The sequence below is a fragment of the Salinivibrio kushneri genome (genome assembly GCF_005280275.1).
Taxonomy (GTDB): domain Bacteria; phylum Pseudomonadota; class Gammaproteobacteria; order Enterobacterales; family Vibrionaceae; genus Salinivibrio; species Salinivibrio kushneri.
Window position 1 is genome coordinate 82,672 of record NZ_CP040021.1, and the last position, 56,596, is coordinate 139,267.

Genomic DNA, 56,596 nt, shown 5'->3' on the forward strand with positions numbered 1-56,596 from the left:
GTGCGTTGTCACTGTGGTGGGGGCTGGGCCTGTTGGCGTTGGGGATGACCGAGTATCACGTGTTGACCACCAGTGTTACGCATCAACAATATATTACCGAGGGGTGGCTGTCGTATACCACGGTTAATACGGTACTGATCAGTGCTGCCCTGTTTCTGGCGGTGAGGCAATGGCGAGCGGGGAAAGCAACCCCATCGTGGTTGGCGACCTTAAGTCGTTATAGTCTCGGGATCTACCTGATTCACCCGGTGTTTCTCTGGCCCGTGCGTGCTTATTGGCCCACCTTATCGCCCGCACTGGTTTGGATCCCCTTACTGACGCTGTATGCCTTTGCGGGGGCGGCGTTGACCACTGCTGTACTCCAGCGTTATCGCGCCACCGCGTGGTTGGTGCCATAAATGATGACACTTTTGACGACAAGGGCGGTCATAACTGATTGAATATAGGATGACAGGATCAGATCGCAATCATGAAGCCTGAAGCCCCTAAATGGTATAAAAACCACCATACTTATAAGGTGGGAGCCGGTAAGGAGAGAGACCATGGATGACGTCGCAGTGGTAATTAAGCACAGTAAGCGCCTAGAAAGCTTGCTGCGTGAGCACTATCACGCCGAAGGGAAGGGGCTTCATCAGCTTATCGACAGTAGCCAAAAACGGCTGCCGCATGAGGTGATCAAGAAGTTGCGCTTTGTGGCGACGATTCGTAATAAGGTCGTTCATGAAGAGGGTTACGAAGTGGACGATATACGTGAATTTATATCGGTGAGCAAATATTGTGAGTCAGAATTAGTGCCGCGAAGCAACCGATTGATTTGGCGGCTTGCCGCGGGGCTTATCCTGCTGTTTACCGCGGGGGCAATTGGTTTTTACGCGCAAGTGTGGCCGCAATGGAGTGGTTAGCTAACCATAATGATCGGTTGTCACCTCACGGTTAACGTTACGATTTTTTTAAACTGGATCTTGTTCTCATCAAGGGACGCTGGACATCTCCGCCAGCCTGCCTAGACTTGGCGTCCTTGTCTTTAAAGGAATGATACTCATGTGGAGCTGGTTCGCTGTCTGTTGTTCTGGACTGCTGCATATCTCCGCAGCCTACCGGGGCCCGCGTTGGCAGTTTTATCTGTTTAAACCACTGACTATTGTGATGCTAATGACGATAGTGGGCACTCACATTAGCGCCTCTCATTATGCGCAATGGGTGTTCGTCGCGTTGTTGTTTTCCGTGGTGGGTGATGTCTTTTTAATGCTCCCTAAAGACAGATTTGTGCAGGGATTAACCAGCTTTTTGCTCGCCCATCTTGTCTATATCTTCGCGTTTTGGGCACAGTTTGATGGCCATATGGTGTGGTGGTTGCCCGCGATGCTATCGGGACTGGGCATTATCGTCTTTCTTTTACTGCTCCCAAACTTAGGCCAGCTCGCGCTGCCTGTGGCCGTGTATATTGCCGTGATCACCCAGATGGTATGGGCGGCGGGTGAATATTGGCTGAACACCCACTCGCCCGCGGCGGCGCTCGCACTGGCTGGCGCTATCTGTTTTATGGTGTCAGATACGGTGCTGGCGTTTGTCCGCTTTAAAGGTGAATTTCGCCCTGCACAAGCGATGGTGATGTCGAGTTACTTTTTCGCGCAAGCACTGATCAGTGCCTCGGTGGTGATCGCTCAAGGAGGGTGAGGATGGAAAAAGTCTATCAAGCGATGAATACACTGGAGGCCCATAGCCTAAAAGGCCTGTTAGCCAGCCACCACATTGATTGTGTATTGAAAGGCGAAGCGTTAAGTGCAGCAGTGGGCGAGTTACCCGCCGATGTGCAAGGTGTGACCTTATGGGTTGCCCCAGAAAACGTCGCTCAAGCAAGGCAACTACTGCAGGCGTATGAAGCGCAAAGCGAGACGCACTGGGTATGCGAGCACTGTGGGGAAGAGAACGCCGGCAGTTTTGAACTATGCTGGCAATGCCAGCATAGTCGTGAGTGAGGGCTACATCATATGCTTGCGGCGAATATCGAGCAGCGCAAAAATCCCAAAAATCAGGATTGACCACTTTTCCCAGCGCGTCATCGCGATTTTGTCGCCAAACGCCCCCAAAAAAATCAGCATTTGTAGCCCGTGCATGACCAGCAAAAAACCCGTCATAATATAAAGTGCCATGGCGGCCACACCCGGAAACGGATGGACAATGTTGGCAATCAATACGAGCCACACAAAGGCGATGGCGGCTTTGGCGAGTAAAATTAATCCTTTCATTGCGTTTCTCTTATGCCTTGTCGTTGAAATAGAGACGGAAGTTGACTTGTCCAGCACGCTTTTCACGGTGGCAGTGCCAGCTTCCTGGGACGTGATAGTCATCCAGCTCACTTTCCGCTTCAACGTAAATACATGCCCGAGGTGCGAGCCATCCGCTGTTTTCTAGCGCAGCCAAGGTGTCGTTAAGCAACCCTTGATGAAACGGGGGATCGACGAAGACCACATCGAATGGGCCGTTTTGCGGCGGGGTCGCGAGAAGCGCTAGGGCATCGGTGCTGTCTACTTGCGCATTCTCTGCGCCAAGCTGCGCGAGGTTATCTCGCAGTTGCTTGGCTGCCGCGGGGTTTTTTTCGCAAAACTGCGTCCAAGCGGCGCCGCGAGAGAGGGACTCAAAGCCCAATCCGCCACTGCCCGCAAACACATCCAGACAGCGTGCCCCCGGTAAATAGGGTGCCAGCCAATTAAACACGGTTTCTTTTACCCGGTCGGTCGTCGGGCGTAACCCTTGCGCATCTTGCACCACAAGCTTACGGCCACGCCAGCGGCCAGCAATAATACGAACAGACCCAGCTCCCCGAGAGGCGTGAGCCGATGAAGATTTGCGGTTGGCGCGTTTAACCATAGATTTTTTGACCGTAAAGAAGGTGATAGACTATGTCGATTCGGTATTGAGTCGCTGATTGTATCAAGCATGCTTTAGGATTTGCCAATGGCAGAAAAAAAGAAACGTGGATTTATGTCATGGTTGGGTTTGGGTCGGAAAAAAGACCAGACACAGCCTGAACCAGAACAAGCGTCGCCAACGACTGCGTCAGACGGGGCGGAAGAGACGGCAGAGTCAACCACATCGGTAGAAACACCGATTGATGAGGCGAGCCCGCAACAATCGCAAGAAACCCTTGCATCTGATAGCGAAAGCGAAGCCAATACCGTGCCAGAGCCAGAGCCAGAGCCAGAGCCAGAGCCAGAGCCAGAGCCAGAGCCAGAGCCAGAGCCAGAGCCAGAGCCAGAGCCAGAGCCAGAGCCAGAGCCAGAGCCAGAGCCAGAGCCAGAGCCAGAGCCAGAGCCAGAGCCAGAGCCAGAGCCGAGCCAGAGCCAGAGCCAGAGCCAGAGCCAGAGCCAGAGCCAGAGCCAGAGCCAGAGCCAGAGCCAGAGCCAGAGCCAGAGCCAGAGCCAGAGCCAGAGCCAGAGCCAGAGCCAGAAGCACAACCGGCTGCGGTTCGCGAGCGAGAAAAACCGCAACGCGAGGGCTTCTTTGCCCGCTTAAAACGTGGCCTGCAAAAAACCAAAACCAACTTAGGGTCGGGGTTTTTTGGCCTGTTTAGCGGTAAGAAAATCGATGATGAGCTGTTCGAAGAGCTCGAGGAGCAGCTGCTTATCTCTGATGTGGGGATGGAAGCGACCACCAAAATCATCGATAACCTGACCGATAAAGCCAGTCGCCGCGATTTAAAAGATGGCGAAGCCTTATATGGCATCCTCAAACAAGAAATGGCGCAGATGCTGGAAAAGGTCGAGCAACCGCTGGTGCTGACCGATCAAAAGCCGTATGTGATCTTAATGGTCGGGGTCAATGGCGTGGGGAAAACCACCACCATTGGTAAATTGGCGCGCCAATTCCAAGACCAAGGCAAGTCTGTGATGCTGGCTGCCGGTGACACCTTCCGTGCGGCGGCGGTGGAACAGCTGCAAGCCTGGGGTGAGCGCAACCAGGTGCCTGTGGTCGCGCAACACACGGGCGCAGACAGTGCCTCCGTGCTGTATGACGCGATTGAAGCGGCCAAAGCGCGCAATGTCGATGTGGTGATTGCGGATACGGCAGGGCGCTTGCAGAACAAAGCCAATTTGATGGAAGAGCTGCGTAAGATTGTGCGTGTGATGCAAAAGCTGGATGTGGGGGCGCCACACGAGGTAATGCTGACACTGGATGCTGGCACCGGGCAAAACGCCATCAGCCAAGCCAAGTTGTTCAATGAGATTGCACCGATAACGGGGATTACGCTGACAAAATTAGACGGTACTGCCAAAGGCGGAGTGATTTTTGCCGTGGCAGAACAATTTAATATTCCGATTCGCTATATTGGTGTCGGTGAAGGCATTGAAGATTTACGCACCTTTAACGCCAACGACTTTATCGAGGCGCTCTTTAGCCGGGAGGAATAACCGTGATTCAGTTTCAGCAGGTAAGTAAAGCCTATCGGGGCGGTCGTCAGGCGCTGCAAAAAGTCAGCTTTGAGCTTCCCAAAGGGGATATGGCGCTGTTAACCGGCCATTCTGGTGCCGGAAAGAGCACGCTGCTGAAACTGATCTGCGCCATTGAACGCCCCAGTGATGGGCAGATTTACTTCAATGGCCATGATATTTCCCGCATTCCGCGCCAAGATATCCCCTTTTTGCGTCGCCATTTAGGGATCATTTTTCAGGATCATAACCTGCTGATGGACGCGACGGTTTACGAGAATGTGGCGTTGCCGTTGCGTATTGAGCAGCAGCCAGAAGGTGAAATCAAAAAACGCGTGTCTGCGGCGTTAGATAAAGTGGGGCTGTTGGATAAAGCGCGTTGTTTCCCGATTCAGCTATCAGGGGGCGAACAGCAGCGCGTTGGGATTGCCCGGGCGGTGGTCAATCGCCCGCAAGTCCTGTTGGCGGACGAGCCAACGGGGAATCTCGATGCCGCGTTATCAGCGCAAATCATGGAGCTTTTTCGCCTGTTCAACCAAGTAGGCGTAACCATTCTCATGGCAACCCATGACACTAGCTTGCTGGAGCAATATCGTCATCTTAGGCGCTTTGACCTTCAGCAAGGCAGTTTGGCGGAGGTCAGTCATGGCTGAATCTTTTATGCAGACGCAAAAGCGTCATGCCTCGACGGCCTGGCGGGATCTGTTTCAACGCCCGATGGGGAATCTACTCACCTTGATGGTGTTAGCGGTTGCACTTTCCTTACCCGCCACTTTCTACTTATTGGCCAAGAATGTGGTGGCAGTGAGCGCGCAGTGGCATAGCCCTGCTGAGCTCAATGTGTTCTTAACCCCCGAGCAATCGTCGCAGCAAGGTGAAGCACTGGCGAAGCAGCTGGGGGATTGGGCCGCGATTGATAGCATTGAGTACATCTCGCCCGACCAAGGTATGGCGTCGCTCAAACAGCAGCGAGGCTTTAATCAAGCGGTGAGCTTGTTAGATAATAATCCTTTGCCTGCTGTGTTGGTGGTGGTGCCTGACGTGACCCGCGCAGATGGAGAAGACGCCATCTCTTTGACCGCCCGTGTTGAAGCCTTGTCCGACAAGCTTTCGGTACTGGCTGAAGTCGACGAAGTGCGGTTAGATACTGATTGGCTAGCACGGTTGGACGCGATCAAAACACTGGCCATTACGCTTGCCTGGCTTTTTTCTGGGTTGATGTTGGCAGCTGTCGTGCTACTCGTGGGGAATACCTTGCGGCTGCAGGTACTCCATCATCGTGCACGGATCCAAGTGATGAAAATGGTCGGAGCGACCGATCGTTTTATCTTACGGCCTTATCTTTACATGGGCGCATGGTTGGGCGGACTGGCGGCGATCGTCGCGTGGTTACTCACCGGATTAAACACCTGGTTAATGGATGGGGCGGTGCGGCAATTTGCACAGCTTTATGACAGTCCCTTTACCCTTAGCGGACTCAATTGGGATGAATCTTTGCTATTGTTAATGGGCTCCATCTTACTTGGGGTATTGGCGGCGCTGCTGGCGACGCGCCGACATTTAAAAGAAATTGAACCTGTGTAGGGTGAATATGGTCATAGACCCACAACACACAGATAAAGGCTTGCAGTTTGCCCCTGCTTGGGTATATTTTTGCATGCTTAATCAGCAATTCGGTCTTCGACGATTCGGAAACGAGGTTTGAATGACAAAAGAGATGAACGCATTGGCACCGATTGTTCAAGATAACATCGACGGTTATCTGCAAGCGGTAAACAGCCACCCTATGCTCAGCGCTGAAGAGGAGCATTCGCTGGCCGAGCGTCTCCATTATCATGGTGATCTGGAGGCGGCGAAGTCGCTGATCTTATCTCACTTGCGTTTTGTTGTTCATATCGCCCGTGGATACACCGGATACGGTCTCCCGATGGCAGACTTGGTACAAGAAGGCAACATTGGCTTGATGAAGGCGGTGAAGCGTTTCAACCCAGAGGTTGGCGTGCGCCTCGTGTCCTTTGCTGTCCATTGGATCAAAGCTGAAATTCACGAGTACGTATTGCGTAACTGGCGTATCGTTAAAGTGGCAACCACCAAAGCGCAGCGTAAGCTTTTCTTTAACTTGCGTAAAAACAAAAAGCGCTTGGGTTGGTTTAATAACGACGAAGTGAATATGGTCGCAGAGCAACTCGGCGTGGAAGCGTCTGAGGTGCGCGAAATGGAAGCGCGGTTGGCCGCACAAGATGCGACCTTTGAAGCGCCGGCGAATGCCGACGATGAGCGCGAAAGCGGTCCAATGGCCCCTGTCTATTATCTGGAGGACAAAACCTCCGATATTGCCGCGTCGCTAGAGGCGGAGAACTGGGAATCGCACGCCAATCGCCGCTTGGCCAGCGCCCTCTCGGCACTGGACGAGCGCAGCCAACATATTGTTCGCTCGCGTTGGTTAGACGATGATAAGGCCACATTGCAAGATCTCGCGGATCATTATCAAGTGTCGGCGGAGCGTATTCGTCAACTTGAGAAGAACGCGATGAAAAAACTGAAGCAAGCAATGGGTGATGCGCTGTAAGCGCGCAGTCAATCGAAGATGAACCGGCCACTAGGCCGGTTTTTTTATGCCTATCGAATGGATGAAAACCGTGATATTAAAAAGTTATTCACAGCTTATCCTGGATCCTTACTACATCTAGTGGATCCGAATCAAGGATCATCGCTTATCAACGCAATCCACACCTTTTTCCACAGTCGATCAAAAAACGCACGTTGCTGGTTTGGTGACGCAGACGCGTGCGCGCAAACTCAGGTACAATGCAGGTTCACCGTGAGGAGCACGTTATCGCCGTGTGACGTCAGTTGGGAATAACTTTGTGAGTGAAGAGGTAAAAGGTATGGATCAGTTTGCACACATCTCTGTGACCGATGCGTGGGAAATGCTGCGTGATGATCAGCAAAATGCAGTATTAGTGGATATTCGCGATCCGCAAACATTTCAGGTTGCTCACCCTCAAGATGCGTACCACCTGACTAACGATACCTTGGTCTCGTTTATGGATCAGGTCGACTTTGATCAGCCGGTGCTGGTGATGTGTTATCACGGGATCAGCAGCCAAGGCGCGGCACAGTATTTGATCAATCAAGGCTTTGATGCGGTATACAGTGTCGATGGTGGCTTTGAGGCTTGGCAGCGCCAAGCGCTGCCGACCGCGTCGGGTATCGATCTTAAATAGTGATCATCAATAGGACACGTCATGCAAAAACTCGCGGTACTGCCAAATGCACGCTTGGCACAGGCGTTTGTCGATTATGCGGCGGCGCATCGGGTCAGTCTTGAGCTTGCCCCCGAGCCAGACGCACAAGTGGCGATTTGGTTAGTCAACGATAATGATAAGGCGTGGGTGGATAGCGAGCTGGAACGATTTATCGCTGATCCCATGCACAGTCGTTATCAAGCGGCATCTTGGCAAGTCGCCGAAACCCGTCATGCCCGTTTTCACTATCCGTCAGCCGGATTGTGGCAAACCGTTAAAGATAAATCTGGCCCGGTCACTCTAATGGTCATGAGTGCCAGCGTGGTGTTGTTTGCACTTATGACGCTCGGTGGGTTTGAGGTTGTGGTGCGCAGCTTGCTGTTTCCGGCAGACAGTGAACAGCGCTGGCAGCTGTGGCGTCTATTCAGCCATGCACTGCTGCATTTTTCCGCGTTGCATATTATTTTCAACTTACTCTGGTGGTGGGTGCTTGGTGGTCGCATCGAGCGCCTCGGCAGCAGCAGTAAGCTGGTTCAAATCTTTTTATTCGCCGCGCTTTTCTCGGGACTCGGCCAGTATTGGTTGGAAGGGCCTTACTTTGGTGGTCTCTCGGGCGTGGTTTACGCGCTGTTAGGCTATTTATGGTGGATGACTTGGCTGGCGCCATCGCGTGGTCTCACGGTGGAAAAGCCGTATGTTGTCTTTATGCTGGCATGGCTGGTGATTGGCTTTTTCCAGCCGATGGGCATGAACATTGCCAATATGGCGCATTTATTTGGTTTGATCATCGGCTGTTTGCTAGCGCTTTGGGATGCAAAACGCCATTCAACGGGCTGAAAGGGGTCTACACGTGGTGGGTTTATCCGCCGTTGATAGAAAAAAGAGCAGGTATCTGCTCTTTTTTTGTTCGTAAGCGCAATTTTATTGCGTCAGATCTATGTTTTTATGTTCGCTTTCACGGTTTTTGTTTTCAATTTGAGTAATTATTCTACCTGTTGAGCGAATACGAAAATTTATTGCTCACTTCTTTGATTTTTATCCTTTTATAAATCCATCGCGTACATCTTACTGAGGACCCTCTCATGTTTGGAATCTTCCGTCCGGCTGCTCACCGGCAAAGATTGCCCCAGGCGCAGATCGGTGACACCTACACTCGACTGCGTTGGCAATTGTTTATTGGGATTTTTATCGGCTACGCCGGTTATTATCTCGTGCGTAAAAACTTTAGCTTGGCCATGCCGTATTTGATTGATGAGTATGGCTTTAGTCGTGGTGATTTGGGGGTGGCGCTCGCTGCTGTGTCCATCGCTTACGGCTTATCAAAATTCTTAATGGGCAGTGTCTCTGACCGCTCAAACCCACGTTATTTCCTCAGTGCTGGGCTGTTAATGTCATCGTTGGTGATGTTCAGTTTTGGTTTCCTTCCTTGGACAACCAGCAGCATTACCATCATGTTTATCCTGCTGTTTATTAATGGCTGGGTACAAGGCATGGGCTGGCCTGCCTGTGGGCGCACCATGGTGCACTGGTGGTCACGGAAAGAGCGTGGTGAGCTGGTGTCGGTTTGGAATGTGGCGCATAACGTCGGGGGTGGCTTGATTGGGCCGCTATTCTTGCTCGGCTTGTGGCTGTTTAATGATGACTGGCGTGCGTCTTTTTATGTTCCTGCGTTTTTTGCCGCACTGGTTGCTGTGTTTATCTGGTTAACGCTACGTGACACTCCACAATCGTGTGGCTTGCCACCGATTGAGGAGTATAAAGACGATTACCCAGAAAACTATGACGAGGACGCGTTCGAGAAAGAGATGACCGCCAAAGACATTTTCGTCACCTACGTGATGAAGAACCGTCTGTTATGGTACATCGCGATTGCTAACGCCTTTGTCTATTTGATTCGTTATGGCGTACTCGATTGGGCACCGGTTTATCTTGATGAAGCCAAAGGCTTTACCGTGGATAAATCCTCATGGGCCTACTTCCTCTATGAATGGGCGGGGATCCCGGGCACCTTATTATGTGGCTGGATGTCTGATAAATTCTTCAAAGGGGCACGGGCGCCAGCCGGTGTGTTGTTTATGGTGCTGGTGACCGTGGCAGTGTTGGTATACTGGTTTAACCCAGCTGGCAATCCGGGCATCGACATGGTCGCACTGGTGGCGATTGGTTTCTTGATTTACGGGCCGGTGATGCTGATTGGTCTGTATGCCTTGGAGTTGGCACCGAAAAAAGCGGCGGGCACTGCGGCAGGCCTGACCGGTTTATTCGGCTATCTGGGTGGCGCGGTTGTCGCGAATATCGCGCTTGGCTATACCGTCGACCACTTCGGCTGGGACGGTGGCTTTATGCTGCTCACCGGCGGGTGTGGGTTGGCCATCTTCTTCTTGTGCTTAGCCTGGGTTGGGGAGCATCGTGTGCGCCGTGACACAGCTGTGCACGCTGCCTAAATGATCTGTCTTGGCATCGCCTAGTGGCTAGGCGTAAACTAGGAAGCCCTCGTGTTCGCGGGGGCTTTTTTGTAAGGGGAGAAGCAGTGAAGCAAAACAAACGTCATCAGCAAATCATTGATCTGGTTAAGTCACAAGGATACGTGAGCACGGAAGACTTGGTTGAGCGCTTCAATGTCAGCCCGCAAACCATTCGACGCGATCTTAATGAATTGGCGGCAGAGAACCATATTCGTCGCCATCATGGGGGCGCAACGGTGCCGTCCAGCTCTGAAAATACCGCGTATGCCACCCGTAAAGTGCTTCAGCAGCACGAAAAAGACACCATCGCCCAAGCGCTTGTCCAACACATTCCCGATGGTGCCACCTTGTTTATCGATATTGGCACCACACCTGAAGCCGTGGCACGGGCGTTGTTAGATCACCAAAACTTACGGGTAGTGACCAACAACTTGAATGCCGCCGCGATCCTGATGCCAAAGCAGGATTTTACGGTGATTATTGCGGGCGGCGAAGTACGTAACCGTGATGGCGGGATTGTGGGTGAAGCCACACTCGACTTTGTCTCTCAGTTTCGGCTCGACTTTGGCATCCTTGGTATCAGTGGCATTGATGATGATGGCTCACTGCTCGACTTTGACTACCATGAAGTGCGGGTCAAAAAAGCCATTCTTGATAATAGTCGTTGTGTGATGTTAGCGGCAGATCATACCAAATTCGGCCGTAATGCCATGGTGAATCTGGGGAATATCACCCAGCTTGATATGGTCTTTACTGACGCGACGCCACCAGCACAGATCCGCGACATGCTAAGCGCGCAGGGGAGCCATCTTGAGGTGATCAGCCACCCTGGATGGGTCGCTGACGTCACCGCCGAGTCATCATTGGTATAAGTATTTAGTGAATAATAGGTCGGTGAGCATGCGGCGATTGGTTTCGGCGAGTAAGAGTTCGTTGACCTTCTCTAAACACTTTTTCCTAATCGTTTCCCGGCCAGACAAGGATTTTATCTGGGTAGCGGTTTGCTGGTTCAAGGTTTCAATAATCACATCGCGGATCAGGGGAGAGTGATACTCCAGCTCACTGACGAGCTTGGGGTTATCGACCATCAACTCCACTTTTATCTTGATAAAACCGAGCCGGCGACCTTCGGTCACATAGTTGGTGGTGATCTCAGGCTCCAAAGAAAAGTAACTGTATTTAGGGTTACGCTCACCCTCTTCTTGTGCATGGACGGCGGCACTAAGCCAGAACAACACGCTCAGTACGACCATTAATAGGGGTTGCTTTTTACTCATAGTGACCCAGTTATTCCGTTCATGGTGTGATAAGGGTAGGCCGAGCGCATTCTCCAAACGCAGCCAGCCTGATACAATTACCAGCCGAGTATAGCAACATTGTCCACCCCTTAGCGGTAAGGACAGGCGAATTTTGCGCGATGTGGCACAGGAACCAATGTCGGAATTAAATCATACCTATTTAGAAGCGCTGCAAATGGCACGCTGGGAGCGACCAGATATTGCGGCGCTAAAGCGCACCGCAGAGGGCAGTTGGTTACTCGAATCGCACTCGATGACAGCGAGGCTAAAGCGCCACTGTCATGACTTTGATGTGGATGTGATTGCTGTTTATCAATTAACCCCCGATAAACTGACCGACGGCGAAATCGCGCTGATTGGCCAAGAGGCTTGTGTGGTGCGCGAAGTGGTATTAAAAGGGGATGGGCGTCCTTGGCTGTGCGCGCGCACCCTGATGCCCGCTTCCACCTTAGAAGGGCAAGGAGGACACTTGCACGCGTTGGGCACCGAGCCATTGGGTCAACATGTATTTAAACAGCGCGCCTCTCGCCGCGATGCGATTGAAACCGCCAATGTGGCGTGTCTATCGCATCAGTTACATGCGCGTCGCTCTCGCCTTTGGCTTCACAATCGGCCAATGTTAGTGGCGGAGCTGTTTTTGCCAGACTCACCTGTGTATGGAAAGGAGATCCCGGCATGAGCGCAAAACTGGCGGCCTTTGGACAGTTAGCACGTTTAGACCGACCTATTGGCACCTTACTGCTGTTATGGCCCACTCTATGGGCTTTGTTTTTAGCGGCGGAGGGTCTACCGCCACTATCAACTTTAGCGGTCTTTGTGCTCGGTGTGTATATGATGCGCGCTGCAGGTTGCGTGATTAATGACTATGCAGATCGCCACGTCGATGGCCATGTTAAGCGTACTAAAGACAGGCCGTTACCGGCCGGACGGATCAACGAAAAAGAGGCCATTGGCTTTTTTATTACGTTGGTATTGGGCGCTTTTTTGTTGGTGCTCACTCAAAACCGTTTGACCATTCAACTCTCTTTTGTCGGCGTTGCGCTGGCGTTTATTTACCCTTTTATGAAGCGCTACACCCATCTGCCCCAGTTAGTGTTAGGGCTGGCGTTTAGTTGGGCGATCCCGATGGCGTTTGCGGCGGCGCAAAATGCGCTGCCCCCCGTAGTTTGGCTGTTGTTTCTGGCTAACATTTGTTGGACTATCGCTTATGACACCTTGTATGCCATGGTCGACAGAGACGATGACGTTAAAATTGGCATCAAATCGACCGCCATTTTATTTGGCCGCTGGGACAAAGCGGCAGTGGGTGGCTTGCAATTATTAACCTTGGGGCTGCTGATGCTCGCTGGGCAGTGGTTAGCGCTGTCTCCAGCCTATCAGTGGAGCTTATTGGCCGCTTTTGCCTTGTTTGTTTATCAGCAATACCTTGCCAGAGAGCGCGAGCGAATGGCGTGCTTTAAAGCCTTTTTGAACAATAACTATGTCGGCTTAGTGATTTTTATTGGTGTATTGCTGGGTGTATACGGTTAACCCAGTTTGAAGAGAAAGATAAGAAAGGCGCTTCTTGATAAAGCGCCTTTTTTGATCAGGGTTGATTGGTGAACGGACGGTTTCGCTTAGCTTTTGTCCGTCTTGTGCGTACCTAGTGGCTGATTAAGCACCGCTTGAATGGTCAATTGCACTTCCGGTGAAATTAACCCACACACCAGATCGTTGAGTGCGGCGATACGCTCGGCATTGGCTTTGGCATCATCATCCAAATAGCCTTGCTCACGGAGCGTATCGACGAAGGTGCTAAATACGCCTTTGTCAAAAAACTCAGGTGCATTAATACCGTGTAAGCGGCTCAGACGCTGTGCCAGCATTTGGCTGTGTTTTTCCAAATCGCGCTTATCAATGTGTGGCTGGTGGCTGAATAAGGTGAGCGTAATCGCGTAGCGCTGCAGCGTTTCGGCAATGGTACGGCCAAGTAATTGCAGCTCACCGAGCTTGGCATTATTCATGGTCACTTTGCCATCGTCACAACACAGCAGCGACTGATCGTGCATCGCATGTAGCAAGGCATCGAAATAGCTTTCGAGTCCCGCGTCATCAAAACTCATAAAAAGTTCTGCTTTGAGCAAGGGGTACAGCTGCTGTACGCAGGCGCGTAAGCCCGATTGGCTAATCGATTTGTGGGTCACCAATATTTGCGCGATCAGCGACGGCAGCGCCACCAGATGGATCACATTGTTGCGATAATAGGTCATTAGGATCGCTTGTTGGCGATCTAAGGAAATCACCTCGCCCATGGTGTCTTTTTCGACCACCAATTTGTTGAGTGATAACGCGTGATCGACCAAATCCGCCGGTGACGCTTGAGGCACACTGCTGCTTGGCGAGTAAGGCGCTTGCGTTAATAAAGCCTTATACACACCCAGTTGTGTTTCCAGTGCTTCACGGCTTAAGGCGCGCTGGCGCGAGGCGAGCAATGCAGTGGCACATAAGTTGAGGGCATTCGTGGCCGCCGCATCGTTAATGTGGGTCATCACCTTGGTGGCCAAATCGCTGACGACTGGGTTCATCCACGCCGGCTTTTGTGGCTCGATGGGGTTGACGTAGTCATGCCAGTCAGGGACTTGTTCATTAAGGTGCTGGTTGAGTGCAATGGGCTCGCCAAAGTTAACGTAACCGAGGCCATAATTACGCAGTTTGCGCACAATACCAAGCACCTGGCCAAAGCTTTCTTTCTCTTTGCGTTGGCCTTGGAGCTCTTTGGCGTAGGTGTTGACCTCCATGACGTGCTCGTAGCCGATATAGACAGGCACCAAGGTAATGGGGCGTTGTTGACCGCGCAGCATGGCTTGCAAGGTCATGGCGAGCATGCCTGTTTTTGCTGGCAGTAAGCGGCCTGTGCGAGAGCGGCCCCCTTCGGCAAAGTACTCGACCGAGTAACCTCGGGCAAATAACTCGGCCAAGTACTCGCGGAAAACGGTGGAATACAGGCGGTTGCCCTTAAAGCTGCGGCGAATAAAGAAGGCACCACCACGACGGAAAAGCGGCCCAGCGGGGAAGAAGTTGAGATTCACGCCAGCGGCAATATGCGGTGGCACCAACCCTTCTTTGTACAGCACATACGAAAGCAATAAGTAGTCCATGTGTGAGCGGTGGCAGGGCACATAAACGATTTCATGACCGTCTTGCGCTAACTGACGTACTCGTTCGGCATTATTGACGTTGATGCCTTGATAGAGCTTGTTCCAAAGCCAGGTAAGAATGCGGTCACTGTAACGGATCAAGCGATAGGAAAAGTTAGCGGCGATCTCTTCCATCATATCGACCGCTTCTTTACGAACTTTTTCAACCGATACATCACGGCTTTGCGCTTCGTCGTGGACGACTTTGTCGATGGCCTTTGATGCCAGCAGGCGTTTGAATAGCAGAGCGCGATTAGGCAAACGAGGGCCTGAAGCCGCGAGTTTTTGCCGCGAGAAGTGGATCATCGCCACCCGCGCCAATTTATGGGCGATGGCTTGGTCGGTGCCGTGCTTGTCGGCCATGTAGCGCAGCGACACCGCTTGGCTGATGCGCACCATGCCATCACGGCCACGAGTAAGAATGGTCCACAGCTTCTCGGGGCCATTCATCGCGCGCAGAATGGCTTGGTGGCGCTGGGTCTCATTGCCCGGATCGCGCTGCCAAAGCACCGAGGCAGGCACAAGTTGAATATCTAACTCGCTGTCTTGCCGGTGTAAGTGGAGTAAGTCTTTAAAATGCGCGAGCGAGCGCGCAGGCAGATCGTCATCACCGGAAAACACCTTGCGTCCGTGACTAATAAACACGTAGCGCGGCAAGGTGACATCGCCAATGGTCAAGGGCGTTAACGGATCGGGAAGCCCTTGACGCAGACAGGTACGCCGTAAGGTTAATAAATCCGAATGAGACCGAAACGGCAACACATACACGATGGGCCGTGCGAGTGACAGATTAAGCTGTTCGACCGGTTCAGAGGGAATGCATTGGGTTTTTACCCAGGCAGAAAGCGGCAAATTCAATAGCTTGTAATAAATCTTTTGCCAGAGCGCCATGATTGTCAGTGCCTCAAATTCAAAATGCGCGCCAAGGATAGCAGAAAAGTGCCGCGAACTTGCAAACAAAGGTCGAGATTGACCGCTCTGCTGCGCGTCATCGGCGGCGTTCACGAGAATGAGATCCGCTTCTCGTGGGCATAATTAGTGCTTTTCAAGCTGCAGTTTACTGGATATACTCACAGTTAACTGTATAAAAAGACAGGTAAGAGCATGAAGCCGTTAACCGCGAGACAGCAACAGATCTTCGATTTGATTAAAGCACACATTGAAGAGACAGGAATGCCCCCCACCCGCGCCGAGATCGCCCGTCAATTGGGGTTTCGTTCGGCGAATGCCGCTGAGGAGCATTTAAAAGCCTTGGCCCGCAAAGGGGTACTGGAGATTATCCCAGGCGCCTCGCGTGGTATTCGTTTGATCAGTGAAGAAGAAGTGGTGACGCCGGAAGAGCAAGGGCTGCCCTTAATTGGTCGTGTCGCCGCCGGGGAGCCGATACTGGCGCAAGAGCACGTGGAAAGCCACTATCAGGTCGATCCTGCGCTATTCAAGCCTAATGCTGACTTCCTGCTTCGTGTGAATGGCATGAGCATGAAAGACATTGGTATCCTCGATGGTGATTTGCTCGCCGTCCACAAAACGCAAGATGTGCACAATGGCCAGGTGGTGGTTGCCCGTGTCGATGACGATGTGACGGTCAAACGCCTTGAGAAAAAAGGCGCACAAGTGGTCCTTCACGCTGAAAACGATGAGTTTATGCCCATTTCGGTGGATTTAACCGCACAATCGCTGACCATTGAAGGCGTCGCTGTGGGGGTGATCCGTAATACCGACTGGATGTGATCCTGGCCTGGGCGGGCGAGAGCGTCCGCCATTAAAGCGCGGTTAAAAAAACACCTTTGCATTCTTGCTAAGTTAAACGATAATTATTATCATCAAAAATTATCGTGTGTGGAGGTGTCCGTGCGTACTCAACAGCATTCTGTTCCCAGTAAGCTATTTAAGCCAATGTGGCTGCGCAGTCGTGAGAGCCTGACTGACGACGGGGTGATCTATGATCCTATGGCGGCCGCGGCCTGTCAGGGGTGCGTGTTGCAGCCCGAATGCGATTGGCGCAACCTCGATCAAACCCAGCTGCTTTATGCCACACTCACTAGCCAATGTGATGCCATCGTCAAACAGTTTTTGGCCCAGCATCCCACTGCGTGGATTATTAACGTGGGTGGCGGATTAGATACCCGCTTTTATCGATTGGATAACGGCCGCTGTCGCTGGTTGGAAGTGGACGTGGACGAAACCCTGCTCTGGCGTGAGCGCCTCTTTCATACCAGTGAGCGGTTTCGGATGGTGCAAGGCTCGGTCAAGCAGCTTGACTGGCTGGCGCAGTTGGCGGTGCCGGCCGGTCACCCGACGATGCTGATTTGCGATCAAGCCTTGTTAGAATGCACTAACCAAGACATTTCTGCTTTTTGCCACCATATTAGCCGTTATTTCCCCCAACTTGAGGCTTGCTTGGTCTTGGCGGGGGACAAATGTCATACTCACATGGGCCAAAAGCTCGGCTGTGAGCGCTACCAACACGGGTTCACCGACCCCAGAATGGCGATTATTAATGCGTTACCTTGGGCGTGTCGCGTGGAGGAAAAATCCCCGCTCGATAAGCCGTGTCCGCGTTGGCGACTGTGGCAGCGTGCCCTGGCGGCGATGCCGCGTTACCGTCTGCGTTTTACCCCGGTGGTTCTGCACCTAGAACTGTAGTGCGGCGTGGTTCGCCGCCTGCCGCGCCTGCGTGATGTATCAGTATGTGCTTGGCATCACGATCTTTTTCTGCTGTTTTTTTGTCCTTTAGGCAAACCTCTCCTAAATTGAATGTAAATAAAACGTTAATGAACTTGACCGGCTGTATCGCATTTTTTCCTTAACGACGGCTTGCTGATATCGCCACTCTGACTGCTATCACGGCGTGAGACGTTGGTATGTGGCCATAGGCAGCGAGGCTTTGCATTGATGCCGTGAGGCAGGAGGGAGCCGTGCTGAGGCACCAACGACGAATCCTAGCATTGGGAATGGCTTTGCTCAGTGGCCCAGCGCTGGCCGCCGAGCGTGAAGGCTGGAACCTCACCCAAGGGGTGACGGCCATCAGTCAGCAGGTGTATGACCTGCACATGACCATCTTTTACATCTGCGTGGCGATTGGCGTGCTGGTATTCGGGGTGATGTTTTGGGCCATCATCCGCCACCGCAAATCCAAAGGCGCAAAGCCTGCCTCGTTTCATGAAAGCACCAAAGTAGAAATTGCGTGGACGCTCGTGCCGTTTTTGATTTTGGTGGGCATGGCAATTCCGGCCACCCAGGTGTTACTCGATATGGAAGATACCAGCGAGCCGGCACTCACGGTGCAGGTAACGGGCTCACAATGGAAGTGGCATTACCGCTATTTTGACCATGACGTTGCCTTCTTTTCACTGCTTGCCTCTAGTCCGGAACAAATCCGCAATGAAAGACAAAAGCGTGATACCTATTTGCTCGAGGTCGATCAGCCTTTGGTGTTGCCGGTGGGGCGTAAGGTGCGCTTTTTGATCACCTCACAAGATGTGATTCATTCGTGGTGGGTGCCCGCCTTTGCGGTGAAGAAAGATGCCAACCCCGGCTTTATTAATGAGGCGTGGACCAAAATTGATAAGCCCGGCATTTACCGCGGCCAATGTGCAGAGCTGTGCGGGAAAGACCACGGCTTTATGCCGATTGTGGTGATCGCCAAGCCCCAAGCGGAATTTGATGCTTGGGTGCAAGAAACCGCCTTGGCACAGCAGAAAGCGCGCGAAGAGGAGCAACGCTTGCTGGACATGGAAATGCCGATGGATGAGCTGATGGCGCTCGGCAAACAAGTGTATGACAGCCGCTGTGGCATGTGTCACCAAAGCGAAGGGCAAGGGATGCCGGGCGTGTTCCCCGCGTTGGCCGGCGCTGAGATTGCTACTCAACCGGATAGATTGGTCGACCATATCGATATTGTCGTCAACGGTAAAGCGGGCACTGCCATGCAAGCGTTTGGCCCGCAATTGTCGCTCAAAGAATTGGCAGCGGTGGTGACCTATGAGCGTAATGCGTGGGGCAATGACACTGGTGAGACCGTACAAGCTGCGCAAATCAACGCGGTAAAGTCAGGTGAAGATCTTTAGGAGCGCGTGATGACAGATACTACCCCAGATAACCTGCATGGCGATCATCACCACAAACCACGTGGGATCATGCGTTGGGTGTTGACCACCAACCACAAAGACATTGGCTCCATGTACCTGATTTTCAGCTTCACCATGTTTTTACTGGGTGGGGCAATGGCGATGGTGATCCGCGCCGAGCTTTTCCAGCCCGGACTACAATTGGTTGAGCCTAACTTTTTCAACCAAATGACCACAGTGCATGGCCTGATCATGGTGTTTGGCGCGGTGATGCCCGCGTTTACCGGTTTGGCTAACTGGATGGTGCCGATGATGATTGGGGCGCCGGACATGGCGCTGCCACGGATGAATAACTGGAGCTTTTGGATCCTGCCGTTCGCATTCTTGCTACTCATTGGCTCCTTGTTTATGGAAGGCGGCGGCCCTAACTTTGGTTGGACTTTCTACGCACCGCTGTCGACCACCTATAGCCCAGACAGTACCGGCTTATTTGTGTTTGCCCTGCATATCATGGGGATCAGCTCGATCATGGGCGCCATCAATGTGATTGTCACCATCACCAATATGCGTGCGCCGGGCATGACCTACATGAAAATGCCGCTGTTTGTTTGGACGTGGCTGATCACCGCCTTTTTGCTCATTGCAGTGATGCCGGTGTTGGCGGGCGCGGCCACCATGGTGCTTACCGATAAGTACTTTGGTACCAGCTTTTTCGATGCCGCGGGGGGCGGCGATCCAGTTTTGTTTCAGCATATTTTCTGGTTCTTTGGTCACCCCGAGGTCTACATCATGATTTTGCCAAGCTTTGGCATTATCTCGGCCATTGTCCCTGCGTTTTCACGCAAGCGCCTGTTCGGTTATAGCTCGATGGTGTATGCCACCGCCTCGATTGCGGGGTTGAGCTTTTTGGTGTGGGCGCACCATATGTTCACCACCGGGATGCCGGTGTTTGCCGAACTATTTTTCATGTTCTGTACCATGCTGATTTCGGTGCCCACTGGGGTGAAGGTCTTTAACTGGGTCGCCACCATGTGGCGGGGATCCTTGACCTTTGAAGTGCCCATGTTGTTTGCGATTGCCTTTATTGTCTTGTTTACCATCGGTGGGTTTTCGGGCTTGATGCTGGCCATTACCCCGGTCGATTTTCAGTATCACGATACCTATTTTGTGGTGGCGCACTTCCACTATGTGCTGGTTTCGGGGGCGGTGTTCTCGATTATGGCCGCCGCTTACTACTGGCTCCCCAAGTGGACGGGCCATATGTTTAATGAAACCTTGGCCAAGTGGCACTTTTGGTGTTCGGTGATTTCGGTGAATGTGCTTTTCTTCCCCATGCACTTTCTGGGACTGGCGGGGATGCCACGCCGGATCCCTGACTATGCCCTGCAGTTTGCCGACGTGAATGCGATTGTCAGTATCGGTGGCTTTGCCTTTGGTTTATCGCAACTCATCTTCTTGGTGGTGGTGATTCAATGCGCACGGGGTGGCGCACCAGCGGCCGCTAAACCGTGGGAAGGTGCCGAAGGGCTGGAGTGGACTGTACCTTCACCGGCACCGTATCACACCTTTGAGACACCGCCTGATCTCAAGGAGGTGCGAGATGGCCACTAAATCAACCCGCTCCGCTCGCCGATTACTGCTACTCGCAGTGGTGATGTTTGGCTTTGCCTTTGCCTTAGTGCCTTTGTATGACGTGTTCTGTGAGGTGACGGGGATTAATGGTAAAACCGATACCGAGGCGGCCGCATCCAGCGCAGGCATTGATCAAGACCGCTTGGTGACCATTGAGTTTATCGCCTATATCAACCCCGGCATGCGTTGGACGTTTGAGCCCCAAGTCAACCAGATGCAAGTGCACCCTGGTGCGACTCACACGATTAATTATCTCGCAACCAATAACGCGCGCTACGACACCATTGGCCAAGCCGTGCCTTCGGTCTCGCCGGGTCTAGCGGCGCAGTACTTGAACAAAATTGAATGTTTTTGCTTTAACCGTCAGCCATTACCACGTGGGGAGGATGCTGCGTTGCCCCTGGTGTTTTACGTGGATCCTGAGTTGCCGGATGACATTAACCACTTAACGCTGGCTTACACCTTGTTTGATGTGACCGCCAGCGCCGAGGAATAAGGAGACGCTCATGGCGACGCCTGAACGTTATTATGTCCCAGCGGCGAGTATTTGGCCGATTGTCGGTGCCGTGGCGCTGTTTTTAATCGCTGCTGGCGCGGGGGCGACCGTGGGTGGTTTATTTGGTGGCAGTGGCCCTTGGCTGTTGCTGGCAGGCACTGTGCTTATTTTGGTGATGCTTACCGGCTGGTTTCGCGACGTGATCCGTGAGTCCATGCAAGGGCTGTACTCGGCGCAAATGGACCGCTCTTTTCGCCAAGGAATGAGCTGGTTTATTTTCTCTGAGGTGATGTTTTTTGGTGCCTTCTTCGGCGCGCTCTTTTATGCCCGTTTTATCGCTGTCCCTTGGCTCGGTGGTGCGAGCAATAACGCGATGACCGCGGCGGTGCTGTGGCCGGATTTTGTCGCTCAGTGGCCGTTGACCCTCACGCCTGGTGGGATTGAAACCACTGCGATGCCGGCAATGGGACTGCCCTTGCTTAACACACTTATCCTACTGACCTCATCGGTCACGCTCCATATTGCCCATACCGCGATTGAAAAAAATCAGCGCGAGCGACTGAAAGGCTTTTTACTGGTCACGGTATTGCTTGGGGCGCTGTTTATGTTCTTTCAAGGTGAAGAGTATGTGCACGCCTACCAAGAAATGAATCTGCGTCTCGATTCCGGAGTTTATGGCAACACCTTTTATTTATTAACTGGCTTTCATGGCCTACACGTTACATTAGGCACCATCATGCTGTTGGTGGTGTGGCTGCGTGTGATGCGGGGGCATTTTAGCCCTGAGCATCACTTTGGCTTTCAAGCTAGCGCCTGGTATTGGCACTTTGTCGATGTGGTCTGGCTATGCTTGTTTGTCTTCGTGTATATCTTGTAGCTCAGTAAGGACGCGGGTTAGGGGCTATCCAGCCCATGGAGAGCGCAATCAGTAATAATACGAAGACAACTACGGAAAACAGCACACGCCGACCGAGATAACGCGATAAAGGCACGGAACTATCGCCTTTTAGGAGTACCGGCAAGGCACGAAAGAGATTAAACAGAATAAAAACCAGTAAACAAATCAGAATAGCTTTGACCAACATAAGCGCTCCTTAGCGCAATAGGTAATCATGAAACAAGGACGGCGAATGGGGTTTCTGATATTGACTGTGGTTGTGGTCTTGCTGCTCGTCAAGTTAAGCCATTGGCAATGGACGCGTGGCGAGCAAAAAGCCCAACATCTGGCACAGTTTGAGGCCAATCAAGCACCGGAATCGCTCTCAGGCTCGGTGCAAAAAGGGCAATACCTGGCGATTGATGGCCAGTTTCGTCCCGAGTTTGCCGTGTGGCTCGACAATCAGACCCATCAAGGTCGCGTGGGCTACCGCCTTTTTCTTCCCTTCATTCCAAGCCAGCAGCCATCGCAATGGTGGTTGGTGGAGTTGGGCTGGATGGCCGCGCCTGCGCTGCGCCGCTTGCCGGCGGTGCCAGAGTTGGCATCGCGTTACCAGCTGTCTGGCTTCGTTGATACACCGTCTAAGCGGGTGGTACTCAAAAAAGAAACGGCATCGCATGATTGGCCCGCTCGGAGGCAGCGCATTGACTTACAAGCCTTGAAGGCCCAATTGCCAACGCTTAATCCGCAGTGGCTGATACGGACAGAAAAACTGGTGGATGTGACCACGCCGAGCACAGATGCCTTGGCGCAAGCTGGGGTGACGCCAGTGTGGCAGCCGGTGGTGATGCCGCCAGCAAAACATTATGGCTATGCTTTGCAATGGGCATTGATGGCGCTCGCGGTCAGTATTGGCGCAGGTATTTGGTGGTACAAAACAAAACAGAGGGAAGCGATGTGAAAGGACGCATGACGCTGGTGGCACTGATTGGCATTTTTGTCCTGCCCGTGGTGGTGGCGAAATTGGTGCTGGAGAAAAGCTGGTATGAAAAAGGGGTCACCAATTACGGGCAGTTTCTCTCTGAGCCAGCGACCCTAAATTGGTTACCCGAACAAGGCCAGTGGCGGTTGATTTATCGGGTGCCAGAGCAATGTGATTCTGTGTGTGAACAAGCGCTGTTTCAGTTAACACAAATTCCCATTGCGGTGGGCAAAGAGCGAGACCGGGTCAGTAGCGTGGCACTGACGAGCACCGCCCAGAAAGCGCCGGAGGTACTGACACGGCAAACCCTGACGACGGAGCAAGCGCAGGCATGGCAGCAGCAAGCGTTTGATAAAAAAACCATTTATCTTAGCGATCCGATGAACAATGTGGTGCTGGCCTATCCAGTCAGTGACGATAAAACCCAGTGGGTGGCGCAAGGTAAAGGCTTATTGCGCGATCTCAAACGGCTTCTCAAGTTGTCTAAGGTAGGCTGATTATGGCAACGCGTCGCTACCAACTCGCCGTCTTATCGACACTGATGCTGGCCGTGCTGGTGGTTGGACTCGGCGCGTATACCCGCCTGACGGAAGCGGGACTGGGCTGCCCAGACTGGCCCGGATGCTATGGCCATTTAGGAGTGCCGGCCAGTGACAGCGCGCAATCGGTCGCCATGTCGCGTTTCCCAGATGCGCCGCTCGATATCAATAAAGCGTGGAATGAAATGCTGCACCGCTACGTGGCCGGCACCCTAGGGCTGGCGATTTTTGCGTTGGCCTGGATCAGCTGGCGACGTCCTGACTATCAGGCGTTGCGACCGCTGACCACCTTGCTCAGTGTGGTGGTCATCGCGCAAGCCGCCCTAGGGATGTGGACGGTGACCCTAAGTTTAATGCCGGTGGTGGTAATGGCGCACTTACTCGGTGGTTTCACCACGGTATGCTTGCTGGTTTGGCTGGCGGTGGCAACAGGCGCGCTCCGATTGCCGGCAATTGCGGTGTCGTCATCCGCACGTCGTGTGGGTACCTTGGCCTTGGTGGCGGTGATTATACAAATCGGACTCGGCGGCTGGACCTCCGCCAACTATGCCGCCACTGTATGCACTCAGCTTCCTATCTGTGAAAGCCCTTGGTGGCAGCTTTTCACCCCTTCCGCTTTTCATCCTGTCAGTCCTCTTAGCGATACCTATCAGTTTGGGGTGCTGAACCATGCCGAGCGGGTGACCATTCATGCCACGCACCGTCTGGGCGCCATGGTGGTCACCGCGTTAGTGCTCGCTTGGGCATGGGGGCTGTGGCGTGCTGGGGCGCGTGCGCTGGCAATGAGTGTCAGCGCCGTGTTGGCGATTCAAATTACGCTGGGCGTGACCAATGTGGTCGCGCTACTGCCGCTGAGTGTGGCGGTGGCGCATAACCTCGGTGGATTGTCGCTATTGGCCACATTGCTCCTCACCCGATTTTTATGTCTTTCAGCGTCGACCCGACAAGGAGCCCGTGATGGCACAGTTTCAACGTACCGCTAGTGTTTCGACGCCTGCTGGCGCTAGTTGGCGAGATTATTATGAGCTGACCAAGCCGCGCGTGGTCGCCATGTTGCTCCTCACTGCGCTGGTGGGAATGTGTTTAGCCACCCCCGGCTGGCCACCTTGGTCGGCCGTATTGGTAGGGTTATTTGGCATTGGCGCACAAGCCAGTGCCGCGGCGGTGTTTAATCACGTGATCGACTGGAAAATTGACACGAAAATGCAGCGCACCCGCCATCGCCCCGTTGCCGAGGGACGAGTCACTCAAGGCGCCGCGTTGGCCTTTGCGGTAGGGCTGATGGTGAGCGGTTTTATCGCCTGTTGGTGGCTGAACCCGCTCACGGCTTGGCTAACGTTTGCTAGCCTGGTCGGGTATGCGTTGGTGTATACCCAGTGGCTTAAACCCGCGACCCCGCAAAATATCGTGATTGGTGGTTTGGCCGGTGCAATGCCACCACTGCTAGGCTGGACCGCGGTGACCGGAGAGCTTCACGCGCATGCGTTGCTGTTGGTGATGATCATTTTTACCTGGACGCCGCCTCACTTTTGGGCGTTAGCGATACATCGTCGCCATGATTATGCCAAAGCCGATGTGCCAATGCTGCCGGTCACTCACGGGGTAGGGTTTACCCAAACCATGGTGTTGCTTTATACCCTACTGCTGGTCATCGTGGGCATTTTCCCTTGGCTGACTGGAATGAGTGGTTGGCTGTATCTGGTAGGGGCGACCACGCTAAACCTGGTCTTTGTTGGCTATGCGTGGCGACTGAAAACCCAGTCGCAAAAAGGCATCGCGTGGCAGACCTTTAAGTTCTCGATATGGCATATCTTCGCGACCTTTGTGGTGCTGCTTGCCGACCACGCGTTGCGCTATTGAGTTGCGCTATGGGAGGGACTATTTTAGCCCTTTTGCCGACAGCACGGTGGCTTTGTCGGCGACAAACGAGACTTTGATGTGTTGACCATCGCCACCCCATACACAGTGGGTCAATCCCATGGTGTCGTCGCATTGGCTTGGCTCGCCAATGTGGCTCACAACCACGTCATAGCTCATGCCGACTTCAAGTTGATCATAGTTTTGCTTGGTGACTTTCGAACAGCCCGCGAGTAATACCACCAACACACAAGCAAAAAATACACGCATAACCCTTCCTTATTCATTCAGTGATGAGGGCAGTTGACGCAGTGTAACTGACCCAGTGTAACTGACGCAGTGCAACTGGCGCAGTGCAACTGGCGCAGTGCAACTGGCGCAGTGCAACTGGCGCAGTGAGGCTGCCGCTCGTCGATGAGATTGCTGCAATGGTACACTGCTGCACCCATCAGGGCTACCCAAGGATGTGAGCGCTTGTCGGTGCAATCATGTTCTTTATCAAAAATAGATTACCTCCCTCACTCAGTGTGGGTTCTTTAAGATTCAAAACGAGGCAGTATGTGGCAGTCTTTAACCCAGCGTGAACTTCACTGGCGCGTTTTATCGCTGGCTTTACCCATGGTGATCTCCAACATTACCGTCCCCTTGTTAGGGCTAGTGGATGCCGCGGTGATCGGCCATTTGGAGCATGCGTGGTATCTAGGTGGCGTGGCGGTTGGCAGCACCATGATTAATGTCACCTTTTGGTTGTTGGGCTTTTTGCGTATGGCGACCACCGGGTTTACCGCGCAAGCCTATGGCGCGAGTGATAACCGTGAGCTGGCGGCGACCTTTGTGCGTGGGGCGACCTTAGCGGGCTTGCTGGCTGTACTCTTAATCGCATTGCATGTGCCCATTTTAGAGGGGGTGATGCACTTTAGTGATGCCAGCGTTGAGGTGAAACACTATGCGAGCCAGTATTTCTCCATTCGGATCTTTAGTGCACCGGCGACCTTGATGAACTTGGTGATCATGGGCTGGCTACTGGGGGCCCAAAATGCGCGCCAGCCGATGTGGCTACTGATTGTGGTTAACAGTGCCAATATTATCCTTGATCTGCTGTTTGTGGTGGGCCTCGATATGAAAGTCGAAGGGGCCGCAGCGGCCAGTGTGGTTGCCGATTATCTCGGCCTCATGCTGGGGCTCTATTTTGTCAAAGGTATCTGGCAGTCGCGTCAGTTACCGACCGTTCGGTCGGTATTTGAGCGCGGGCTGACTGGGATGAGCCGTTTGCTAAAGCTTAATCGAGACATCTTTTTGCGCAGCCTTAGTTTGCAGTTGGCGTTTACTTTTATGACCTTCCAAGGGGCGACGCTTGGTGACGAGATTGTGGCCGCCAATGCGGTATTGATGAGCTTTCTGATGCTGATTTCCTTTGCGATGGACGGCTTTGCTTATGCGATGGAGGCGATGGTGGGGAAAGCGGTTGGCGCGCAGAGCAAGTCTGCGTTGTTGGTGTCACTGATAGGCAGCACTTTTTGGTCGTTGGTGATTTGCTTGGCGATCACGCTGGCGTTTGGCGTGGCAGGCCATCACATCATTGCGCTGATTTCCGATATTGAGGCGGTGCGTGACCAAGCGGCGCGTTATTTGCCTTGGCTGGTGGCCATGCCTTTGGTGTCGATGTGGTGCTTTTTGCTCGACGGTATCTTTATCGGGGCCACGCGGGGTAAAGACATGCGCAATGGGATGTTTGTCGCCACTGCAGGTTTTTTTGCTGCCTGGTGGTTAGCGCAAGGGTGGGGCAATCACGCATTGTGGTTAGCGATGCTTACTTTTATGGCGCTACGAGGGCTCAGTCTCGCGGTGTGCTTTGTTTACCATTGGCGACGAGACAGCTTTTTTGATGTCACCCACTGAGTCCTATCAACCAAAAAAACAGGCCAGTTGGCCTGTTTTTGCGATGGAGGGGACAGCGTCTTAGTAGTAAGAGTGATCGCCACGGGCGTGCTCGGTGACATCACGCACGCCGTTTAACTCACCGCTGAATTCGGCCAGCAACTGCTTTTCGATCCCTTCTTTTAAGGTCACGTCTACCATTGAGCAGCCATTACAACCGCCACCGAATTGCAAAATCGCCACCGCGTCATCGGTGATTTCAATCAAGTTCACATGGCCGCCATGGCTGGCAAGCTGTGGGTTAACTTGGCTTTGAATCACGTAATCAACCCGCTCCATCAAAGGCGCATCGGAGGCCACTTTCCGCATTTTCGCATTCGGTGCTTTCAACGTCAGCTGTGAGCCCATTTTATCGGTGACAAAGTCGATTTCCGCTTCGTCTAAAAAGGGCAGGCTCATCTCATCGATAAAGGCCGAAAACCCGTTAAATTTGAGTTCGGTATCGCTGCCTTCTATCGCTTCGGGGGGACAATAAGAAACACCGCACTCGGCGTTTGGCGTGCCTGGGTTAACCACAAACACGCGAATATTGGTGCCCTCGGGCTGTTGCTCAAGCAGCTTCACAAAGTGGCTTTGTGCATTTTCTGAAATATTGACTTCTGACACGACAAATACCTGACTAATCCAGTGTGTTTTATACAGTGTACTCCGGTTTGCGTTGGCTATCACCCCTTGAAGCATGTGGCTACTTTATGAGCATGGATAGCACGCTTTCCGTTAGGGTAGATCGGTACGTGCCAAACAGTAAATATCGATCGTTTCTGCGCCGGCTCGCCGCAATAATCGGCACAGCTGCGACACCGTTTGTCCGGTTGTTACCACGTCGTCAATGATAGCCACATGCGAACCTGGCAGCTCGCCGCTGATCGCAAACGCATGTTTCAGATTAGAGAGCCGCGCCTGTCGGCTTAAACCTTGTTGTGGCGCAGTATGGCGATGTCGGACTAAAACGTTATCGACGACGTGAGTATCCAGGTAGTCGGCCAGTGCCCAGGCTAAATGCCCGCTTTGATTAAAGCCGCGCTGCCAGCGGCGCCGCCAATGGAGTGGAACAGGCAGCAATACGGGGGCGGGGTGATGGATACGTTCACTTAACTGGCGGGCAAAAGGTATCGCCAATTCAAAGGCCTGTTGGTATTTAAATGCATGGATAAGCTGCGGCAGCGGATCCTCGTAGGCACTGATCGCGACCAAGCGGTCCCATGCTGGAGGGTGGCTAAGGCAGACACCACAGCGTGCTTGTGGGGTTGGGACCGGCAGGCCGCAACATTGGCATAGACAATAAGAGTAGTGCGCATCCCAGCAGGCGGCACAGCATAAAGCCGGGGTGGCACTCACGGGTGCGGCATCCAATGACAAGTGGCAAACCGGACACTGAGAGGGCAAGAGTTTGCCTCTCCAGTGGGTGAGTAAACGCGTGAAGCGCTGTGGTGTGATTGCTGATATCATAGGCACCTTGATTGAAAAGCAACCAAGGCAGTGTAAAGCATGGCGTTATGTGATTGGCAATCTCACGGGCAAGGTCCCGATCTGGTTCTCATTCATGGCTGGGGAATGAACAGCGCTGTCTGGTCAATGTTGCTCCCTTACTTGACCGCGCACTATCGTGTTCACTGTGTTGACCTGCCGGGTTTTGGCGACAGCGCCCATCAACCGGATCTTGATATCGAGAAACTGGCACAAGTGTTGCTTAAAGAATCACCAGCGCATGCAACTTGGATAGGTTGGTCACTGGGCGGATTAGTGGCAACACAAGCCGCACTGTTATCGCCACAGCGCGTGACTGGATTGGTCACTATCGCCAGCTCACCCAAGTTTGTCGCAGAGCCAGGGTGGCGTGGGATCAAGTCGGCGGTACTCACCGACTTTGCCGACCAGCTTGAGCGTGATTTTTCGCAAACGGTGGAGCGCTTCATGGCGCTGCAAGCCATGGGGTCACCCACGGCGAGAAAAGATGTGAAAGCGCTCAAACAAGCGGTATTTTCGCGACCGGCGCCTGACCCTCGCGCGTTGGCGGATGGCTTGGCGATGCTGGCAAACACGGATCTGCGCCAGCAGTGTGAGGCGATTTCCGTGCCGTGGCTGCGGTTATACGGGCGGCTAGACGGTTTGGTGCCTGCGTCGGTGGCGGAAGCTGTCTCTGCGTTAGCGCCTCATTCGCAATGTGCGGTATTGGCACACAGTGCTCATGCCCCCTTTGTGACGGAGCCTGACGAAGTGGTGGACAAGCTACTTGCCTTTTTAGGCACAAACTTGCCGCCCAAATAGTGTGCGCTGATCGTTTTTTGGTAGAATTGACTAAATCCTGTCATGGTTCTGCCGATAAGTTAACTATGTCACTTGCTCTGACATTAGGAGAGACCATAATGAACGTAGGTAACGTTGGGCAGTCTCAGGCGTATCATCAACAAACGATGAAGCCAAAAGCGCCGACACAACCGCAACAAAATGCGGACAACGCGGCCAAAGACACGAAAACAGCCAAGGCGGCTGAGACGCTTTCCGCTGCCGAGGCAGCAAAAGAAAGCAAAGATGTGAAAGCAGCGAAAAACGCTGAAGGTGTTAAAAAGCCAGAAGATAAATCATCGGTTGAATCCTTTACCTATGGTGCGTTGGGCATGGACCACCCGGACAAAGTGAAAGAAAACGATGATGCGGCCTATGGTGCGGGACAATTTTTGTCTGCGCTGGGCACAATAGGTACCATACTCGCGGTTGTCGTCTAAACTATAAGGAGACGAGGCCGCACTGACAATTAGGCCTTCAGCTGATGTTGGGAGGTAGCATCAGATGAATATATCGCCAGCAAGCGTCAGTATCCCAACTGTCGCGCCATCGGTGAACCCGCCAACTGAACAAGTTGCGCGGGACAATCGCATGCGCGAAAAAATTGTCCCTACCAAGCAAGCCCCAGAGCCAGAACACGGCAAAGCGGCCACCGATCAAGGCAAGCAGCTCGGCCGCTCATCTTGGGATCCGTCACAGCACCCCAACTATTCGCTCGACTACAGTCGCGAGTCCTTGTCCGACGCTGATTACGACGGTGCCAATATTGCTGGGCGTGTTGATGCCATGGCACGTAATGAGCCTGGAGAGCAAGCACGCAAAGACAACGGCTACCCCTTGGGGTTGAAAATGCCGGAAGAGGTGCTGGAGAAAGTTGAAGAGCTGAAAAGGTTCGAGCAAACGCGTGCGGTGGTTGCCATGCGTTATCAGCAAGCAACCGTGGCGAACATGCCCTCAGAGGTGCTGATTGTGATTTAAGTGGTGTCAATGATGCCACGATGAAAAAGCCCCACGATGTTTCGTGGGGCTTTTTGGTTAGGAGCGCTTGGCGCGGGCAAAGGCATCGGCCATGCTGCCCATTGCAGCGGGTTTGTCCTGGCGCTTTTTCGGACTTTTGTCACGCGGCTTAGGGGCGGCGGCTGAGGGTTCGCTGGCGGCTGGGGTATCGTCGAGGCGCATCGATAACCCAATTCGCTTGCGCGGCGCATCCACCTCCATGACTTTCACTTTCACCACGTCACCAGCTTTGACCACGTCGCGTGGATCGCTAATAAAGCGGTTTGATAGCGCGGAGATGTGTACGAGGCCGTCTTGGTGAACGCCGATATCGACGAACGCACCAAAGTGCGTGACATTCGTGACCACGCCTTCGAGTTGCATGCCTGGTTTTAAGTCACTGATTTGATTCACGCCCTCGGCAAAGGTGGCGGTTTTAAACTCAGGGCGCGGATCGCGGCCGGGTTTGGCCAGCTCGTTCAATACATCGGTGACGGTGATTTGGCCAAAGGTGTCATCCGCGTAGTCACTGGCGGTTAAGCTCTGTAATAAGCCCGTGTTACCCACTAAGGCATCGACCGCCTTGCTGGTCTTTTGGGCGATATGTTTGACCAATGGATAGGTCTCTGGGTGGACACCCGAGCGGTCAAGCGGGTTGGCGCCATCCATTACCCGTAAAAAGCCAGCGCATTGCTCATAGGCTTTCGGCCCAAGGCGCGGCACTTTCAGCAAGGTTTTACGGTCGTTAAATCGACCATTTTCATCGCGAAAGGCAACAATGTTTTGCGCCATGGTTTGGCTAAGGCCCGCCACCCGGGTGAGCAGCGGCGCAGACGCGATATTGACATCGACCCCTACGGCGTTCACACAGTCTTCCACCACGGCATCAAGCTTTTTCGCCAGCTGGTGTTGAGAGACATCGTGCTGGTACTGACCGACGCCAATCGATTTAGGATCAATTTTAACCAGCTCGGCGAGGGGGTCTTGCAGGCGGCGAGCGATAGAAACCGCGCCACGTAGCGAGACATCCAGATCGGGAAATTCTTTGGCTGCCAGCTCTGACGCTGAGTAAACCGAGGCACCGGCCTCACTGACCATCACGGTTTGGATGCTCAAATCGGCTTGTTTGAGCATGGTGGTGACAAAGTGTTCGGTTTCACGTGAGGCGGTGCCATTGCCGACCGCAATCAAGTTCACGCCATGGCGATCAATAAAACGGCGTAGTGTTTTACTCGCCCCTTCAATATCGTGTTTAGGCGCGGTGGGGTAAATGGTGGCGGTGTCGAGCAGTTTGCCCGTGCCATCCACCACCGCCACTTTACAGCCGGTACGTAGGCCTGGGTCTATCCCCATGGTGCAGCGAGGGCCAGCCGGTGCAGCCATCAATACATCTTTTAAGTTGGCGGCAAACACATCAATGGCGTCGTTCTCTGCGCGCTCTTTCAGGTTGGCCATGAACTCGGTCTCAAGATGCATCAAGATTTTTACTCGCCACGCAAAGGCGATGACTTGTTTGCGCCAACGGTCTGCCGGGGCGGTGCCCAAAGACAGCTGATAGTGTTGAGCAATCATGGTCTCGCACACGCTTTGCTTGCTGTCTGGTGCTTGGTCGGGGTCGGCAATCAGTGCCAGCTGTAGCACGCCTTCATTGCGACCACGAAGCATGGCTAAGGCACGATGAGACGGCACTTTGGCAATTGGCTCTTGGTGAGCAAAGTAGTCTTTGAACTTGGCACCGGCTTCTTCCTGGCCAGCAACCACGGTAGCGCGCAGCACCGCGTATTGCTTAAGGTATTGGCGCAGCGTTTCTAATAAGCTCGCATCTTCGGCAAGGCGCTCCATCATGATGGCGCGGGCCCCCTCGAGTGCCGCTTTGGTGTCGGCGACACCCTTTTCCGCATTGATGTATTGCTCAGCAAGTGTGTCAGGGTTGTGTGAGGCGTCTTGCCATAAGGCCTCAGCCAAGGATGCTAGGCCGGCCTCAATCGCAATTTGGCCTTTGGTTCGGCGCTTGGGTTTGTAAGGCAGATAGAGATCTTCTAAGCGGTTTTTACTCTCGGCAGCGAGAATATCGCGGCGCAAGCTCTCGGTCAGTTTGCCTTGCTCGTCAATCGATTTGAGAATGGTATCACGACGAGCGTCCAATTCGCGCAGATAGACCAAACGGGTCTCAAGGGTGCGCAATTGCGAGTCATCCAGGCCCTGGGTCGCTTCTTTACGATAGCGGGCGATAAAAGGGACAGTGTTACCATCGTCAAGCAGATCGACCGCTGTCTTAACTTGACCTGGTGCGACATTGAGTTCGTGCGCCAGGGTGTGTGTAATGGATGTGTGCATGTGTTTCCTTTTCTCTACAAGCACGGCAGGGGAACGCCCTGCCAAGGGATAGCATTTTTGACCGCGATGGGGACGAAGGTTCCCTCAGGTGTTACTGAGCGTCGCTGTCACTGGGTTTCGGGTAGGTAATGGTATTCACAAACCATTGCTTTTCGCCTTCAGGGGTTGAGACCACCACCTCGTCATCAACGGCTTTTTTTAATAGCGCCCGCGCCATGGGGGCATCGATAGAAATGTAATCTTTGCGTTCATAAATCTCATCAGGACCAACGATTCGAAATTGCTTGGTGTCGCCGGCTTCGTTTTCAATTTCCACCCAGGCGCCAAAAAAGACCCGTCCTTCTTGCTCGGGCGCGTAATCAACAATAGTTAAGTCATTGAGGCGTTTGCGCAGATAACGGACGCGGCGGTCTATTTGGCGTAACAAACGTTTGTTGTAGGTGTAGTCTGCATTTTCTGAGCGATCACCCAAACTGGCGGCCCAACTGACAATTTTGGTCACTTCTGGGCGCCGTTCGTGCCACAGGTAATCGTGCTCGGCTTTGAGCGCGTTAAACCCTTCTCGGGTCACCAATTTGGTTTTCACGTTACCTCTCCTTTCGCTAGCCATTCGGCGTCGCGCGATATAACCTTGTCCAGGAAAGTACAAGAAGCGGGCAAACTTGTCGAGGCAACACTCGGTAACAATTTACCCCTCGCTTGGCGGCAGACAAACACGCGGTCTGAAAGAGAACTGTGGCAAAATTCAGTATGATATAAGTGACGGTCAATCCATGGCCGGGCAACGATCAGCATTGAGGGCTTAGCATGCAAGAGAACTATAAAATTCTAGTGGTGGATGATGATATGCGTCTGCGCTCGCTACTGGAACGCTACCTGACCGAGCAAGGTTTTCAGGTGCGTAGTGTGGCCAATGCCGAGCAAATGGATCGCTTACTCGCGCGTGAAGCCTTTCACCTGATGGTGCTGGATCTGATGTTGCCGGGGGAAGATGGCCTGTCAGTGTGTCGCCGTTTACGCCAAGCGAATAACCAATTACCCATTTTGATGTTGACCGCCAAGGGCGATGAGATTGATCGCATTGTCGGTTTAGAAGTGGGTGCCGATGATTACCTACCCAAGCCTTTTAACCCGCGAGAGCTATTGGCGCGGGTACGCGCGGTATTGCGCCGGCAGACCATTGAAGCGCCAGGCGCGCCGAGTGCAGACTCAACCACAGTGACCTTTGGCGAGTTTCGCCTCAACTTGGGCACGCGAGAAATGTTTCGCAATGATGAGCCGATGACGCTCACATCCGGCGAGTTCGCAGTGCTTAAGGCCTTGGTCACCAATGCGCGAGAACCTTTGTCACGTGATAAGTTGATGAACATGGCGCGTGGCCGTGAGTATTCGGCGATGGAGCGCTCGATTGATGTACAAATCTCGCGTTTGCGTCGGATGATAGAAGAAGACCCGAGTAAACCGCGTTACATTCAAACCGTATGGGGGCTCGGCTACGTATTCGTGCCGGATGGAGAGGTATAGCGATGCGGATGTCACCGCGGACTAACTTTGCACGTACCTTGTTTATCTTGGCTGGCTTATTAATTGCCAGCCAAGTTTTTTCTTATCTAACCATCGTTAATTATGCCTTGCTGCCCAGTTTGCAGCAGTTCAACAAGATCCTCGCTTTTGAAGTACGCTTGATGCTGGAAGAAGACTGGTATCTTAAGGATGGTGAAGTCCTTCACCTGGGTGAACCCGTGCGGCGGCAATTGTTGGAGCAGATTGGGGTCACCTTGCATGCGCCCAACAGTGAGCCTGCGGCGGCGTTTAAAGACGCCATGGAAATTGATTATTTAAGCGAGCATATCAGCGAGGAGTTGGGCACCCAAACCGAAGTGCGCTTGGTCAGCGGTGAAGACAGTTACGTGCTGTGGCTGAAGTTTGACCAGATTGACGATTTTTTAATGCGGATCCCGCTTTCCGAGCTGCATCAAGACGACTTTGCGCCTTTATTTCAATACAGCTTAGTGATTGCCCTGTTGGTGATAGCGGGCGGGTGGCTATTTATCAAGATGCAAAACCGTCCACTCGTGGCTCTTGAGCGCGCGGCGTTAGATGTGGCAGATGGCCGTTTTCCCGATCCTGTCCCACCACGAGGGGCATCAGAAATTCAGGCGGTGACGGTCGCGTTTAATAAAATGTCAGCCGGTATACGCAAGTTGGAAGAAGATCGCGCCTTGCTGATGGCGGGCGTCAGCCATGATTTGCGCACGCCACTGACGCGCATTCGCCTTGCCACTGAAATGATGTCATCGGATGACGCCTATTTGGCCGATAGCATTACCGAGGACACCGAAGAGTGTAATGAAATCATCAACCAGTTTATGGACTACTTGCGCGCGGTGCAGCAGCAAGATCCTGATCCGGTTGATTTAGCCAGTATTTGCCGCGATGTGGCGAGTAATCAGCAACAAATGGGGGTCGATATTGATCTCGACCTGGGGGCATTGCACGGAGAGCTATTTGCTAATTCGGTAGCGTTAAAGCGTGCGGTGACTAACTTGGTGGTTAATGCGGTGCGATACGGTCATGGCTGGGTCCGTCTCGGTTGTGGCAGCAATGCTGATCATACCTATCAGTGGGTGGAAGTGGAAGATAATGGCCCGGGCATTGAAGCGAGCCTCGAAAATACCTTGTTCCAGCCGTTTACCCGCGGCGATACGGCGCGGGGCAGCGAAGGAACGGGGCTAGGGCTAGCGATCGTGAAACGGATTGTGGAACAGCTTCATGGTGATATTCGCTTGTCGTCACGTACTGAAGGTGGGTTAAGAATTCAGATGACGTTTCCTGTGGGCAATAAAAAATAACACCCTTGTGTGCGTGTGACCACGTTTTTGGCCGCGGAAGTCGCGGAACCAGGAGGGTAGGCCATACTGTCATAGAGACTCAATACACTGGGAAACGGCCATGCGTTTATCGCTAGATAGTCAGGATCCGACGCCTAAATTTCAGCAGCTGATTGATCAAATTCAACGGCAAATTGCCAGCGGCACCCTCTACCCCGGTGCGCGCCTTCCCTCGGTGCGGCAACTGGCCAAAACATTGGCGATGAACCCAATGACGGTGTCGCGCAGCTATCAACAATTGGCCGATGAGGGGTGGCTTGAGCGCTTGCCTGGAGTGGGCATGCAGGTGAGTGAAACCATGCGCCCGGCTGAACCCGAGCAGCGTTTGCACTACGTTGAAGGCGCACTGGCGCACTTTATCCAGGCGGCCAGTGAAGCGGGATACAGCAAGTCAGAAACCATGGCGCTGATCATGACGCATTGGGAGCGTTATAGCGGCGATCAGGCATTGGAGTAGTGGGTTTTATGCCCCAGCCAGCGGCGAATAATCGCTTGAGCATGTTGTGGGTAGTGTTGATGTAGGTGCGTGGCCAGTTTTTGCACTTCAGGGATCAGCCCCTGATCTCTGACCAAATCGGCAATCTTAAACTCAGCCAGCCCGGTCTGGCGGGTGCCGAGAAGCTCGCCAGGTCCACGAATATCGAGATCGCGCTGCGCAATCACAAAGCCGTCATTGCTATCGCGCAGCACCCCAAGCCGCTGACTGGCGGTTTTGGATAAAGGGGCATGGTAAAGCAGCACACAATGACTGGCGACGGAACCACGGCCGACACGGCCACGTAGCTGGTGGAGTTGTGCCAGCCCGAGTCGCTCGGGGTTTTCTATAATCATTAGGCTGGCGTTGGGGACATCGACGCCCACTTCAATAACCGTTGTCGCCACCAATAACTGTAACTCGCCTTGTTTAAACGCTTCCATGACCGCTTGCTTTTCTGCCGCTTTCATTCGCCCGTGAACTAAGCCAATTTCCAGGTTGGGGAGGGCTTCTTTAAGCGCGGTAGCTGTGTCTTCCGCGGCTTGCGCTTCTAAGGCATCGGACTCTTCAATCAAGGTGCACACCCAATATGCTTGTCGACCGGCTGCACATGCGGCGCTGACGCGGGCGATGATATCGTCGCGTCGGGTGTCGGGGACGGCGACGGTTTGGATGGGTGTGCGCCCCGGGGGTAATTCATCGATGACGGACGTTTCAAGATCCGCATACGCGGTCATCGCCAAGGTACGGGGAATGGGGGTCGCGGTCATGATAAGCTGGTGCGGATGGGCGCCTTGCTGCTCGCCTTTTTCACGCAGCGCGAGACGTTGGTGAACGCCAAAGCGGTGTTGTTCATCAATAATGACCAACGCTAGGCTGTCGAACTGGACGCTCGCTTGAAACAAAGCATGGGTACCGACTACCATTTTCGCTTCGCCGTCAGCAATGCTTGCCAGGGTTTGCTCCCGCGCTTTCCCTTTTAGCTTGCCGGCCAGCCAACCGACTTGAATGCCCAGTGGTTCGAGCCACTGAGCGAAGTTAGTGGCGTGTTGCTCGGCCAATAGCTCGGTCGGTGCCATCAACGCAACTTGATGGCCTTGTTCAATCGCTTGCAAGGCGGCGAGCACGGCGACCAAGGTTTTACCTGCCCCCACATCGCCTTGCACGAGGCGCATCATCGGAAACGGCTTGGCCAAATCGGCGCTGATCTCGCTCACCACCCGGGTTTGTGCGCCGGTGGGAGTGAAAGGCAGGTTGTCTAAAAGGCGCTGCCCTAATGACTGACTGGGCGCGAGGGCAAAGCCTTTCACTTGTTGGGCTTGGTGGCGCACAGACAGCATCGACAGGTGTTGGGCAAGGAGCTCTTCAATGATCAAGCGTCGCTGAGCAGGGTGTTGCCCTGCTAATAAGTCTTCCAACACGGTCTCGGGCGGCGGACGATGCAAAAGGTGTAATGCATCGCGCAGCGAAAGCTGTCTATCGTACAAGCCCTCGGGCAGCAGCTCGTCGACGCCACTTTTGTCTAACAAAGCCAGGGCTTGATCGGTCAGGCTACGCAGCGTCGCTTGGCGCAGCCCCTCCGTGGTGGGATACACGGGGGTGAGGGTTTCTTCCATCACCAATTCGGTGGGCTCAGAAAACACCTGATACTCGGGGTGAATGATCTCCAGCCCGTGCTTTCCGCGCTTGAGTTCACCGTAGGCTTTTACTTGCTTGCCTACGGCTAAACTGTTTTTCATTGCGGCATTAAAGTTGAAAAATCGCAGCGTTAACGCGCCACTGCTATCTTGCACCCGAACCGTGAGCATCCGGCGGCGACCAAACACGGTGTCATTGTGGGTGATTTCACCTTCAATGGTGGCATGCTGGCCGGGTAAGAGGCTGGCAACCGGCCATACTCGGGTGCGATCTTCATAACGATAAGGCAGGTGAAATAAAACATCCTGCACCGTATGCAGGCCTATTTTTGCCAGTTTTTCTGCCATTTTGCTGCCAACGCCACTTAAGGTATCAACAGTCACCGCACTTAGCATCGAAGATCGCATCTGTTTCTCTATGGGTTTGCTCTGGCTCGTGTGTCGGACTAACGTGGATGTTTGGCTGCCTGCATCTGTGCCCACCATGCCTCGTCGGCCACAATTTGACCGTGTGCATCTAAGGGCGGATAAGGCAAGCCTTTTTGTTTTGCCACGCGGGCAAGCACCGGGTGACCACGCTCGAACAAAATGTGGTGAACCTCGTGGTCGGGCAAGCGTGTCTTATCCAACTGATACATGCCAGCCGCTTGGCGTTGGCGCTGTGCTTCGTACAAAATCAAGGCACTGGCCACTGACACATTGAGTGACTGTACCATACCTACCATAGGAATGAGGATGTCTTGGTCCGCTTTGTCGAGCGCTTCGCGACTGATGCCTTGTTTTTCTTGCCCCAGCACGATGGCCGTCGGACGGGTGTAGTCGATCTCGCGAAAATCGACCGCGGTATCCGACAAGTTAGTGACTAACACCTGCATCCCTTGGGCGTGCATGGCATCAAAGGCTTCTTCCGTGGTGTTGTGAGTGACCACATCTATCCAGTTGCGCGAGCCGGCCGATGTGCCACCGAGGGTGCGCATCTTGGTGCCTTCTGGCCATACCGCATGCATGCGGTGAATGCCTACCGCGTCGGCCGTGCGAATGATGGCGGAAATATTATTGGGCTTGTGAACTTGCTCCATGCAGACAGTGAGATCAGGCTGGCGTTGGGCCAAGACCTGATGAATGCGTTCAAAGCGTTCAGGGGTCATGATTCAATTCCGTCAATAACAGGAAAAAAACGGTGACGCCCGCCAAAGGGCGGGCGACAGGTAATGATGGGTTGGGGCACTCAGTTTTTCTGGCGGCTCACTTTCACCACATTAGGCATGACGCGAAGGCGACGCATAATGTTGGCCAAATGCACTCTGTCTTTGGTCGTTAAGCGAACAAAGATAGTGTATAGGCGACCATCGCGCTCTTCGGTGGTTAACCCTTGGATATTGGATCCGGTTGCGGCGATGGTATTGGTGAGGTCGGCCAATGCTCCCTGGTGGTTTTGCATATCCACGCGTACCCGGGTGCTGAACTCTTGTTCAAAATCGTCCGCCCACTCGACCGGCATATATTTATCCGGCTCTTGGCGGTGGCCGCGGATGTTAGCACAGGTTTCACGGTGGATAACCAAGCCTTTACCTGGGCTGACATGCGCAATGATGGGGTCACCTGGGATAGGGCGACAGCAATTGGCATAAGTCACCAAGATACCATCCGCACCACGAATCGGCATTTTGCCCTCGGTAGGGGCGGCCGGATCTTGATCTAGCAAGCGACGAGCGATCACCACGCTCATGAGTTCGCCAAGACCAATCGATGCCAGTAAGTCGTCGCTGGTTTTTAGCTTCAAGTCGCTCAGTACAGCGTCAACGCGTTCAGGATTAATATCCGCTAGGTTTTTCTCTCCGAGCGCGTGATTGAGCAGGCGACGCCCTAGGGTGACCGACTCTTCTCGGCGCATGGTTTTTAGCACCTGGCGGATTTTCGTCCGTGCCCGCGCGGTGACCACATAGTTAAGCCAAGCGGCATTAGGACGCGCGCCTGGTGCGGTGATAATCTCAACCGTTTGACCATTTTTGAGCGGCTGGCTCAGCGGGTAAGGCTGACGATTAACCCTTGCCCCAACACAGGTGTTGCCGACATCGGTGTGGACGGCATAGGCAAAGTCGACCGCGGTGGCATCGACAGGCAGCTCGACAATCCGCCCTTTGGGGGTAAAGACGTACAGCTCGTCGGGGAAGAGATCGGATTTGACGCTCTCGATAAATTCGAACGAGCTGCCGGCGCTTTGCTGCAGCTCGATAATGTTCTGCATCCAACGCTGCGCCCGTTTTTGCGCGGTGGTGCCAGAGGGTCTGTCGGTGCCACTTTTGTACGCCCAGTGTGCGGCCACCCCTTTATCCGCCATTTGATCCATGTCTTCGGTACGAATTTGTACTTCCACCGGGACACCATGTGGGCCAATCATAGAGGTGTGCAGTGATTGATACCCGTTGGCTTTGGGCACCGCGATATAGTCTTTGAGCCGGCCTGGGCGTGGCTTATACAAGTTATGCATTTGCCCCAGCACGCGGTAGCAGGTATCGAGATCACCCACAATCACCCGAAACGCGTATAAATCCATGATGGTATGGAAACGCTGCTCTTTGTTCTTCATCTTGTTATAGATGGAGTAGAGGTTTTTCTCTCGGCCCAACACACGGGCTTTAATCCCTGCATCTTCCAAGCGGCCTTCAATTTCCGCATGGATTTTTTGGATCATCTCTTTGCGGTTGCCCCGCGCTTGCGCGATCACCTTTTTAAGCACGCGGTAGCGATTGGGGTACAAGGCCTCAAAGCCGAGCTCTTCAAGCTCGACTTTTATATTATGGATACCCAGACGATGGGCGAGGGGCGCGAAGATTTCTAGCGTTTCACGGGCGATACGGCGTTTTTTATCTGGGCGTAGCGCACCCAAAGTACGCATATTGTGGGTGCGGTCACTCAGTTTTATCAGGATTACGCGAATGTCATGGGCCATCGCCATGACCATTTTGCGGAAGTTCTCGGCCTGGGCCTCTTTGCGATCGCGGAATTTAAGCTTATCGAGCTTAGACACCCCGTCCACCAAGTCGGCTACCACATCACCAAAGCGTTGCTGCAGATCATCTTTGGTCACCTCAGTGTCCTCAATCACATCATGCAGCAATGCCGCCATCAAGGTTTCACAGTCCAAGCGCATTTCTGCCAAGATCCGTGCCACCGCGATGGGGTGAATAATATAAGGTTCGCCGGTTGAGCGAGTTTGCCCGTCGTGGGCATCCCTGGCTACTAGGTAAGCTTGCCGAAGCGCTTCAAGCTGTGACTCCGGCAAATACTGGCTAGCAACTTCTTTCAGGCTATCAAATAGATACAAACGGCCTGTCCCTGATAAATGCAGCGTTTAACGTTGACCAGAAATGGTGCTTACCGCGGCCATTTCAGCGGCTTCTTGCTCTTGCTTCTCCTGACGCTCACGTGCGTCGAGGACTTCTTTGTTGATCAGTCCTTCTTCAACTTCACGCAAAGAGATCACTGTGTACTTGTCGTTTTCTTCTGCGACGAGGGCATCTTTGCCGCCCGTTTGCATTTGACGGGCGCGGCGAGCCGCAACCAGAACGAGATCGAAGCGGTTACCAATTTTTTCAACGGCGTCTTGAACAGTTACGCGTGCCATGAAGGACTCCAGCTATGTCATCAATAGGTCATTCAAAATGACCGAAAAGTATACAAAAGGCCGCGACCTATTGCCAGCGTTGGCTGGGGCAATGGCCACGTCTCAATGTGGTGGTTAGTCAGCCAACAGTTCGTCGATCATTGTATGATACTTGCTGGCTTGTTTGGCTTGTGCCATCCGCTCGGCACGGATGATGGCCTTAATATCCATCAATGCGACATCAAAGTCATCATTAATAATCAGGTAATCATAATCAGCATAGTGAGAGATCTCGGTGCGTGCTTCCTGCATGCGTTGCGCAATCACTTCCTCACTGTCTTGGCCACGTGTCGTGAGGCGTCGTTCTAACTCTTCACGGCTGGGTGGCAAAATGAAAATACTCTTGCTGTTCGGCATTTGCTGACGAATTTGCTCAGCGCCTTGCCAATCGATATCGAGAAAAATATCGACACCATTATTAAGCATTTTTTCAATCCATACGCGCGAGGTGCCGTAATAATTGCCAAACACTTGCGCGTGCTCTAAGAACGCTTCCTGTGCAATCAGTGACTGAAATTCTTCCTCGGAGACAAAATGATAATGCACACCGTTTTCTTCACCAGGACGCATAGCGCGCGTCGTGTGAGACACAGACACTTTCATGTCATAGCGAGGGTTATCATTCAGCAGCGCTGAAATCAGACTAGATTTGCCCGCACCACTTGGGGCGGAAACAATGTAAAGCGTACCTTGGCTCATGGATTGATCACTTTCACTGGCTGATGCCCATCCGCAGTATAGCGTATACGTACAGGCGTCGATCGACGAATAGATAGTTGTTCCCCGTGGGAGGCGCGCAGGGTAGCACGAACCGGCGGGGATTTGAACGCTAGAGCGTGAAGTTACTGACTCGATACACGCGTGCGCGATTGCCGGTGTGACACAAACTGTGCGCTGAGTCGATAAAGCATGGCTCTATCTAGAACATGCTTGCATATATGCAATTATTAATGATAATTGTTAGCGTTTGTATTTGGTGGTCGATTTAGATGTAGGGAGCACATTCAATGATAGGGAGTCAGCAGGCGTTACATCAGGGTGTTACCTCGCTGTATGTGTCACATCAGCGCTGGCTTTCGGGCTTTATTCAGCGACGAATGGGTTGCCCGTCAACGTCGGCAGATTTAGTTCAAGACACCTATTTGCGTTTGCTTAACTCTGGCCGTTTGCCTGATACAGACAGTGCGCGTGCTTACCTTACCCATATCGCCAAAGGCTTGATCATCGATTGGTATCGCCGTCGTCGCGTTGAGCAAGCTTACTTAGACTATCTGCAAGCGCAGCCAGAACTCATGGCCAGCTCGCCCGAGCAACACCAACAAACCATGGAAGCCTTGGTGGCGGTTGATGCGTTATTAGGGCATTTACCGGTCAAGGTGCGGCAGGCTTTGCTGATGCGCCAGCTCGAGGGAATGAGCTATAAAGACATCGCAAAGGCGCTTTCTGTCTCGGTTTCCTCGGTAGAGAAATATGTTGCCAAGGCACTGGCTGCCTGTGTACTCGCCGCGCAAGAGTGATTCATGATGTCGTCTTTATCACCTCATGTGGTTGAGCAAGCGGCACAATGGATGGCCCGTATGTGGGCGGACGATGTGTCTGAGCAGGATAAACAAGCGCTATCACAGTGGCGACGTGCTCACCCTCATCATGAAAAGGCATGGCAAGCGCTGGAAGGTGTGCAATCCCAGCTTCAGGATGTCTCGGGACATCATTCGGTCTTATTGCGACAAAGTGGCTTGTCGCGCCGGCGGTTTTTGGTGCTCGGTGGCATTGGTATTGGCGCAGGGTGCTTATTGGCATGGCGCTCCAATGCGCAGCGTTACGAACAGGGCGTTGCCTTGGCAAGCCGAGTCGGGGAACTTAAGCAGTTCACCTTGCCGGATCAGAGTCGTATCGCGTTAAACACAGATTCGCGGGTGTGGGTCGATTATCAAGGCGGGAAAAAACAGATTTTCCTTGAGCGCGGTGAAGTGATGCTCGAGGCGGCATCGCCTTTATCGGTTCTCACCGCCCACGGTCAGGTGTGGGTTGAGGATCAAGGCCAACTTGCTGTGCGCCAGTTTACGCGTTTCAGTGCTATACAATTGTTATCGACCAACGCGAGTATTCAGCCGTATCAGGGTCAACTGCGTCACATTCCCGCCGGGCATTCGGTGCAATGCACAGCCAATAAGGTGCAGCATCTTGCACCTTTAGAAACTCACGCGGTGAGTTGGTTGGAGCAAAAACTTGTGGCTGAACGCATGCCGCTTTCGGCGCTGGTTGAAGAGTTCTCACGGTATTTCTCAGGCTGGTTGCGCTTAGATGCACAACTGAATGATCTAACCGTGACGGGGGTATTTTCCACCCGTAATATCCAGCAAACGCTGGCGAATTTAGAAACCATTCTGCCTATTGCCCTGCGCTTTCGTACTGCGCTCTGGGTGCAAATTATTCCAGCCCAATAAAAAATGACACTCATCTTTACGGATCTCACGCCTTCGTTCGGTGTATCGGTTAGTTCATTCACTTAAGTGGAGCCGTATTGTGAAACTGCAGTCATCGATATTGTGTCTATCGTTAACCTTGGGCGTGCCTTTTTATTCCCCCGTTTATGCCCAAACAGACACGGTAAATACCTACCAGATTCCCGCCGGAGAGCTTGATGCGGTATTAAAAGCCTTTGCGCTGGCATCGGGTATCGAATTTCATCTGGATGCGCGTTTGTCCGAAGGTTTTTACAGTGCGGGGCTCGACGGACAGTTTACTCCAGAGCAAGGCCTCAACACCCTGCTGACCAGTACGGGGTTGACGGCACACCGACAAGCCGATGGCAGCTATCAAATTACCGACAGCACAGAGTCGCTGACGCTCGATACCCTAGATGTGTCGTTTTCGGAAGGGGATATTAGCCGCGATGAAGCGGGTAAATATGCTGTTTACGATGACAACCGGTCAACGGTGTACGCGGGCAAAAAAGAGGTTGAGCGATATAAAGGTAAAGATGCGGCTGATCTCTTGAAAGGTATGCCCAATGTGTACAGTGGCGATGCGCGCAACGGCGGAGGCATTGACCCAAATATTCGTGGTGTCCAAGGGCCGGGTCGTGTGCCTGTTCTCATTGATGGTACAGAGCAAGGGCTGACTGTCTGGCGTGGCTATCGCGGTGTCTCGAATCGCAGCTATATTGATCCCAACTTAATTGGTGGTGTGCAGGTCATCAAAGGCCCCAATACTGTGGCGAATGTCAAAACATCCACAGGCGGCGCGGTGGTCGTCAATACCCTCTCTGCGCAAGATATTTTGCTGCCGGGAAAAGACTTTGGCGGTGAGTTCTTGATTGAAGGTAGCAACAATGCGGTTGCGCCCACATTAGGGACCTTATACACAGGGCAAGACTATCGAGAAGTCGACGGGTTTCCGTCCACGCCACAATACCCTTACGCCGATCCTTCGCTTTGGCAGCCGATGAGCCACAACAAGAACAACAATCCTTTCTCGGGGGATGACTACGCTTACCGTCTTGCGCTGGCGAAACGAGGCGAAAGCATGGAATGGTTAGCTGCTTACGCTTATCGCTATAAAGGCAATTATTATGGGGGCAAACATGATAGTGGTTTTTATAAAAGCGGCGATTCGAAAGAAGCCTATATGACCAAGATCGATCCAGAGACCTTGGCTCTGCGCCATCTGCCGGGCGCGGAAATTCCCAATACGTCCAGCGAAACCGAATCTGTGTTGCTGAAAAGTACATTCCTTTTCGAGGGCGCGCAGCAATTGAGCCTTGGCGCGCGCTACACCGATGCCGAGTATGGTGAAATCATGGCGAGCCGCTCTGGCGACTTAGTCGATGGCAATAAAATGGCGCAATGGCCACTTAGCCGCGTGCGAGCGCAAGCTTATAACCTTGATTATCATTGGTCGCCAAAGGACCCTTGGATTGATTTAACGGCCAAGTTATGGACCACCTACACCGTCAGCGATACCAATACCCGAGGTGGGTTTCCTAACTATGCCAATAACCATGACCTGTTACCGGGCTACAGCACCCTGTTGCGCAATACTGCTGCGTCCAATGCAAAAGATAGCCGTATTGGCCTGAATATCAGCAATACCATGGCGTTCAGTGACACCTTATCTATGACTGCCGCAGGACGATATCAATACCGAGAGCAACGTTCTGATGATACTTATGATGCGAACAAAGCCGATGGTTGGGTGCACTTTCCACAAGAAGGGACCTATCAAGAATTTGATGCCAGCTTACAAGCCACTTGGCAGCCACATACCCAATGGACGCTTAACGCTGGTGTGAAGTTTCAAGGCTTTGATGTCAAAGATGACTTCCTTGCAGCGCGCCAAGCCGAAGGGGGCGATACCCTGTTCACGCAGCAGGCTGTCTCGCCGGGGCTTGAAGCCAGCTATAAAGTGCGGGTGTTCTTGAGTGAGGCTGAAATTCAGGCGAGGTTGGACCGTTATCGCGAAAGTTTGGAATTTTTTGGGGTGCCTGAAAGCCAGATATTGGTTGATCTTGCAGAAGAAGAAGCCAAGCTGCGCGAAGAAGGTAAAATAGAAGAGCGCACACAAGCTTGGTTACATGATGGAAACGGTAAATATAGCCGTGCGCAAAACCCCTGTGACCCCGCTAACGGACTATTACCCGACAACTACATTGAAGGGACGTGTCGTGCGACCAATCAATTGAATACCAAAGTGAATATGCGTCCCAAAACACACGATCACGAGCAGGGTTGGTCACCGTTTGCCTCCGTGGCATTTTCTCCCACGCCGCAAGACCGTATTTACTATCGCTACAGCCAAATGTTGCGCTTTCCAAGCCTCTTTGAAAGCACACTTAGCTTTTCCGCGTTAAATAATGCGTATACCAGCCTCAAACCCGAAGCAACGGTGAATCACGAGTTAGGCTACATTCATCATTTTACTCACGGTGATCTGAAACTGGCTTACTTTCACCACCTCACTGAAAACGTGATCGAGCGAGATGACATGCTGCGCTTTAGCAATATTGATTCGCAGACGCTGGCAGGGTTGGAGCTGCAAGCGAACTACGATGATGGTGATTGGTTTGCCGATTTAAATGGCGCTTACATGCTCACCAATAAAGTCTGTGATGAGAGCTCCGTCGTCACACGTTATCGCCCCGACGAGCCAGAATATTATCGCAATTGTCTGTTTGGCGGTTTTCCTGGCGGATATTTAGAATCGCAAGTCCCCCCAGCGTGGTCGACGTCGCTGCAACTGGGCCATCGCTTTTTCAATCGTCAGTTAGAAGCTGGGATCAAAGGCGCGTACCTTGCCAAAGCCAAGTCAGATGAGGTGGTCCAGCGCGACGATACCTTAACGTTTGATGCATTTGCCAATTATCAGCTATCACGCCACATCGCGCTTGAAGTCGTAGGGACCAATTTAACCGATGTCTACCACATTGACCCACTGGTGCGTTCCAGTGTACCGGCGCCAGGGCGGACTATTAAATTGATGCTAAAAGCAAAATTTTAACGACGCGGTTACGGGTTTGCCTGAACTGAACGGTAAAGAGGATGAAGCAAATAATTTGCTGGACGTTGAAATCATTTACCTAGGAGTCACATTATGCCTTACAAAACCGTCGTGATAGCACTAAGTGCCATTTTAACTACCACATCTGCTTTGGCTAATATTGTTGGCACACAAAGCGATGACGCCAATATTGAAGTCGGCACATCCAATGTGCCTTTTGGCCCCCATACAATGGGTAAGGCGGGGATTGGTAATGACAACCGTATCTCCTCGAAATTCAAAGTGGACTTTGAAGGGTTGACCCGTGCCAGCAGTACCCAAAAGCAAGGCGACATTTACACCAATGGCACATCACATGCCGGGGAAGCGGGAGTGTTTAACTTTGCGCAGGCCGGTGCGGGCGACGTGTGGTTTGGTGAATGGTCGCAAGACTTTGCCGGTAATGGTCAAGATCGCAGTGTGTATTATGCGGGCGATAACACCCAAACGAGTCTGCCCACATCGGGCACGGCATCTTATGCAGTGACTGGCTTGAACCGCTTTACTGGCAATAATGCATTGACTGGTGAGTTTAACGCAGACTTTTCCGCTAAAACCGTTCGCGGCACCATCAGTAATGCTGCGATGAAACTAAGCATTGATGCAGATATTGATGCGAAAACTGCAGCGTTTAAGGGTGACGCGCATGCTTTACGTAGTGGTCCAGGGGTTGTAGGGGACACACAAGGCCATTTCTTTGGTGCAGACGCCGCAGCCCTTGCTGGGGTTGCAACCTTTGCCGACCGCGATCTCAATACCGCCTTTGGCGGCACCAAAAAATAGCGTTTATTTTTTATGATGCAGAGGCGATGTGCCTCTGCTTTTTATTTGCGGGTGTTGCATGCGGTTTTATTTACTCGTCGGCGTTATTAGCTTGATGATCACGCCCACGTTGGTATTCAGTAGCCAATCCGAAACAGACCTTCGTATTGAACAACGTCAGAGACAACAACAAAAACAGTCGGAAGACAAAGCGCTGGCAGAGGCCGATTTAGCACTGCCCAGCACACCATCATGGCATGTTCCTTTAGAAACATTGGATGTGAATGCATTGGGAAGAGCGCTCTACCAAGCGATACGACAACACGCTTGGGATAGGGTGGCTGAAGGGCTGCCTTACTATCAAACATTACCCGGCCATGATGCGATGTTAATTCTTTATGCCAAGGGGGGCTTGGCCCGACAGGCAGGAAACCTCGCCCAAGCCGCGCATTCCTATCAAGCTCTACTTAAGCTTAAGCCTGATTTTTTACTGGCGCAGTTATCACTAGCGCGCGTGTTATTTGAAGATTACCAAAGCCGTGAGGCTAAACAGTACTTTGAGGCTATCGCGACAAGCATTGCCGGTATGCCTCACGCTGCTGGTGTTCAGCGAACCGTCTCGGCCTATTTACAAGCACTATCTTTGCGTCAGTCATGGCAAGGCTCGTTGGCGATTGGGCCTGAGTATCACACCAATATCAATAAAACGTCTCACAGTGAAACCTGTTTGCTATCGGTGGCTGCAGGGTGTGCTTACGTACGAAAAACGCCGGACGCGATTGCCAGTTATGGTTGGGGAGCCACGCTCTCGGCAGCAAAAACATGGGCTGTGTCTGGTCATCACCATGGCTTTATCCGCGGCATGGCATATGGTGCGGATTACGATAAAAATGATACCTATAACCAGTGGGACACCCAGTGGTTGATTGGGTATCGGTATCAAAATGCGGCTAATCAACTCTCAATAGGCCCTTTATTGGAAGGCACTTGGCAAGGAGGCTCGTGGATTTCCCATACCTTTGGTGTCAACCTTGACTACCTACGTATCCTTACTCCTGCATCGACATTTAAGGGAACGGTTGTCAGCAAAGATATCCGTTATCAAGGCGCACAGCTGAAGGCGCTGTCGGGGCAGGAAACCTATTTGTCTGCAACATGGTTCTCTCAGCTTCATCCCAACTGGTTAGCTTTTATCGGTGCAAACTACACGGATAGCCAAAGTGAGGATACTGTCTTTGACTGGCACAGCCTAGGAGGACGAGTCGGAGTGAGTTTTCAGCCGACGCCCGAACTCGATGGCCTGTTTAGTTATGCCTATCAAGATCGTAACTATCAAGAATACAACGCCATGTTGGGGGATAAGCGGCATGATATTCAACATACGCTGGTATTGAGTTTGCGCCTGCCTACGCTAACTGTGGCGGGTTTTTCTCCGGTGATCACAGGCCAGTATCATCAAACACGAAGCAATGTTGATTGGCTTTATAGCCATGATTACACGCGCATCCAAGTCCAGTTTGAAAAACAATTTTAAAAATTTTTACGGGTTTTCGTTATTCGTTCGGTATAGCGGGTAGACAACCGATATGGCGTATTACGCATGGATAATAAGGACTCAAAATGAAGCGATATTGGATAGGACTGGGGCTGTGGCTCTTGGTCATCACGGTGCATGTGCAGGCGAGTGAATCCACGGCACCTGCGGAGAGCGGGTCAGTGGTGACCGCTTCAGGCTCGCAGGCCACCCATTTGTCCGTTGATGCACTGTCTCCGCTCGGTATGTATCAGGCTGCGGATCCTATCGTTAAAGCGGTCATGCTGATATTGCTGGCGGCTTCCGGCGTGACATGGGCTGTACTCGTCACTAAGCAGTGGCAACTCGGTCGTGCACGTCGCCGCTTAGCGCCACTGGTGTCACTTTGCGCTCACGCTGAAAGCTTTGCGGCGGCCAAAGCGGCGGCATCATGTCATCAGGGCACTGGGCTGGCGTTTCTTAGTGCGGCGCAAACCGAGCTTGCACTAACCGAACAAGTAGATGCAGTCAGTCAAGGCGTTAAAGAGCGGGTACAAGCACGGTTGGAGCGGGTGCAGGTGGCACAGGCTAGCATGATGAATCGCGGCACAGGGGTGCTGGCATCGATCGGGTCCGTCGCTCCCTTTGTGGGACTGTTTGGTACCGTGTGGGGGATCATGAATGCGTTTATTGGCATTGCGCATACGCAAACGACTAATTTAGCCGTGGTGGCGCCCGGGATTGCTGAAGCCCTGCTGGCAACCGCTCTTGGCTTGGTCGCGGCGATCCCAGCTGTGATTGTGTACAACTATTTTACCCGTGCATTGGCTGCTTATCGTGCTCAAATGGGGGATTTAGCGGTGGCTATTTTGGTACTGGTGAGCCGCGATCTCGACAGTGAGTGCAATGCGCAAACTGAACTGGCGTGGCGACAGGCAGGGTAGAGAGATGAGCTTTCAATTTTCCTCGTCAGACCATGAACTACAAGAAAACCATGAGATTAATGTGACACCATTTATCGATGTGATGTTGGTGTTACTGATCATTTTTATGGTTGCGGCCCCGCTTGCAACCGTCAGCGTGCCGGTGGATTTACCCACCTCTTCGGCGAAGCCGAATGCATCGCCCAGTCAGCCTGTGTATTTGTCTGTAGGCTCTGGACAAATGCTGCAAGTTGATGAGCATCCTGCGTTTTCCCTTGAGGAAGCCAGTCAGAAGTTGCCTCAATGGGTGGCGAACAAACAAACCCGTTTATATTTGCGGGCCGATAAAACCTTGCCTTATCAGTCACTGTTGGAAGTCATTAATACGCTTAGTCAAGCGGGTTATCAGCAAGTCGGGCTGGTGGGCATTGCGCAGTCAGCATCGCGTTCCTCATGACGGTATTGGCTGGGTTGCCGCAAGGCTTTGAGTTAGACCGCACGCGAAAAGGCTGGTTAGTGGGGGCGGCAGTGAGCGTCAGTCTCCACCTTGGGGTGGCGATCGCGTACTTTTGGACACCGGCGCGCACGCTCGCACCGCCTCCCGCCGCGATGCCGATTGCCATTTCTGTCATCGCACCAGAGGTGTCAGCCCCAAAGGTGGAACAGCACGATGTGCAAGAGGGCAAACTGCAACGCGCCAGTCAGCCTGCTCATGCATCTGAGGCGGTGCCGGAAAAAGTGATGTCGACGCCAAACGCGACGCCTGTGGTTCAAGATGAGAAAAACGCGCAAGTGCAAAAACAGCCGCAGTCTGTCCCACGTCCTGCCAAGGAGCAGCCTAAAGCGATAGAGACGAAAAAAACGGTTGAGACACACAAGGTGCAAACGACTGAGCCTCGCCCCAAACCAAAGGAAAGCCCCAAAACGTCACGTGCATCGTCGGTCGCGCAAGAGGCGAGCGCGCCGAAACATGTTGATGCGCCAACACACAGTGAAAAAGTGACAGGCCCAGCGCAAGGACAGCTAACCGTAAAGGGAAAGGTTGCGAAGTTGAATTGGCAGCGACGGGTTCACGCGCACTTGGCTTACTATAAGCGCTATCCTCGATTTGCTCGGCGACTCAAACAGCAAGGCTCGCCTCGGGTAACCTTTACCGTCAATCGCCAAGGCGAGGTGCAATCGGTCAAACTCCAAACCTCGAGCCGCTTTGAGAGTTTAGACGAAGAGGCTAAGGAGCTTGTAAAGCGTGCGTCCCCGTTGCCGACGCCGCCAGATGTCTTGCCGGGCTCGACAATAACGGTTACTGTCCCTATTCGTTTTTCACTTTAAAAAGAAGAGGATATCTTTTGTCCGCGAGCATGGATGACAAAGGTTCACTCTCGATTGCTAACCTGTTAGGCTGCTCCCGAAACTCGCTTCGGGGTTGATTTCTATCGAGTCGCCCCGATGTGAAGCTGTATTCCACTCAATGCCCGTTTGGGCCTCAAATAGCGAGAAGATATCACTAAAAAACGAACGACATGAAGGAGGTGTCAATAATGGAAGGTACACCCGATTTGTATCCCTCACGCGTCAATGGAAAAGAAACCCTCTCCCCACGTCTAGACCCTGTTGTGTACGGCGGTGCGCAGCCAGAGGTACCGCATAGCTTGAGCCAACGTGATCTGGATACGTTTGATCGCCAAGGCTTTTTGGTGATGAATGACTATATGCCGGAAATGGTGGCACCGCTTAAACGTGAAATCACCCGTTTACGCGATGATATGGCCGGCTATGAAGAGCTATATACCGAGCCGGATAGTGACGAGCTGCGTACTATTTTTAAACCCTTTGCCTACAGTGACTTAATTGATCGCTTCTCACGTGATCCGCGCATTCTCAATAAAGTTCGGCAAATTTTGGGCTCGGATGCATATTTGATGCAATCGCGCGTCAATATTAAGCCTGCGTTTAAAGGCAAGTCGTTTCCTTGGCATTCTGACTTCGAGACTTGGCACGTTGAGGATGGAATGCCACGGATGCGAGCCGTGACTGTATGGCTAATGTTAACCGATAACACCGAGCATAATGGGCCTTTATATGTGATCCCCGGCTCGCACCATCACTATGCGTCTTGTGAAGGCAATACCGGCGAGAAGAACTATCAGCAATCGCTGAAAAAACAAATGCTGGGTGTGCCTAAACCAGAGACCATGGAAGCGTTGCTCGATGACAAGGGTATCGCCTCGGTAACGGGACAAGCCGGTACCTTGGTGTTCCATGATTGTAACTTGATGCATGGCTCACCCGATAATATCGCCAACGACCCACGTTCGATTTTAATGTTTGTCTATAACAGTGTGGAGAATAAACCGGTGACGCCCTTTAGTGGGTTGCCACTGCGCCCCCACTATTTATCTAATCCCGACCAACGCCCTCTGCAGGCGGTTGAGTCACTCTGGCCGCTAGCTTCATAGCCCGACTAACGCCCACGTTGTTGTGGGCGTTTTTAGTTTTTTTCGCTTTGAATCAGGGTTTTGCTATGCTGTCTCGGTAATTGAACAAGCGTTTAATTATCTCGCTAATTTCAACGACATTAAGGAGTTTCCGTTGAACACATCATTAAAAGCGACCCTGAGCGTGACAGCTACTGCCCTGAGTGTAGCCAGTGCCGTATCCTTCTCTTCTTTTGCTCAAGCCAGTGACAGTACGCTTAGCGAACAACTTGGCATTGCTGATCATGCGGTGATTGCTCACCGTGGTGACTCTTACAATGCGCCAGAGTCGACCTTGCCGGCCTACCAACTTGCCTGTGAAGTGGGCGCCGATTATCTCGAGCTTGACCTGCAGCGCACCAAAGACGGCAAACTGATCGCGGTGCATGACGACAACCTTAAGCGCAACACCAATATTGAGACAGTCTATCCTGAGCGTGCCGGCGACCCGGTCAATACCTTTACTTGGGCAGAGCTGGAAAAGCTGGATGCGGGCAGCTGGTTTAATCATTCATACCCAGAGCGTGCGCGTGAGAGCTTCCGTGGTTTGAAGCTAGTAACGCTGGATCAGGTACGTGAAATCGCCGAAAACTGTGCCCATCAGCCCGGGCTTTATATTGAAACCAAGGTGCCGGAGTTCTTCCCAGGGATTGAGCAGGATTTGAAGCAAGACTTGACCGAGCATGGTTGGTTAGATGACGACGCCAAAGGCAAAGTGATCCTACAGACCTTTAATAAATCGAGCCTTGAAGCACTGCAAGATGTGATGCCGAATGTGCCAAAAATCTTGCTGCTATGGGCAGGCGATGGCTACATTCCCACCAAAGACAGCGCGCCGAAAGCGGATGATGAGTCTTACGCTCAGTACTATGCGCGCCAAGAAGTGGCCTCGAAAGCCGGCTACGCAGAATGGTTGGATTATGCCAAGGAGCACGGTGCCATCGGTGTGGGGCCGTCGGGCACCCAAGCCAACTTTGATGATGCTTGGTCAAGCCAGTTTAGCTATATGGACTTGGCGAAGTCTTGGATGGTGGATATGAGCCATGAAAAAGGCTTGCTGATGCACATGTATACCCTGGACGATCGCGAAGATTTGATTCGTTACCGTGAGCGTGGCGTGGATGGCTTCTTTACCAACCGTCCTAACGTGGCGGTTAAAGCCTTAACCGATAGCGACGGTAAAGACATTGAAGCGACCTTAACGCAACTGGGTTATTAACCCCGCGCGTTAACAGTATTTACCCTTTGAGCCCGCCTGTTATTAGCGGGCTTTTTTCGTTGGGGGCAAACGCTAGAGAGGGTTCGGTTCGGCTTATTTCGCTAAGCAGACCCTCCGCGCCATGGATGGCGCGGCGGAGCCTCCAGGGATGGATTGACGGCGTGTCTATGTGCGACTGAGCCGATGCCCCAAGGTTAACTTTTTGGCTATCTACTCGCTCGCCATGAGTTTAGCCAGCGTACGTCGGTACATGGCATAAGCCACTGCGCCCGCAAGGAGGTTACCGATTAAGGCACCGGCAAACAGGCCAAACAGCTCGCCAATTTGTGCCCCCAGCCAGAGGCAGGGCAGGAAAAACGCAAATAGGCGAAGCGCAGAAATGGTCAGCGCGGTGTATGAGCGGCCTAATGCATTGGTAATCGACACCATCAACATACACACCCCTAGAGCGCCCAGGCTAAACGGCACTAGCGTAAGGTGAGTGTACAAGATATCGGTGACTTGTTGATCGCTGGTCATCAAGTCGGCGAGGGGAGCGGCGGCAAGCCAGGTCACCACGGCAATCAGCAATTGAAAGCCGAGAATAAACTGACAGGCTAACTTGACCAGATGGCGGACTTCGGTCAGATCGCCTTTACCCAGCAAACGACCCACCATGGGGGGCATCGACATGGTCAGCGCCAGCACCGAGACAATGGCAAAGAACTCAAAGCGCGAGCCCAGTGCCCAGGCGGCGACTGCCGCTGAGCCAAAGCTGGCGAGCAGCTTGGTGGCCAGCATAGATGACACCGGCGGCAGCAGCTGGCTGATCATCGCCGGTCCCATAATGTGGCCAATCGAGCGCACACTTTGTGTGACGTCTAAGTCTTGCCAGTCAAACGAAACCCAACCTTTACCAAACACGCGGGGCGCGACAATGGCGATGCCTGAGCCAAACGCAATTAAGGTGGCGACGGCCGCGCCATTAATGCCCCAATCGAGCCAAAAGATAAACACCGGATCGAGCGCAAGGTTTAATAAGCTGGTCACCACCATCATGGAGCCGGGCAACATGGTGTTGCCATTAGCGCGTGCTAGGCTATAAAAGAAGTAAAGCACCGCGCCTGTCCAGGCACTGATCAACCAAATTTGCCAGTAGCTATCAATCACCGGAAATACCTTGTCTGGCGCATCGAGCAACATCAAGATCGGGTGGCGTAAGGCATAGAGCAAGCCGGCAAACAATGCCACGCCTGTGGTGCCAATAAATAAAATCAGGCCGCCTAGTTGTTTGGCATAGCGACACTGATCGGCCCCGAGCGCGCGCGAGATCACCGCCGTGGTCGCAATCCCGAGTCCGACTTGAATGCCGATAATGATCATCTGAATGGGCAAGGTGAAGCCTTGTGCCGCGAGGGGGAGCACGCCCAACTGACCAATGAAGGCACTATCGACAAGTTGAAAACTCATCAGTGACAGTACGCCAAACAGCATGGGTAGGGTGGTCGAGAACAAGCGTTTTGCGCGAGAAGCAGACTCCATCAGGCACTCTTTACATTAATAGGGTGAAAAAAGCCGAGCACTGGCATGCTCGGCATAGTCGCACCAATTGTAGAGGATTGCTGAAAATTACCAACCCTTAATCAATGGGGTGATTCATGGTTGACGGACGCCATCTAAGACTTACTCCATGCCGAGCTGGTCGGCGAGATACGTATAGGTCCGCGCGAGCATCTTGGCACGGGTGGTATTGTTGGATGCGCCTGCATGCCCGCCTTCCATATTTTCAAAATAGAGCACGTCATGCCCCATCTCCTGCATTTTCGCGACCATTTTGCGTGCATGGCCAGGATGAACGCGATCATCGCGGGTTGATGTGGTAAAAAATATGCGCGGGTAAGCCGTTTCAGCTTCAATATTATGATATGGCGAATAAGTGCGAATGTATTCCCAGTCATCATCGCTGTCTGGGTTTCCATACTCTGCCATCCAGCTGGCACCGGCCAGCAACTGGTTAAAGCGACGCATGTCCAATAGGGGCACTTGGCACACGACCGCGTTGTAAAGATCGGGCCGTCGCATCGCGGTTGCGCCGACCAAAAGCCCGCCGTTGCTTCCTCCTTGAATGCCAAGGTGGGCTGGTGAGGTGATTTTGGACGCGATCAATGCTTCTGCCACTGCTTCAAAATCTTCATAGGCTTTGTGGCGTTGATCTTTAAGCGCCGCTTGATGCCAAGCGGGCCCATATTCACCGCCCCCGCGTATATTGGCGAGGACATAAACGCCCCCTTTCTCGAGCCAATTTTTCCCCGTTACCGCGCTGTAGTGCGGTGTCAAGCTGACCTCGAATCCACCGTAACCATATAACAATGTCGGGTGGGACTGATCCAGGTCGAGTGACTTTTTCGCCACGATAAAATAAGGAATGGCGGTGCCATCTTTTGATGTTGCAAACTGCTGTGTCACCTGAAGATCGTCCGAATTAAACTTGGCTTTAGTCGATTTAATCACGCGGGGATCTTGGCGACCTGGGGTCACTTGATAAATCGAGGGTGGGATCAGAAAGCTGGCTACGTCGACAAAAAAGTCATGGTGCTCAGGCGTCGCATTAAAGACCGAGAGCGTTGCATTATCTTCTATTGCCACCGTCTGAGTGTGCCACTGGCCAGTATCCTGTGGACGGAATAGCTGTATTTGCGACGTAACATCATTGAGCCAGCTGACCACAAGGTACTCGGCCGTGACGTCTAGCGCTTCAATATTGGCAGACGCCGTTGGTTTGACAAGTAATTGATAAGCCGGGGTCGGCTTGGCAAGCTCTGTCATTGAGGCATAGACAACACTGCCTTGCGGGAATGTGCGTTCTCCTTGGCGATAGTCAGATTTTAGCT

Annotated in this window: 57 protein-coding genes and 1 pseudogene (2 of these 58 running past the window's edge); 41 read left to right on the forward strand and 17 right to left on the reverse strand. The window is 52.8% G+C overall.

What is annotated here, in order from left to right:
- The 4 genes from FCN78_RS00380 to FCN78_RS00395 form a co-directional block, all read left to right on the forward strand.
- On the forward strand, window positions 1–398 hold the 3' portion of the coding sequence (locus tag FCN78_RS00380; RefSeq protein WP_077659766.1) for an acyltransferase. 613 nt of this gene lie to the left of the window's left edge; the window shows 398 of its 1,011 coding nt (coding positions 614–1,011); its start codon lies beyond the left edge, outside the window; it ends in the stop codon at window positions 396–398.
- Between the two features lie 144 nt (window positions 399–542).
- A complete protein-coding gene (locus FCN78_RS00385) occupies window positions 543–902 on the forward strand; it encodes a DUF4145 domain-containing protein (protein ID WP_069361781.1) in 360 nt (119 codons plus the stop codon).
- A gap of 139 nt (window positions 903–1,041) precedes the next feature.
- Window positions 1,042–1,677: a lysoplasmalogenase gene (locus FCN78_RS00390; protein ID WP_077659767.1), complete on the forward strand. Its 636-nt coding sequence runs from the start codon at window positions 1,042–1,044 to the stop codon at window positions 1,675–1,677.
- Between the two features lie 2 nt (window positions 1,678–1,679).
- On the forward strand, window positions 1,680–1,979 hold the full coding sequence (locus FCN78_RS00395) for a putative signal transducing protein (RefSeq protein ID WP_069361779.1): 300 nt from the start codon (window positions 1,680–1,682) through the stop codon (window positions 1,977–1,979).
- A 3-nt stretch (window positions 1,980–1,982) separates the two neighbouring features.
- Here FCN78_RS00395 and FCN78_RS00400 read toward each other — a convergent pair whose 3' ends face one another.
- Both FCN78_RS00400 and rsmD read right to left on the reverse strand, forming a co-directional pair.
- Window positions 1,983–2,249 (reverse strand): DUF1145 domain-containing protein, encoded by a 267-nt coding sequence (locus FCN78_RS00400; RefSeq protein WP_077659768.1) that lies wholly within the window; start codon window positions 2,247–2,249, stop codon window positions 1,983–1,985.
- Between the two features lie 10 nt (window positions 2,250–2,259).
- Complete coding sequence (gene rsmD / locus FCN78_RS00405) at window positions 2,260–2,871, reverse strand: 16S rRNA (guanine(966)-N(2))-methyltransferase RsmD (RefSeq protein WP_077659769.1); 612 nt, start codon at window positions 2,869–2,871, stop codon at window positions 2,260–2,262.
- A gap of 491 nt (window positions 2,872–3,362) precedes the next feature.
- Between rsmD and ftsY the strand changes: the two are divergent.
- The 8 genes and pseudogenes from ftsY to FCN78_RS00445 all read left to right on the forward strand — a co-directional run.
- Window positions 3,363–4,412: pseudogene (ftsY, locus tag FCN78_RS00410) on the forward strand (signal recognition particle-docking protein FtsY); the annotation flags it as partial.
- 2 nt (window positions 4,413–4,414) lie between these two features.
- Window positions 4,415–5,083, forward strand: coding sequence for a cell division ATP-binding protein FtsE (gene ftsE / locus FCN78_RS00415; protein ID WP_046074629.1), 669 nt, complete (start codon window positions 4,415–4,417; stop codon window positions 5,081–5,083).
- A complete protein-coding gene (gene ftsX, locus FCN78_RS00420) occupies window positions 5,076–6,014 on the forward strand; it encodes a permease-like cell division protein FtsX (RefSeq protein WP_077659102.1) in 939 nt (312 codons plus the stop codon). Before ftsE ends, ftsX begins: the two co-directional genes overlap by 8 nt.
- A gap of 121 nt (window positions 6,015–6,135) precedes the next feature.
- On the forward strand, window positions 6,136–6,999 hold the full coding sequence (gene rpoH, locus FCN78_RS00425; protein ID WP_077649620.1) for an RNA polymerase sigma factor RpoH: 864 nt from the start codon (window positions 6,136–6,138) through the stop codon (window positions 6,997–6,999).
- Between the two features lie 319 nt (window positions 7,000–7,318).
- Window positions 7,319–7,657, forward strand: coding sequence for a thiosulfate sulfurtransferase GlpE (gene glpE / locus FCN78_RS00430; RefSeq protein WP_069361999.1), 339 nt, complete (start codon window positions 7,319–7,321; stop codon window positions 7,655–7,657).
- Window positions 7,658–7,678: 21 nt separating this feature from the next.
- Window positions 7,679–8,515, forward strand: coding sequence for a rhomboid family intramembrane serine protease GlpG (gene glpG, locus FCN78_RS00435; protein ID WP_077608868.1), 837 nt, complete (start codon window positions 7,679–7,681; stop codon window positions 8,513–8,515).
- A gap of 245 nt (window positions 8,516–8,760) precedes the next feature.
- On the forward strand, window positions 8,761–10,122 hold the full coding sequence (gene glpT, locus FCN78_RS00440; RefSeq protein WP_069361985.1) for a glycerol-3-phosphate transporter: 1,362 nt from the start codon (window positions 8,761–8,763) through the stop codon (window positions 10,120–10,122).
- Window positions 10,123–10,208: 86 nt separating this feature from the next.
- Window positions 10,209–11,015: a DeoR/GlpR family transcriptional regulator gene (locus FCN78_RS00445; protein WP_069361984.1), complete on the forward strand. Its 807-nt coding sequence runs from the start codon at window positions 10,209–10,211 to the stop codon at window positions 11,013–11,015.
- Here the strand turns inward: FCN78_RS00445 and FCN78_RS00450 are convergent.
- On the reverse strand, window positions 11,004–11,420 hold the full coding sequence (locus FCN78_RS00450; RefSeq protein ID WP_069361983.1) for a flagellar basal body-associated protein FliL: 417 nt from the start codon (window positions 11,418–11,420) through the stop codon (window positions 11,004–11,006). The genes FCN78_RS00445 and FCN78_RS00450 overlap by 12 nt on opposite strands.
- 157 nt (window positions 11,421–11,577) lie before the next feature.
- On the opposite strand from FCN78_RS00450, the gene FCN78_RS00455 reads away from it, so the two are divergent.
- Together FCN78_RS00455 and ubiA are read left to right on the forward strand one after the other, a co-directional pair.
- Entirely contained in the window at window positions 11,578–12,120 is a 543-nt protein-coding gene (locus tag FCN78_RS00455) for a chorismate lyase (RefSeq protein WP_069361982.1), read from the forward strand.
- Complete coding sequence (gene ubiA, locus FCN78_RS00460; protein WP_077659103.1) at window positions 12,117–12,971, forward strand: 4-hydroxybenzoate octaprenyltransferase; 855 nt, start codon at window positions 12,117–12,119, stop codon at window positions 12,969–12,971. Before FCN78_RS00455 ends, ubiA begins: the two co-directional genes overlap by 4 nt.
- Window positions 12,972–13,057: 86 nt before the next feature.
- Here the strand turns inward: ubiA and plsB are convergent, their stop codons facing one another.
- Window positions 13,058–15,508, reverse strand: a complete 2,451-nt coding sequence (plsB, locus tag FCN78_RS00465; protein ID WP_077659179.1) for a glycerol-3-phosphate 1-O-acyltransferase PlsB — start codon at window positions 15,506–15,508, stop codon at window positions 13,058–13,060.
- A gap of 213 nt (window positions 15,509–15,721) precedes the next feature.
- Here plsB and lexA point away from each other — a divergent pair, with 213 nt between their 5' ends.
- From lexA to FCN78_RS00495, 6 genes are all read left to right on the forward strand, one after another.
- Window positions 15,722–16,348 (forward strand): transcriptional repressor LexA, encoded by a 627-nt coding sequence (gene lexA / locus FCN78_RS00470; protein ID WP_077456800.1) that lies wholly within the window; start codon window positions 15,722–15,724, stop codon window positions 16,346–16,348.
- A gap of 120 nt (window positions 16,349–16,468) precedes the next feature.
- Window positions 16,469–17,263, forward strand: a complete 795-nt coding sequence (locus tag FCN78_RS00475; protein WP_235607563.1) for a class I SAM-dependent methyltransferase — start codon at window positions 16,469–16,471, stop codon at window positions 17,261–17,263.
- 308 nt (window positions 17,264–17,571) lie between these two features.
- Complete coding sequence (gene coxB / locus FCN78_RS00480; protein ID WP_069361978.1) at window positions 17,572–18,687, forward strand: cytochrome c oxidase subunit II; 1,116 nt, start codon at window positions 17,572–17,574, stop codon at window positions 18,685–18,687.
- A 9-nt stretch (window positions 18,688–18,696) separates the two neighbouring features.
- Window positions 18,697–20,298 carry a cytochrome c oxidase subunit I gene (ctaD, locus tag FCN78_RS00485; RefSeq protein ID WP_077659104.1) on the forward strand — a complete coding sequence of 534 codons (1,602 nt, stop codon included), beginning with the start codon at window positions 18,697–18,699 and terminating at the stop codon, window positions 20,296–20,298.
- The gene (locus FCN78_RS00490; RefSeq protein WP_077485951.1) at window positions 20,288–20,815 is read left to right on the forward strand and encodes a cytochrome c oxidase assembly protein; all 528 of its coding nucleotides are present in this window, start codon (window positions 20,288–20,290) and stop codon (window positions 20,813–20,815) included. Before ctaD ends, FCN78_RS00490 begins: the two co-directional genes overlap by 11 nt.
- 10 nt (window positions 20,816–20,825) lie before the next feature.
- Window positions 20,826–21,692 (forward strand): cytochrome c oxidase subunit 3, encoded by an 867-nt coding sequence (locus FCN78_RS00495; protein WP_069361975.1) that lies wholly within the window; start codon window positions 20,826–20,828, stop codon window positions 21,690–21,692.
- A 1-nt stretch (window position 21,693) separates the two neighbouring features.
- On the opposite strand, the gene FCN78_RS00500 is transcribed toward FCN78_RS00495, so the two are convergent.
- A complete protein-coding gene (locus FCN78_RS00500) occupies window positions 21,694–21,900 on the reverse strand; it encodes a DUF2909 family protein (RefSeq protein WP_069361974.1) in 207 nt (68 codons plus the stop codon).
- A 45-nt stretch (window positions 21,901–21,945) separates the two neighbouring features.
- Between FCN78_RS00500 and FCN78_RS00505 the strand changes: the two genes are divergently transcribed.
- The 4 genes from FCN78_RS00505 to cyoE are packed head-to-tail and all read left to right on the forward strand — an operon-like array spanning window position 21,946 to window position 25,073.
- Window positions 21,946–22,653 carry an SURF1 family protein gene (locus FCN78_RS00505; protein WP_158012815.1) on the forward strand — a complete coding sequence of 236 codons (708 nt, stop codon included), beginning with the start codon at window positions 21,946–21,948 and terminating at the stop codon, window positions 22,651–22,653.
- Window positions 22,650–23,171, forward strand: a complete 522-nt coding sequence (locus FCN78_RS00510; RefSeq protein ID WP_077659106.1) for a hypothetical protein — start codon at window positions 22,650–22,652, stop codon at window positions 23,169–23,171. Before FCN78_RS00505 ends, FCN78_RS00510 begins: the two co-directional genes overlap by 4 nt.
- Window positions 23,172–23,173: 2 nt before the next feature.
- Window positions 23,174–24,196: a COX15/CtaA family protein gene (locus FCN78_RS00515; RefSeq protein ID WP_077659107.1), complete on the forward strand. Its 1,023-nt coding sequence runs from the start codon at window positions 23,174–23,176 to the stop codon at window positions 24,194–24,196.
- Window positions 24,171–25,073 (forward strand): heme o synthase, encoded by a 903-nt coding sequence (gene cyoE / locus FCN78_RS00520; RefSeq protein ID WP_069361971.1) that lies wholly within the window; start codon window positions 24,171–24,173, stop codon window positions 25,071–25,073. The genes FCN78_RS00515 and cyoE overlap by 26 nt, the downstream gene beginning before the upstream one ends.
- An 18-nt stretch (window positions 25,074–25,091) precedes the next feature.
- Here the strand turns inward: cyoE and FCN78_RS00525 are convergent, their stop codons facing one another.
- Window positions 25,092–25,340 carry a DUF3862 domain-containing protein gene (locus tag FCN78_RS00525; protein WP_077456791.1) on the reverse strand — a complete coding sequence of 83 codons (249 nt, stop codon included), beginning with the start codon at window positions 25,338–25,340 and terminating at the stop codon, window positions 25,092–25,094.
- Between the two features lie 288 nt (window positions 25,341–25,628).
- On the opposite strand from FCN78_RS00525, the gene dinF reads away from it, so the two are divergent.
- A complete protein-coding gene (gene dinF / locus FCN78_RS00530) occupies window positions 25,629–26,969 on the forward strand; it encodes an MATE family efflux transporter DinF (protein WP_077659108.1) in 1,341 nt (446 codons plus the stop codon).
- 60 nt (window positions 26,970–27,029) lie between these two features.
- On the opposite strand, the gene nfuA is transcribed toward dinF, so the two are convergent.
- Window positions 27,030–27,689, reverse strand: coding sequence for a Fe-S biogenesis protein NfuA (gene nfuA / locus FCN78_RS00535; RefSeq protein WP_176719644.1), 660 nt, complete (start codon window positions 27,687–27,689; stop codon window positions 27,030–27,032).
- A 36-nt stretch (window positions 27,690–27,725) separates the two neighbouring features.
- A complete protein-coding gene (locus FCN78_RS00540; RefSeq protein WP_077659109.1) occupies window positions 27,726–28,457 on the reverse strand; it encodes a ComF family protein in 732 nt (243 codons plus the stop codon).
- A gap of 39 nt (window positions 28,458–28,496) precedes the next feature.
- On the opposite strand from FCN78_RS00540, the gene bioH reads away from it, so the two are divergent.
- From bioH to FCN78_RS00555, 3 genes are all read left to right on the forward strand, one after another.
- Window positions 28,497–29,276 (forward strand): pimeloyl-ACP methyl ester esterase BioH, encoded by a 780-nt coding sequence (gene bioH / locus FCN78_RS00545; RefSeq protein WP_077659110.1) that lies wholly within the window; start codon window positions 28,497–28,499, stop codon window positions 29,274–29,276.
- 98 nt (window positions 29,277–29,374) lie between these two features.
- Window positions 29,375–29,734 carry a hypothetical protein gene (locus FCN78_RS00550; RefSeq protein WP_069361966.1) on the forward strand — a complete coding sequence of 120 codons (360 nt, stop codon included), beginning with the start codon at window positions 29,375–29,377 and terminating at the stop codon, window positions 29,732–29,734.
- Window positions 29,735–29,798: 64 nt separating this feature from the next.
- Window positions 29,799–30,272 carry a hypothetical protein gene (locus FCN78_RS00555; RefSeq protein WP_077456781.1) on the forward strand — a complete coding sequence of 158 codons (474 nt, stop codon included), beginning with the start codon at window positions 29,799–29,801 and terminating at the stop codon, window positions 30,270–30,272.
- Window positions 30,273–30,329: 57 nt separating this feature from the next.
- Here FCN78_RS00555 and FCN78_RS00560 read toward each other — a convergent pair whose 3' ends face one another.
- Both FCN78_RS00560 and greB read right to left on the reverse strand, forming a co-directional pair.
- Window positions 30,330–32,627 (reverse strand): Tex family protein, encoded by a 2,298-nt coding sequence (locus FCN78_RS00560; protein ID WP_077659111.1) that lies wholly within the window; start codon window positions 32,625–32,627, stop codon window positions 30,330–30,332.
- Window positions 32,628–32,718: 91 nt separating this feature from the next.
- On the reverse strand, window positions 32,719–33,213 hold the full coding sequence (gene greB, locus FCN78_RS00565; RefSeq protein WP_069361963.1) for a transcription elongation factor GreB: 495 nt from the start codon (window positions 33,211–33,213) through the stop codon (window positions 32,719–32,721).
- 221 nt (window positions 33,214–33,434) lie between these two features.
- Here greB and ompR point away from each other — a divergent pair, with 221 nt between their 5' ends.
- From ompR to FCN78_RS00580, 3 genes are all read left to right on the forward strand, one after another.
- Complete coding sequence (ompR, locus tag FCN78_RS00570) at window positions 33,435–34,151, forward strand: osmolarity response regulator transcription factor OmpR (RefSeq protein WP_046074657.1); 717 nt, start codon at window positions 33,435–33,437, stop codon at window positions 34,149–34,151.
- A 2-nt stretch (window positions 34,152–34,153) separates the two neighbouring features.
- Window positions 34,154–35,479, forward strand: a complete 1,326-nt coding sequence (gene envZ, locus FCN78_RS00575) for a two-component system sensor histidine kinase EnvZ (RefSeq protein WP_069361962.1) — start codon at window positions 34,154–34,156, stop codon at window positions 35,477–35,479.
- Between the two features lie 100 nt (window positions 35,480–35,579).
- The gene (locus FCN78_RS00580; RefSeq protein ID WP_069361961.1) at window positions 35,580–35,975 is read left to right on the forward strand and encodes a GntR family transcriptional regulator; all 396 of its coding nucleotides are present in this window, start codon (window positions 35,580–35,582) and stop codon (window positions 35,973–35,975) included.
- Here the strand turns inward: FCN78_RS00580 and recG are convergent.
- The 5 genes from recG to gmk form a co-directional block, all read right to left on the reverse strand.
- Window positions 35,960–38,116, reverse strand: coding sequence for an ATP-dependent DNA helicase RecG (gene recG, locus FCN78_RS00585; RefSeq protein ID WP_077659112.1), 2,157 nt, complete (start codon window positions 38,114–38,116; stop codon window positions 35,960–35,962). The genes FCN78_RS00580 and recG overlap by 16 nt on opposite strands.
- The gene (gene trmH, locus FCN78_RS00590) at window positions 38,077–38,778 is read right to left on the reverse strand and encodes a tRNA (guanosine(18)-2'-O)-methyltransferase TrmH (RefSeq protein WP_077456771.1); all 702 of its coding nucleotides are present in this window, start codon (window positions 38,776–38,778) and stop codon (window positions 38,077–38,079) included. The genes recG and trmH overlap by 40 nt, the downstream gene beginning before the upstream one ends.
- 80 nt (window positions 38,779–38,858) lie before the next feature.
- A complete protein-coding gene (gene spoT / locus FCN78_RS00595) occupies window positions 38,859–40,958 on the reverse strand; it encodes a bifunctional GTP diphosphokinase/guanosine-3',5'-bis pyrophosphate 3'-pyrophosphohydrolase (protein ID WP_069361958.1) in 2,100 nt (699 codons plus the stop codon).
- A 27-nt stretch (window positions 40,959–40,985) separates the two neighbouring features.
- On the reverse strand, window positions 40,986–41,258 hold the full coding sequence (gene rpoZ, locus FCN78_RS00600) for a DNA-directed RNA polymerase subunit omega (RefSeq protein ID WP_046074663.1): 273 nt from the start codon (window positions 41,256–41,258) through the stop codon (window positions 40,986–40,988).
- 114 nt (window positions 41,259–41,372) lie between these two features.
- Entirely contained in the window at window positions 41,373–41,996 is a 624-nt protein-coding gene (gmk, locus tag FCN78_RS00605; RefSeq protein WP_069361957.1) for a guanylate kinase, read from the reverse strand.
- Between the two features lie 308 nt (window positions 41,997–42,304).
- Here gmk and FCN78_RS00610 point away from each other — a divergent pair, with 308 nt between their 5' ends.
- From FCN78_RS00610 to FCN78_RS00655, 10 genes are all read left to right on the forward strand, one after another.
- The gene (locus tag FCN78_RS00610) at window positions 42,305–42,814 is read left to right on the forward strand and encodes a sigma-70 family RNA polymerase sigma factor (protein WP_069361956.1); all 510 of its coding nucleotides are present in this window, start codon (window positions 42,305–42,307) and stop codon (window positions 42,812–42,814) included.
- A 3-nt stretch (window positions 42,815–42,817) separates the two neighbouring features.
- Window positions 42,818–43,744, forward strand: coding sequence for a DUF4880 domain-containing protein (locus FCN78_RS00615; RefSeq protein WP_077659113.1), 927 nt, complete (start codon window positions 42,818–42,820; stop codon window positions 43,742–43,744).
- 79 nt (window positions 43,745–43,823) lie between these two features.
- Window positions 43,824–46,796, forward strand: a complete 2,973-nt coding sequence (locus tag FCN78_RS00620) for a TonB-dependent receptor (RefSeq protein ID WP_131825567.1) — start codon at window positions 43,824–43,826, stop codon at window positions 46,794–46,796.
- Window positions 46,797–46,889: 93 nt separating this feature from the next.
- Window positions 46,890–47,618, forward strand: a complete 729-nt coding sequence (locus FCN78_RS00625; RefSeq protein WP_077659115.1) for a Slam-dependent surface lipoprotein — start codon at window positions 46,890–46,892, stop codon at window positions 47,616–47,618.
- Between the two features lie 58 nt (window positions 47,619–47,676).
- Window positions 47,677–49,131, forward strand: coding sequence for a surface lipoprotein assembly modifier (locus FCN78_RS00630; RefSeq protein ID WP_077659116.1), 1,455 nt, complete (start codon window positions 47,677–47,679; stop codon window positions 49,129–49,131).
- Between the two features lie 86 nt (window positions 49,132–49,217).
- Window positions 49,218–50,054, forward strand: coding sequence for a tonB-system energizer ExbB (gene exbB, locus FCN78_RS00635; RefSeq protein ID WP_077659117.1), 837 nt, complete (start codon window positions 49,218–49,220; stop codon window positions 50,052–50,054).
- A gap of 4 nt (window positions 50,055–50,058) precedes the next feature.
- Window positions 50,059–50,490: a biopolymer transporter ExbD gene (locus FCN78_RS00640; RefSeq protein WP_069361951.1), complete on the forward strand. Its 432-nt coding sequence runs from the start codon at window positions 50,059–50,061 to the stop codon at window positions 50,488–50,490.
- Window positions 50,487–51,362, forward strand: a complete 876-nt coding sequence (locus FCN78_RS00645; RefSeq protein ID WP_077649609.1) for an energy transducer TonB — start codon at window positions 50,487–50,489, stop codon at window positions 51,360–51,362. Before FCN78_RS00640 ends, FCN78_RS00645 begins: the two co-directional genes overlap by 4 nt.
- Window positions 51,363–51,571: 209 nt before the next feature.
- The gene (locus tag FCN78_RS00650; protein WP_077659118.1) at window positions 51,572–52,489 is read left to right on the forward strand and encodes a phytanoyl-CoA dioxygenase family protein; all 918 of its coding nucleotides are present in this window, start codon (window positions 51,572–51,574) and stop codon (window positions 52,487–52,489) included.
- 133 nt (window positions 52,490–52,622) lie between these two features.
- Entirely contained in the window at window positions 52,623–53,726 is a 1,104-nt protein-coding gene (locus tag FCN78_RS00655; protein ID WP_235607564.1) for a glycerophosphodiester phosphodiesterase, read from the forward strand.
- Window positions 53,727–53,936: 210 nt separating this feature from the next.
- On the opposite strand, the gene FCN78_RS00660 is transcribed toward FCN78_RS00655, so the two are convergent.
- Together FCN78_RS00660 and FCN78_RS00665 are read right to left on the reverse strand one after the other, a co-directional pair.
- On the reverse strand, window positions 53,937–55,247 hold the full coding sequence (locus FCN78_RS00660; protein WP_077659119.1) for an MATE family efflux transporter: 1,311 nt from the start codon (window positions 55,245–55,247) through the stop codon (window positions 53,937–53,939).
- A gap of 141 nt (window positions 55,248–55,388) precedes the next feature.
- Window positions 55,389–56,596: the 3' portion of a prolyl oligopeptidase family serine peptidase gene (locus tag FCN78_RS00665; RefSeq protein WP_077659120.1), read on the reverse strand. It continues 886 nt past the right edge of the window; only the last 1,208 of its 2,094 coding nucleotides appear in the window; its start codon lies off the right edge, out of view — the gene reads right to left on this strand; the stop codon is at window positions 55,389–55,391.

What these genes read in the sequence shown, in the direction of transcription:
- FCN78_RS00630 (WP_077659116.1), top strand. Translation starts at nt 47,677, where the DNA reads ATGCGGTTTTATTTACTCGTCGGCGTTATTAGCTTGATGATCACGCCC.
- envZ (WP_069361962.1), top strand. Translation starts at nt 34,154, where the DNA reads ATGCGGATGTCACCGCGGACTAACTTTGCACGTACCTTGTTTATCTTG.
- FCN78_RS00640 (WP_069361951.1), top strand. Translation starts at nt 50,059, where the DNA reads ATGAGCTTTCAATTTTCCTCGTCAGACCATGAACTACAAGAAAACCAT.
- FCN78_RS00560 (WP_077659111.1), bottom strand. Translation starts at nt 32,627, where the DNA reads ATGCACACATCCATTACACACACCCTGGCGCACGAACTCAATGTCGCA.
- ubiA (WP_077659103.1), top strand. Translation starts at nt 12,117, where the DNA reads ATGAGCGCAAAACTGGCGGCCTTTGGACAGTTAGCACGTTTAGACCGA.
- FCN78_RS00390 (WP_077659767.1), top strand. Translation starts at nt 1,042, where the DNA reads ATGTGGAGCTGGTTCGCTGTCTGTTGTTCTGGACTGCTGCATATCTCC.
- cyoE (WP_069361971.1), top strand. Translation starts at nt 24,171, where the DNA reads ATGGCACAGTTTCAACGTACCGCTAGTGTTTCGACGCCTGCTGGCGCT.
- FCN78_RS00500 (WP_069361974.1), bottom strand. Translation starts at nt 21,900, where the DNA reads ATGTTGGTCAAAGCTATTCTGATTTGTTTACTGGTTTTTATTCTGTTT.
- ctaD (WP_077659104.1), top strand. Translation starts at nt 18,697, where the DNA reads ATGACAGATACTACCCCAGATAACCTGCATGGCGATCATCACCACAAA.
- glpE (WP_069361999.1), top strand. Translation starts at nt 7,319, where the DNA reads ATGGATCAGTTTGCACACATCTCTGTGACCGATGCGTGGGAAATGCTG.
- rsmD (WP_077659769.1), bottom strand. Translation starts at nt 2,871, where the DNA reads ATGGTTAAACGCGCCAACCGCAAATCTTCATCGGCTCACGCCTCTCGG.
- lexA (WP_077456800.1), top strand. Translation starts at nt 15,722, where the DNA reads ATGAAGCCGTTAACCGCGAGACAGCAACAGATCTTCGATTTGATTAAA.
- ompR (WP_046074657.1), top strand. Translation starts at nt 33,435, where the DNA reads ATGCAAGAGAACTATAAAATTCTAGTGGTGGATGATGATATGCGTCTG.
- FCN78_RS00495 (WP_069361975.1), top strand. Translation starts at nt 20,826, where the DNA reads ATGGCGACGCCTGAACGTTATTATGTCCCAGCGGCGAGTATTTGGCCG.
- FCN78_RS00450 (WP_069361983.1), bottom strand. Translation starts at nt 11,420, where the DNA reads ATGAGTAAAAAGCAACCCCTATTAATGGTCGTACTGAGCGTGTTGTTC.
- gmk (WP_069361957.1), bottom strand. Translation starts at nt 41,996, where the DNA reads ATGAGCCAAGGTACGCTTTACATTGTTTCCGCCCCAAGTGGTGCGGGC.
- FCN78_RS00550 (WP_069361966.1), top strand. Translation starts at nt 29,375, where the DNA reads ATGAACGTAGGTAACGTTGGGCAGTCTCAGGCGTATCATCAACAAACG.
- FCN78_RS00580 (WP_069361961.1), top strand. Translation starts at nt 35,580, where the DNA reads ATGCGTTTATCGCTAGATAGTCAGGATCCGACGCCTAAATTTCAGCAG.
- FCN78_RS00490 (WP_077485951.1), top strand. Translation starts at nt 20,288, where the DNA reads ATGGCCACTAAATCAACCCGCTCCGCTCGCCGATTACTGCTACTCGCA.
- bioH (WP_077659110.1), top strand. Translation starts at nt 28,497, where the DNA reads ATGGCGTTATGTGATTGGCAATCTCACGGGCAAGGTCCCGATCTGGTT.
- coxB (WP_069361978.1), top strand. Translation starts at nt 17,572, where the DNA reads ATGGCTTTGCTCAGTGGCCCAGCGCTGGCCGCCGAGCGTGAAGGCTGG.
- FCN78_RS00645 (WP_077649609.1), top strand. Translation starts at nt 50,487, where the DNA reads ATGACGGTATTGGCTGGGTTGCCGCAAGGCTTTGAGTTAGACCGCACG.
- FCN78_RS00400 (WP_077659768.1), bottom strand. Translation starts at nt 2,249, where the DNA reads ATGAAAGGATTAATTTTACTCGCCAAAGCCGCCATCGCCTTTGTGTGG.
- rpoZ (WP_046074663.1), bottom strand. Translation starts at nt 41,258, where the DNA reads ATGGCACGCGTAACTGTTCAAGACGCCGTTGAAAAAATTGGTAACCGC.
- glpG (WP_077608868.1), top strand. Translation starts at nt 7,679, where the DNA reads ATGCAAAAACTCGCGGTACTGCCAAATGCACGCTTGGCACAGGCGTTT.
- FCN78_RS00555 (WP_077456781.1), top strand. Translation starts at nt 29,799, where the DNA reads ATGAATATATCGCCAGCAAGCGTCAGTATCCCAACTGTCGCGCCATCG.
- rpoH (WP_077649620.1), top strand. Translation starts at nt 6,136, where the DNA reads ATGACAAAAGAGATGAACGCATTGGCACCGATTGTTCAAGATAACATC.
- FCN78_RS00610 (WP_069361956.1), top strand. Translation starts at nt 42,305, where the DNA reads ATGATAGGGAGTCAGCAGGCGTTACATCAGGGTGTTACCTCGCTGTAT.
- FCN78_RS00540 (WP_077659109.1), bottom strand. Translation starts at nt 28,457, where the DNA reads ATGATATCAGCAATCACACCACAGCGCTTCACGCGTTTACTCACCCAC.
- dinF (WP_077659108.1), top strand. Translation starts at nt 25,629, where the DNA reads ATGTGGCAGTCTTTAACCCAGCGTGAACTTCACTGGCGCGTTTTATCG.
- exbB (WP_077659117.1), top strand. Translation starts at nt 49,218, where the DNA reads ATGAAGCGATATTGGATAGGACTGGGGCTGTGGCTCTTGGTCATCACG.
- FCN78_RS00615 (WP_077659113.1), top strand. Translation starts at nt 42,818, where the DNA reads ATGATGTCGTCTTTATCACCTCATGTGGTTGAGCAAGCGGCACAATGG.
- glpT (WP_069361985.1), top strand. Translation starts at nt 8,761, where the DNA reads ATGTTTGGAATCTTCCGTCCGGCTGCTCACCGGCAAAGATTGCCCCAG.
- FCN78_RS00455 (WP_069361982.1), top strand. Translation starts at nt 11,578, where the DNA reads ATGTCGGAATTAAATCATACCTATTTAGAAGCGCTGCAAATGGCACGC.
- FCN78_RS00660 (WP_077659119.1), bottom strand. Translation starts at nt 55,247, where the DNA reads ATGGAGTCTGCTTCTCGCGCAAAACGCTTGTTCTCGACCACCCTACCC.
- plsB (WP_077659179.1), bottom strand. Translation starts at nt 15,508, where the DNA reads ATGGCGCTCTGGCAAAAGATTTATTACAAGCTATTGAATTTGCCGCTT.
- trmH (WP_077456771.1), bottom strand. Translation starts at nt 38,778, where the DNA reads ATGACCCCTGAACGCTTTGAACGCATTCATCAGGTCTTGGCCCAACGC.
- FCN78_RS00395 (WP_069361779.1), top strand. Translation starts at nt 1,680, where the DNA reads ATGGAAAAAGTCTATCAAGCGATGAATACACTGGAGGCCCATAGCCTA.
- ftsX (WP_077659102.1), top strand. Translation starts at nt 5,076, where the DNA reads ATGGCTGAATCTTTTATGCAGACGCAAAAGCGTCATGCCTCGACGGCC.
- nfuA (WP_176719644.1), bottom strand. Translation starts at nt 27,689, where the DNA reads ATGCTTCAAGGGGTGATAGCCAACGCAAACCGGAGTACACTGTATAAA.
- FCN78_RS00525 (WP_077456791.1), bottom strand. Translation starts at nt 25,340, where the DNA reads ATGCGTGTATTTTTTGCTTGTGTGTTGGTGGTATTACTCGCGGGCTGT.
- FCN78_RS00515 (WP_077659107.1), top strand. Translation starts at nt 23,174, where the DNA reads ATGGCAACGCGTCGCTACCAACTCGCCGTCTTATCGACACTGATGCTG.
- recG (WP_077659112.1), bottom strand. Translation starts at nt 38,116, where the DNA reads ATGGTGGGCACAGATGCAGGCAGCCAAACATCCACGTTAGTCCGACAC.
- FCN78_RS00625 (WP_077659115.1), top strand. Translation starts at nt 46,890, where the DNA reads ATGCCTTACAAAACCGTCGTGATAGCACTAAGTGCCATTTTAACTACC.
- FCN78_RS00650 (WP_077659118.1), top strand. Translation starts at nt 51,572, where the DNA reads ATGGAAGGTACACCCGATTTGTATCCCTCACGCGTCAATGGAAAAGAA.
- FCN78_RS00505 (WP_158012815.1), top strand. Translation starts at nt 21,946, where the DNA reads ATGGGGTTTCTGATATTGACTGTGGTTGTGGTCTTGCTGCTCGTCAAG.
- FCN78_RS00385 (WP_069361781.1), top strand. Translation starts at nt 543, where the DNA reads ATGGATGACGTCGCAGTGGTAATTAAGCACAGTAAGCGCCTAGAAAGC.